Genomic DNA, 56,083 nt, shown 5'->3' with positions numbered 1-56,083 from the left:
GGTTGGAGATGCCGCAGCCGACCAGCACCAGGCAATCGTCGGACAGGTTGTCGATCAGATCGGCGGCGGCCAGACCGGCATCGCGCCGGCCGAGCGCCAGCACGCCGCGATGAAGGTGGAAGCCGGCGATCGCGTCGAGCACCGCGCCATCGGCGACATAGACGGGCACGTCCGCGGGAAAGGCGTCGATCAGGTCGGCGACACCCTCGACACGGTTCTTGAGAAGCAGGAGCTTTTCGGCGGCAATCCCCCTGCCGGCGCGATGGGCCGCGGCAAGCATGCGCAGCACCACCGTGCCTTCGGCGATGAACCGCCCGCCGCGCCCGGTGAGATCACGCTCGCGGATCTGCGAGAACTCCGCGATCCGCGGATCGTGCGGATCGGTGATCTCGACGAGGCTTCGACCGGACACGTGCGTTCTCGCTCAGTTGGCGGAAAGCGTCACGTCCGCGACGATGCGCCCGACGGCGAGATCGAGTACAAGCGCCTTGCGAACGCCGTCGGCCATCTCGCCGTAGAACAGCACCTGCTGGCCGGAAAGCGAGGTCGAAAGCACTCGGAAGCCGGCGGGCAGTGCGGCCGTCAGGCTGATCGGCTGGTCGGCGGGCACGGAGAGCCCCGACGCGCTGACGGTCGGCTGCGCAGCGCCGTCCTTGCGCGTCACCTTGTAGACGATCGCCGCCAGCACGGCCATGAACATCAGGAGCATGATGCCACCGGAAACGAGCTGGAGCTTCACCATCTTGCGGCGAACGTTTTCCATCGCCGGATCGAGCGGCTTTTCTTCCTGTTCGTCGAGGTCGACATTTGCCATGGTGGGTGTCTCTGTTCCTGATGTTCGCGACCGATGACACATCTTTCCCGGCGCGAACCGTCCGGGAAAAACCAGCCAGGACCATGGCTGTCGATTGTGGAAGGCCTCAGTCTGTGCCAAAGGCATCGAAACATCGGCCGCAACGCCGGTGGTTCTCACGCGGGATGACAGTATGACCGACCCCTTTAAACAAGCCGACGCGGCAAGAAAAGACCTGATTGCCGGGGATGACGCGGAAGGACGGCTCGATGCATGGCTGGCCGCGGCCCTCGAGGGCGAGTTTTCGCGCAACCGGGTGAAGGCGCTGATCGAGCAGGGCGCGGTCCAGGTCAACGATACCGTGATCACCGAGCCGAAGCGCAAGATCCGTCCGGGCGACCGGGTGTCGATCGTCATGCCCGAGCCGGAGGACCCCGAGCCCAAGGGCGAGGACATCCCGCTCGAAGTGCTCTACGAGGACGACGACCTGATCGTCATTGCGAAGCCTCCGGGCCTGGTCGTGCATCCGGGCGCCGGAAACTGGACCGGCACGCTGGTCAATGCGCTGATCCATCACTGCGGCGACAGCCTGTCGGGGATCGGCGGCGTGAAGCGCCCGGGTATCGTCCACCGGCTCGACAAGGACACCTCCGGCGTCATGGTCGTGGCGAAGAATGACCTCGCCCATCGCCACCTCGCCGACCAGTTTGCCGACCACGGCCGCACAGGCCCGCTGGAGCGCGCCTATCAGGCGGTGGTCTGGGGCCGGCCCCGCACCCTGCACGGCACCATCGACGCGCCGCTCGGGCGCGCCGGCGACCGCACCAAGCGGGCGGTGAAGAAGGAAGACACCGACGACGCCCGCGAGGCGATCACCCACTACGAGGTGCTGGAGCGCTATGGAGAGAAGCCGGACGCGACCTGCCTCGCCTCGCTGGTCGAATGCCGCCTGGAGACGGGGCGCACCCACCAGATCCGCGTCCACATGGCCCATATCGGCCATCCGCTGATTGGCGACCAGGACTATGGCCAGGCCTTCAAGACCAAGGCCAACCTTCTGCCCGAGCCGGCACGCTCAGAAGTGCGGGATTTCCCGCGTCAGGCGCTTCATGCGTACTTGCTCGCCTTCGAGCACCCGACCACCGGGGAGACGATGCATTTCACCGCCCCGATCCCGGACGACATGCAGAAGATCATCGACGCCCTGCGGGCCGTGGAAGTGCCCGCGAAGTAACCGGAGAAATCGGGCACCCGCGGAAACTTCGCAGCGCCTCGCGCGTTGATCGGGCTCACCAGAGCGCGAGGCATGTCGCTTCGCCGGCCGGGGGTCCCGATGAGCAACCGCAAACCTGTTCTGAACAAGCGGCGCGACCTGCGCAGCGATCGCCCGCTTTGGGCCGCCACGCCGCGAATCTCGGTCACGGCGTCCTCGGCACCACAACATCGCGACTATGATGTCATCATCATGGGAACCGGCATCAGCGGCGCCCTCGCCGCCGAAGCCCTGTCGCGCGTCGCCGGCCGCCGGATCCTGATGGTCGATCGTCGCGATCCGGTGCGCGGCAGCACACTCGCCAGTACGGCGATGATCCAGCACGAGATCGACACGCCCCTCAGGGATCTGTCGCGAATGATCGGCTCCGATCGTGCCGCCCGGGCCTGGCGCCGCTCGGCCGCGTCCGTCACCCGCCTTGCCGGGCTGGTGGAGGAGTTGAAGCTCGACTGCAGTTTCGAGCGCCGCAGCACACTCTACCTCGCCGGCGACGAACATGGCTCGCGGGCCTTGCGTGAGGAGGCCGATCTGCGGCGCGGCGCCGGACTGGATGCCGAATATATCGACAAGGCCGAACTTGCCGAACGCTTCGACATCGATCGCACCGCCGCCATCGTCTCGCACTGCTCGGCAAGCGCCAACCCCGGCCAGTTGACCGCCGGATTGCTCGGTGTCGCCGCCGGGCGCGGGGTCGAGATCGTCGCCCCGCTGGCGATCGCCGATCTTGTCGAAACGCGGGACGGCGTTGTCGTATCGACCGCCGACGGCCGCCTGCTCACCGCAGCCAATGTCGTGGCCTGTACGGGTTACGAATATCTCTCCATGATGGAGAGCCCTGAGCATCAGGTCATTTCCACCTGGGCGATCGCCTCGGAACCTGCAACGCCCCGCCCGCCATGGCTCAAGGACTTCCTCGTCTGGGAAGCCTCCGATCCCTACCTCTATTTCCGTTCCACGCCGGACGGCCGGATCATCGCCGGCGGCGAGGATGAGGCCGATCCGCTCGCCCACACGGATCCGGCAAAGGCAGAGCGCAAGTTTGCCAAAATCGCCGCAAAACTGAAGAAACTGGCCGGCATCGACGTCGGCAGACCGGCCTATGGTTGGTCGGCCCCCTTCGGCACGACGACCACCGGCCTGCCGATCATCGATCGGGCGCCCGGCCACGAACACACCCATGCCGTCATGGGCTTCGGCGGCAACGGCATCACCTTCTCGACCATCGCGGCCGAGCTGATTGCCGGGCGATTGGCGCGCAAGCCGGACGCCGACGAGGAGCTCTTCCGGTACTCAAAATCAGGGACAGCATTTTAGGAGAGCAATTAGCGCATCGGCGCCCGCCCGGTGACTTTAGTTGCGTCTGTTCGCAGCAGCACGTCCAAATTGGATAAAACTTGGAATTGTGTTATGTTCGAGTTCGAAATTTGCCGGATGCGATAAGACGGAGCTGTAATGTTTTTCAAGAAAACCGTCTTCGTGGTCGGCGCAGGAGCAAGTAAAGAATTGGGATTGCCTATAGGCAATGAACTCAAGGATCAAATAGCCCGGAAACTACACATCACATTCCCCGATGGATTTAACCTCGGAACCGGCGACCGAGACATTTACAATGCGGTCAAATTGTACCTTAGGTCGAAAGGGCAGTCCGATGGAAATCCATATTGGTCCGCCGGGCGGTCCATTGCATCGGCCATGCCCCAAGCAATCTCGATCGACAATTTCATGCACACTCATTACGACGACGACAAAATCGTTCTGATGGGCAAATTAGCCATTGCCGCGAGCATTTTGGAGGCCGAACGTAGGTCGCTTATCTTTGCGGACGAACGTCAAGGTAACCGTCACGATTTCAACACTGCGTCCGGTGTATGGCACAACATATTCTGCAAGATGCTCACAGAGGGCATCCAAAGGTCTACATTACCCTCTCTTTTCGAGAACGTATCGTTCATTTCCTTCAACTACGACCGCTGCATTGAGCAGTACTTGGCCATCTGGCTAGAGAATTACATGCGCCTGCCCGCCAACGAGGCCCAGTCAATCGTCAACGAGTTAACCATTGTCCATCCATATGGTCAGATCGGGAAGCTGGGATGGCAAACCATGGGTATGGTATCAGTAGGTTACGGCGAGAACGTTCAACCTACTTCTCTTTTTGAGGTTGCCAGCAATATCCGGACGTTCACAGAGCAGGTAGAAGACGAGACGGTCCCTGAGCTTATGAGGAGGCTGATCACAGATGCGGAACAAGTAATTTATCTTGGTTTTTCGTTCGGGGCCATGAATATGGAGCTTATGAAGATTAGCGAAATGGGCCCACCAAAAAAACTGTATGGCACGGCGCACGGAATATCGCGTGCCAACCTTGAGGTAATCACCCAGCATTTGGCGAGAGACATGAAGGTTGGCAAAACGCCACTTCTTCACTCACATTTCTTTGAAGCATCCACATGCGGTACAATGTTAAATGATTACTTCCGCGTCTTGACTGATTGATGCAGTCGCTTCACGGCCTCGTGATTTCGCCGGGCGCTTGAATCCCCGTTTGGCCACACTTATCTGTTAGCTGGGTTTCTGTGGGATTTTTGGAAATCCGCAGGGATCAGGCTTGCCCACTTGCCACGGGGAGCCACAGTTTCGAGAAGGGGGTGCTTTATGGCCCGCAACAATCTGCCTACCATTACCGCCGGCGAAGGCGGACTAAACCGTTACCTCGACGAGATTCGCAAGTTCCCGATGCTGGAACCGCAGCAGGAATACATGCTCGCGAAGCGCTATGCCGAGCATGGCGATCGCGACGCGGCCCACAAGCTCGTCACCAGCCACCTGCGCCTCGTCGCGAAGATCGCCATGGGTTATCGCGGCTACGGCCTGCCGATCGGCGAAGTCGTGTCCGAGGGCAATGTCGGCCTGATGCAGGCGGTCAAGAAATTCGACCCGGAGCGCGGCTTCCGTCTGGCGACCTATGCCATGTGGTGGATCAAGGCCTCGATCCAGGAATACATCCTGCGCTCTTGGTCGCTCGTGAAGATGGGCACCACCGCGAACCAGAAGCGTCTGTTCTTCAACCTGCGTCGCCTCAAGGGCAAGATCCAGGCGATCGAGGAAGGCGACCTGAAGCCGGAACAGGTGAGCGAGATCGCCACCAAGCTGAACGTGTCCGAGGAGGAAGTGATCTCGATGAACCGCCGCCTCTCGGGCGACGCTTCGTTGAATGCACCGATCCGCGCCACCGAAGGCGAATCCGGCCAGTGGCAGGATTGGCTGGTCGACGATCACGACAGCCAGGAAGAAGTGCTCATCGAACAGGACGAGCTCGAAACCCGCCGCCGCATGCTGGCCAAGGCCATGAGCGTGCTGAACGATCGCGAAAAGCGCATCTTCCAGGCCCGCCGTCTGGCCGAAGACCCGGTCACGCTCGAAGAGCTGTCGGCCGAATTCGACATCAGCCGCGAACGCGTCCGCCAGATCGAGGTGCGCGCCTTCGAAAAGGTTCAGGAAGCCGTCCAGAAGGAAGCGCTCGAAAGGGCCTCGGCCCTGCGGGTCGTCGAAGCCTGATCGGCCTTTCGCGAGCCGCTTGAAACAAGAAACCCGGGCCGCAAGGACCCGGGTTTTCTTTTGCGATAATGACCGCTCAGGTCAGTTGGTCGGCTTGCCGAGCGCCGCCCACTCCTTGAGCACCTGGTCGAAGACAGCCGCACCCGCAGCGCCCTTGTCGAGGGTCAGAAGCGCGCGCCGGCCGTTGCGGTAGCTGACCGGAATGTCGATCCAGCCACGGGTCGCCAGAAGGTCGAGATTGGCCTTCATCACGTCCTGGAAGTCGTTGAGCGCCACCAGATAGGTGTCGTCGGTGACCTTGGCCGAAACGGCGACCAGCGGATCGCCGCGGTCCTGTTCGGTGCGCTTCATCGCGATGCGCTGCAGGTTGTCGATCGCCCCGCCCTCGAAATCGGCGGGCACGGAGAAGACGACCTCGATCAGATGGCTTGCCGGCAGCGAGCTGTCGGTGTTGCGCTTGATCGTGATGAGCGCGGAAAGGCCGCGATCCGGAATGGTGATCTTGCCCTGGATCTCGGGATTGGGCTTGCCGTCCTCACCCGTTTCGCGCAGCGCCGTCCAGGCGACCGTGCCGGGGATGGCCGTCGGCGAGGTCTGGCCGAGCTTTTCCTCGTAGAGGAAGACCTTTTCGCCATTGGCGATCGGCGCCGCAGTGTCAGGAGCCGCGGCCGGCGTCGCCGGCTGTGGAACGCCGGCATTGGTTCCGACGGCAGGCTGGTCGGTCGGCTCGACGGTCGAGGCGACATTCTGCTGCGCGACAGACTTGCCCTCGGTCGTCGGGCCGCCCGGTGCCGTTACGCCCGCGCCGTCGTCGACTTCCGTTCCATTGGCCAGCAGGCGCTGGGTGAATTTCTGTCCGCTGACAGACCCGTCGTCGGGCTTCGCCGCCGGTTGGGCAGCACCGGTTTCGACCGTCGGCTTCGGCTCTTCGGCGGTGCCCTGCGGTGCAGGCGTCGCACCGGCATCCGCTTCCGGCTTCGCCGGATCGGTAGCGGGAGCGGTGCCGCCGCCGGTCAGGTCGCTGACCAGCTTCGTAACGGCATCGCGATACGTCCAGGCTGCATAGCCGCCGCCGGCGACGAGCGCCACGCCGAGCAGGCCGAGAACGACCGGCGCATAATTGCGCCCCTTCTTCGGTTCGATGCGATAGGCGCGCTGCGGGTTGCTGGCCAGGAAGGAATCGACGTCGTCGGTTCCCTTGCCACCGTTGCCGCCCTGCGCTGCCGCCAGATCGGCCTTCGGGTCGAAGGCAAGCGTGTCCGGCTCGGAAGCTGCCTTCGGCGCCTCGTGCTCGGTAAACCAGTCGGAAAAGTCGTCCGAAGCAGGAAGCTCGTTCGCCGCCGTGCCGCTCTTGGCCGCAGGCTGGGCATAGGCGGCGCTGTCCCATTCGAGCAGGTCGACCGACGCCGGAATGGCCGGCTCCGCACGCGACGGAACCGGAGCGGCTGGAGCAGCTGCAGGCACCATCGGGCCGAAATCGTCGAGCAGGTCATGGGCGTCATCGTGCACGGCAGGCGTCGGCGCTGACTGTGCTGTTGACTGGGGTGCGGCGACCGGCTCGGTGGCCTGCTGCTGCCACTGCGGCGCTTCGGCCGGGAACTCCCAGGGTTCGTATTCGGTCGCGGCAGCGGGCTCGGCCCTCACCTCTTCGACCGCAGGCGCCACGGGCTCCGGCGCGTAGTCGGTCGACGGACGGCGAACCCAGTCGTCGTCGCTGGCAAACGGAATTTCCATGACGCGGTTGGAGGACGGCGGAGTCGGCACCGGCGCTGCGACGGTCTCGGACAGCAGGTCTTCGGCTTCCTCTGCCCGCACACTCTCGCGATGCTCCTCCGGCTCCTCCGTGGCAACCGGCTCGGCATAGCGGGCTTCGGGTTCCACATAGCCGGAAATGTAGTCATCGACGTCGGGATAGGCGACGGCGGCGGTGACCGGTGCGGGCGCCACCGGCTCTTCGGCGGCCTGCACGGGCTCCTCGGCCCACTGCACGACGTCTTCGCGGACCGGCTCGGCGTGAACTTCCACCTCGACCGTCGGCTCATCCTGATAAGGCGGCTCATAGGTCTCGACGACGACCGGTTCCGGTTCATGCTCGACCGGACGGTAGGTCGGCTCGACCGCAACCTCGGTATAGGTCGGTTCCTCGGCGTGGACGGGTTCAGCCTCCGGAGCGACATGGGCCGGCTCGGCCTCCGGTTCCGGTTCCGGTTCCGCGACGGCGGTCGGTTCGGCAACGGGCTCAGGTTCGGCGACCGGCTGCGGCTCGGGCGCATGCCACTCGTCGGTCGGCCGTGGTGCCACGGCCTCTTCGAAGCTGGCGATGGCCTCCTCTTCGGGCAATGCCTCGGCGTGTTCGGCCTCGACCTCGCGAATGGCTGCGTCCAGCTTTTCCAGCTGGCGCTGCAGCATCTGCTCCGGCGGACGCGGCGACATGTTCTCGAGTTGCCGGAGCACGGCTGCGCGGGCCTTCTCGTAGACCTTCGCGCGCATCTCCGGTGTATTGTTCGACAGCCCGTCCACAGCCCGTCGAATAACTGCGATAAAGTCAGCCATCAGCACTTTCTCTTGGTCGCCGGACTGATTCCGACTGACAAAACGTTAACGATTTCTACCATTAATCCTCAAATGGGTCCGTCACAAGTATGGTGTCGTCGCGCTCCGGGCTGGTCGACAGCAGCGCCACCGGCGCGCCGATCAGTTCCTCGACCTGGCGAACATACTTGATCGCCTGGGCAGGAAGGTCCGCCCACTTGCGGGCACCGACCGTCGATTCTTTCCAGCCTTCGAGCGTGATGTAGATCGGCTCGACGCGTGCCTGGGCCGCCTGAGCGGCCGGCAGGTAATCGATCTCCTGGCCGTCGAGCTTGTAGCCGACGCAGATCTTCAGCTCGTCGAGACCGTCGAGAACGTCGAGCTTGGTGAGCGCGATACCGGTGATGCCGTTGGTCGCGACCGACTGGCGCACCAGCGCGGCATCGAACCAGCCGCAGCGACGCTTGCGGCCCGTGACCGTACCGAATTCATGGCCCTTCTCGCCGAGGAACTGGCCGATCTCATCGGTCAGTTCGGTCGGGAACGGGCCTTCGCCGACGCGGGTCGTATAGGCCTTGGTGATGCCGAGGATGTAGCCGAGCGCACCCGGTCCCATGCCCGAACCGGCAGCGGCCTGGCCGGCGACCGTGTTCGACGAGGTGACGAAGGGATAGGTGCCGTGGTCGATGTCGAGGAGCGACCCTTGAGCGCCTTCGAACAGGATGCGCGAACCCTTGCGGCGCTCCTTGTCGAGCAGCACCCAGACCGAGTCCATGAAGGGCAGCACGCGGTCGGCGATCGAGGTCAGCTCTTCCATGATCGTCTTGTGTTCGACTTCGGCAGCGCCGAAACCGCGGCGCAGCGCGTTGTGATGGGTCAGGATGCGCTCGACCTTGCCTTCGAGCGCTTCGAGGTCGGCGAGGTCCATGACGCGAATCGCGCGGCGGCCGACCTTGTCCTCATAGGCCGGGCCGATGCCGCGGCGGGTCGTGCCGATCTTGGTGCCGCTGTTGGAGGCCGCGTCTTCGCGCATGCCGTCGAGTTCACGGTGCAGCGACAGGATCAGCGTCGCGTTCTCGGCGATTCGCAGGTTCTCCGGCGTCACTTCGACGCCCTGGTCCTTCAGCCGGCCGATCTCGGCGATCAGCGCATGCGGATCGACGACGACGCCGTTGCCGATCACGGCCTTCTTGCCAGGACGGACAACGCCGGACGGCAACAGCGACAGCTTGTAGCTGACACCATCGATCACAAGGGTATGACCGGCGTTATGGCCGCCCTGGAAACGGACAACGATATCCGCCCGCTCGGAGAGCCAGTCGACGATCTTGCCCTTGCCCTCGTCACCCCATTGCGAACCCACAACCACGACATTCGTCATTTCGAAATCCTGTTCACTGCGCATGCTCTGCGCTCAATCCAAACCCGCGCATCTATACTGTGTTGTTTTTATGAAATCGACCCGTTTATGCGAGGGGATTCGGCTTTTTGCGTGACAAAAAGCGCCCCCTCGCCTATCCCATGCGCCGAAACATTCCGGCCTTTCGCGCCCTCACTCCCAGTTTCCGGTGAAATCCATTGCTTCTCAGAGCCTATTTCTTTCTGACCGTTGCGACGTTGTTCTGGGGCGGAAACACCATCGTCGGCAAGCTGGCGGTTGGCCATGTCAGCCCCATGGTGCTCAATGTTTCCCGCTGGGCGATCGCCTTTTGCGTGATCACGGCGATCTCGGTACCGCAGCTGAAGAAGGACTGGCCGGAACTGAAGCGCAACTGGCTGCTCCTGCTCGCCTTCGGTGCGATCGGCTACACAGCCTTCAACGGCTTCCTCTATTCGGCCCTGAAATATACGAGCGCGGTCAACGGCGCGATCGAGCAGGGCGGCATTCCGGTGCTGATCTTCATCCTCAATTACCTCCTTTTCCGCATTCCGGTCTCGTTCGTGCAGATCGTCGGCTTCGCCATCAGCTTCGTCGGTGTTGCACTGACCGCGAGCCACGGCGACCTGTACGCCCTTCTGTCGCTCTCGCTCAATTTCGGTGACGCGCTGCTGTTGCTCGCTGTCGTCGCCTATGCGGTCTACACCATAGGCCTGCGCTGGCGCCCCGCCATTCACTGGAAGAGCATGATGGCAGGCTCGGCCCTCGGCGCGGCACTCTCCGCGATTCCGCTCGTCATCTGGGAAGAGGCCAATGGCAGCCTCATCCTGCCCGACGCGCTCGGCTGGGGCATCATCGCCTATGCGGCCCTGCTCCCCTCGCTGATCTCGCAGGTCTTCTACATCATGGGTGTCGAAGGCATCGGCGCCAACCGGGCGGGCCTGTTCATCAACCTGGTCCCGGTCTTCGGCACGCTGCTCTCCATCGCCCTGCTCGGCGAAGCCCTGCAATTCCTGCATGTGCTGGCCCTCGCTTTGGTGCTCGGCGGCATCGCCATCGCCGAATGGGGCAAGCCCCGGCAGGCCGTGTAACAGCCGTCCACGCATCGGCTGTTGACAGCGAACTAAAATACAATCTTAAATAGTGGTCGCGATTGCAATCCCGAATATTTCCGGGATCGCGCGCAGACCGGACTGTGGCAAATGGCCGGGACCGTCCGGTAGCCGGTCCGTATTGTAGTTTCATCGCATGTGGTGCCACCTCCCTCACGCTCGCGGCCGATCGACGTCCGTGCACGACCTGCCGGGAGGTCCCTGACGAATTGACGCGGCGGCAGCCAAGGCCCGCCGGACCTGCCCGTAAGTTCCTTGTATTGCGTGAGGTACTGCGTTGTTGTCACCGGATAAGTCTCTCCTTCACCCTGCCGACGACGGCCAACCGGCCGCCGCTCCGGATTTCGCCGCCGACATGGAAAGAATGTTCGGGATGGTCCGCCGCCAGTGGCGCACTGCCGCGATCGGTCTCACGGTGGGCCTCGGCCTGGCGATCTGCGTGCTCGCCACCGCCGAGCATCGCTATACCGCCCAGGCGAGCATACTGGTCGACCGTGGCGCGGACGTCCTTCTCGACCGTCTCTCTGCCTCTGCGGACCGCGAAGCCGACGACGCGGCCATGCTGAGCGAGGTCGAGCTTCTTCGGTCCGATACGATCGCGCGCAAGGTCGTCAGCGATCTCGAACTGGGCGGCGACCCGGCCTTTGCCGAGCCGAAACGGCCCATCTTGCTGGCAGCGACGCTCGCCGCGATCCGCCCGTGGCTCGCCGGTGCGGCGGACGCGCACGAGGCATCGACCGAGAACGACCGCGTGGCCGCCCGTCGTCTTCTCGACAATCTCTGGGTCGAGCGCATCGGCCGCAGCCGCGTCGTCGACATTCGCTACACCGCAGCAGATCCCCGGCAGGCCGCCCGGATCGCCAACGCCATTGCCGAAGCCTATCTCGCCGACGCGCTCGCCGCCAAATACGACGCCACGCGGCGCGCCGGCACCTGGCTTGAGGCCCGCGTTGCCGAACTCAAGCGAAAGGCCGGTGAATCCGATCTCGCCGTCCAGAAGTTCAAGGCGGAAAACGGTCTGCTGACGGCGAACGGCCGGCTTGTCAGCGACCAGCAACTGACCGAACTCAACAGTGCCCTGATCGTCGCGCAGGCCGATGTCGCCAAGGCGAAAGCCCGGCAGGAACGGCTGCAGGCGATCATTGATGCCGGCCGCACCGACGCCATCGTCACCGACGTGCTCGACAGCTCGATCTCCAACGAACTGCGCCGCCGCTATCTCGAAGCCTCCAAACAGGAGGCCGACATATCGCGGCGCCTCGGCGCGAACCACGCGCAGGCGGCACGCCTGCGATCCGACATGAAGGAACTCGAGCGCCTGATGTTCGAGGAGTTGGGCCGGATCGCCGAAAGCTACCGGAGCGAGGTGAAGGTCGCCCAGTCGCGCGAACAGTCCTTGCGCGACAGCGTGGCCACCGCCAAGGGAGAAAATGCACTTGCGGGCGAAAGCCAGGTACGGCTGCGTGAACTGGAACGCACCGCCGAGACCTATCGCAGCCTGCACCAGACCTTCCTCCAGCGCCTTCAGGAGGCCGCCCAGCAACAGGGTTTTCCGCTGGCCGAAGCCCGGATCATCTCGCCGGCGACCACGCCGGACAGTCAGAGTTTTCCGCCACCGCGGCTGGTGTTGGCGCTCGGCACGCTGATGGGCCTGCTGGCCGGCGGCGGGGTCGGCGCCTATCGTGAACTCTCGGACCGGACGTTGCGCATCGGCGACCAGGTCCGCGACGAACTCGGTCTTGCCTTCCTCGGCAGTGCTCCGCTGCTCGCCAATGAAGCCTGTTCGACCACGGAGCAGCATCCCCGCAGCCTCTTCCACGCCGACACCCTGACCACCCATGTCGCAGACCATCCGCTATCCCCCTTCGCTGAGACGCTGCGACGGGCGAAGCTTGCCGTCGACCTGTTGCCTGCCGGCGGTGGAGCGAAGGTGATCGGCGTCGTTTCCGCTCTGCCCGGCGAGGGCAAGTCGACCATCGCGATCAACCTCGCGCAACTGCTGGCCCTGCAAGGAGAAAGAACGCTGCTGATCGATGCGGACCTGCGTAACCCCGGGGCCACCCGGGCCGTCGCCCGCCACGCCTCGGCCGGCCTCGTCGAAGCGCTGACCGGCGAGCGGCCGCTGCGCGACCTGTTGTTTCTCGACCGGAGATCGAGGCTCGCCTTCCTCGCAGCCGTACCCGGCCGTCGCGCCGCCCGATCGTCGGAACTCCTCGCCTCCCCCGCAATGCAGTCGCTCCTCGACACGGCCCGCGACCATTTCGACTATGTGATCCTCGATCTTCCGCCACTGGCGCCAGTGATCGACGCCCGCGTCGTGGCCGACCAGCTCGACGGTTTTCTCGCGGTGGTCGAATGGGGCGTGACGCCAATCCGCACGGTCAAGGACGCCTTGTTCGACAACGAGGACATCGCGCGCAAATGCCTCGGGGTGGTGCTGAACAAGCTCGATCCGGAAAAGATGAAGCTTTACCGCGCCTACGGATCGACCGATTATTATGAGGAACGCTTCGCCACCTACTATCGGGAAGCAAACACAGTCGAAGAACGGACCGCCCCCTAGAGGATGACAGCCTCGTTCCCGACGATACGCGCCGCTGTCAGCCGGCCGGTCGAATAGCAGGCGGTATCGATGCCGATCCGGCCCGGGCCAAAACTCGGCATGGATGAGGGCGTATGGCCGTGAACGACCGTGACGGCTGTTTCCGGACCGCGGGCGAGGAAAGGCTCGCGGATCCAGATCAGGTCCTCGTCCTTTTGGGCGTCGAGCGCCACACCCGGCCTGAGACCCGCATGGACGAACACGAAGTCGCCGACCTTCACCGCGATCGGCAGCGCCTGGAGCAGGGCGCGATGGAGCGCCGGAACCTCGGCCTGCATGGATGTCGCCAGCGCCGCCATTCCGCCGCCCTCCTCCATGATTCGGGTGACATCGATGCCGTAGGACATCAGCGTCTCCACGCCACCGAACCTGAGCCAGTCGAGATTGTCCTCCGGCTGCGCCATGAACTGCAGAAAGAGATCCTCGTGGTTGCCGCAGAGCAGGATGCGGTCGAAGCCTTCCGGCGGCGGGCTCAGCAGGTAGTCGAGCACCTGTCGCGACGTCGGGCCGCGATCGACATAGTCGCCGAGCATGATGATGAGCTTCGGCCCGTCGATGAAACGGCCGTCCTCGCTGATGCGCGCCTCCAGCGCGAGCAGCTCCGCCAGGCAACCGTGCACGTCGCCGACCGCATAGATCGCCGCATAGAGATCGGGGGCGAATTCGAGCCGCGGACGGCCGTGGCCGGTCACCGTCGCGTGGCGGCTGGCAGGGAAGAACCTGTCGAAATGGCGCTCCATCAGGACCTCGGGAAGGACGCATCCCGGCCAGGGCCGGCCGGTGGAAAGAAGTCACAAGCTAGTGCGCGCACCCGGGCCTGACAAGGCGGCATCCGGAACCGGAGAGGCAAGCGGCGGATTGTCGAATGCGCGACACAGTCATATCGCATGGACGGGACCGCACACCAAAAGGCAGCGGCCTGCGCACAATATGATGCTTTTCGAAGCCTGCAGAATTGCCTAAGCGATTGGGTAAGGCACTTGCGAGGGTTAAGCCATGGTCAAGCCATTCTTCTGGAACGAACTGAACACGGGCGATTTCGCCGGCCTCGATCCGGAAAAGACGATCGCCATTCTGCCGATCGCCTCGACCGAGCAGCATGGGCCACACCTGCCGATCGCGACCGACGTGACGATCGCCAATGGCATGCTCGCCGAACTGAAGACCCAGCGTCCGGACGACCTCGATTTCCTCGTTCTCCCGACCCAGGAGATCGGCAAGGCCAACGAACACATCTACGGCCCGGGCACCCTCTCCTTCGGCCCTGAGATCCTCATTCCGGCCTGGACCGCCATCGGCACCAAGGTCGCCGAAGCCGGCATCCGCAAGATAGTGATCGTCAATTCGCATGGCGGCAATGTCGATGTGATGAGCATCGTCGCCCGCGAACTGCGCGTACGCCACCAGATGGCGGTCGTCTCGACGCAGTGGGGCCGCTTCGGCAATCCGGACGGCATGATTTCCGAGCATGAGAGCCGCTACGGCATTCATGGCGGCGAGGTCGAGACCTCGCTGATGCTCCATTTCCGCCCGGACCTCGTGCGCATGGAAAAGGCGCAGAATTTCGTCTCCCGTGCCGAGGAGATGAAGGCGAACTCGAAATACCTGACACCGCTGCCGCCGCATTCGCTGGCCTGGATCGCCCACGACCTCAACCCGAACGGCGTGGTCGGCGACGCATCCAAGGGCACGGCGGCAAAGGGCGAAGCGATCTGCCGGCACCAGGTCGCCGGCTTCATCGAGCTTCTGCGCGATCTCGCCGCCTATCCGCTCGCCAATCTCTATTCGCGCTGATCATCCTCGCGCAGCCCGAAACCGCGCTCGCCCGGCTTCTCCCCGGCCGGGATATGCCCTTTCGACTGCAGATCCTGAACGAGAACCAGCAATTCCTGCATCAGGTATTCGACGAAGAGGCTCGTCGCCGCATCGAGCGGCGCGCGGGCGCGGGCGAAAAGCTTCATCGGCTGGTGCCGGAGCTGGCCCTCCAGCAGCGGCCGGAACACCAGTTCACCGGCGCGGCACTCGGCAATGACGTCGAGCGGATTGAGCAACGTCAGCGCCGCCCCGCATTTCACCAGCTGCTTCATCAGTTCTGACGAATTGGTTTCCAGCACCGGCTCGACCGGCAGCGGTACCGGCGCGAGCGCCAGATCGATGATGTTGCGCAGGCTGGTGCCCGACTGCGCCAGCACCAGCCGTTCCTGAACCACGTCGACCAGGTCGATCGGTCCCGCCTCGTGGGAGAGCGGATGGCCGGGCGGCAGCACCACCCCGACCGGTATGTCGAAATTGGCGAGCGTGCGGATGCCCGGCGTCGCCGGAATGTTGAAGCCGAGCCCGATATCCACCTCGCCCGTCAGCACCGGATTGATGGTGGTCGAGCCGCCGTCATTGCGCAACTGGATGCGCACGCGAGGATGGGCCTCGAGGAACCGCGCAAGAATCTGCGGCAGCGGCCCGGAAGCGAGCCCGACCGTCGTCACCAGCGTGACCTTGCCCGCCTGCGGCATTTTCAGGCCGCGAATACGCGATTCGAGCTTCTCGTAGTTCTTGAGAACGTCGCGGATATGCTCGACGCACAGCTCTCCGGCCGCCGTCAGCCTGAGCCCGCGCGGAAGCCGTTCGAAGATCGGCGCACCGAGCTCTTCCTCGAGCGCCAGGATCTGCCGGTTGACCGCCGACGAGGCGACGTTGAGCCGTGCCGCCGCCTTCCGGATCGATCCGCAACGGACGATTTCGTTGATGTACTGGAGTTTTCTAGAATGCAGCAAGGCGACACCATTGCATAAAAAATGCTCACGAAGCACAATTTGGGCACCAACCGTGCGTGCGGTGCAAAAAAGGCATCAATGCGGACGAATTTTGATGCTTTTCAAAGCGCAACGCAATGGCTCAAATGAAGAAAATGGGGCCCAATGGCGGAGCTCCAGACATGGACAGGGGAACCGGATCGACATGCGCGACACTCTCACCAAGACCACTTTTCTCGCCATCCTCGGCCTCGGAACGGCGCTTGTCGGCTCTCAGGCCTACGCCCTCGACGAAGTCAGCTACGGCACCAACTGGCTCGCCCAGGCCGAACACGGCGGCTTCTACCAGGCGGTCGCCGACGGCACCTATGAAAAGCACGGCCTGAAGGTCACCATCGTCCAGGGTGGCCCGAATGCCGCCAACCGCGCGCTGCTGATCGCCGGCAAGGTCGATTTCTACATGGGCAGCCCGCTCGGCGAGATGGATGCGGTCAAGGAAGGCATTCCGCTGGTCGATGTCGCCGCAATCTTCCAGAAGGACCCGCAGGTTCTGCTCGCCCATCCCGACCAGGGTATCGAGAAGTTCGGCGACCTCGCCAAGCTCGACTCGATCTTCATGGGCAAGGACGGCTACGTCACCTATTTCGAGTGGATGAAGAAGCACTACGAAGGCTTCAAGGACGAGCAGTACAAGCCCTACACCTTCAACCCCGCTCCGTTCATCGCCGATCCGAAGTCGGCCCAGCAGGGTTACCTGACCTCGGAACCCTATGAGATCGAGAAGCAGGCCGGCTGGGCGCCGAAGGTCTTCCTGCTCGCCGACAACGGTTACAACCCCTACTCGACCATGATCACCACGACCGCCACCATGGTCGACACCAAGTCGGACGTCGTCCAGCGCTTCGTCGATGCCTCGATCGAGGGATGGTACAACTATCTCTATGGCGACAACAAGGCCGCCAACGACCTGATCAAGAAGGACAATCCGGAAATGACGGATGGCCAGATCGAGTATTCCATCAAGAAGATGAAGGAATACGGCATCCTCGAATCCGGCGAATCCCTCGAAAAAGGCATCGGCTGCATGACCGAGGACCGCTACAAGAAATTCTTCGACGACATGGTATCGATCGGTGTCGAACCGGCCGAACTCGACTACAAGAAGGCCTTCACCACGCAGTTCGTCTGCAAGGGTGTCGGCATGGCGCTGAAGAAGTAAGGGGGCTGCCCCTCATCCGGCTGCCGCCACCTTCGCCCCGCAAGCGGGGCGAAGGAGTTTCCGGGCTGGCGCCCGCGCCGAAATCCCCTCTCCCCGCTCGCGGGGAGAGGGTTAGGGTGAGGGGCAATCTCCGGTCACTCTTCTTCATTCACAGACCAAGGCCACCCATGTCTTTTTCCGAAGCCACCATCCCCTTGTCTCCCCCCGAGAAGCGCCGGGCGCTGGTGGTCATGAAGGACGTTTCGAAGACCTTTTCCAGCGGCACGGTGGCCCTCATCGGCATGTCGCTGACGGTCAATGGCGGCGAGTTCGTCAGCCTGCTCGGCCCTTCCGGCTGCGGCAAGTCGACGGCACTGCGCATCATTTCCGGCCTCGGCGACGTCTCGACCGGCACGATCGACTGGCCGAGCTCGCGCATCAATTCCAAGGGCCTGCCGGAGGGTGACATTTCCTTCGTCTTCCAGGAGCCGACGCTGATGCCGTGGCAGACGGTGTTCGGCAACGTCTACCTGCCGCTGAAACTCAAGGGCGTTTCGATGCAAGCTGCCCGCGCCGACATCATGGCGACGCTTGCCACCGTCGGCCTCGAGAAGTTCGCCGACGCCTATCCGCGCGAACTGTCCGGCGGGATGAAGATGCGTGTCTCGATCGCCCGCGCCCTCGTCACGAAGCCCAAACTGCTCCTGATGGACGAGCCCTTTGCCGCCCTCGACGAAATCACCCGCCAGAAGCTCAACGACGACGTTCTGAGACTCTGGAAGGAAACCGGCATCACGGTCGTCTTCGTCACCCACTCGGTCTTCGAAAGCGCCTATCTGTCGAACCGCATCGTCGTGATGAAGGCGCGGCCCGGCCGGGTCCATGCCGATTTCCCGCTCCACACCAGCCTGGAGCGCGACGCCCACTACCGCACCTCCGAAGAATACCGCCAGGCCTGCGAGACGGTATCGGAAACGCTGCTTGAAGCCATGGGCGGAGAGGACGCGCACTGATGACCAGAAACAACCCATCGCCGAATGCCAGCCTCCTCGACCGCCACGGCGAGCTCCTCCTGAAGGTGCTCGTTCCGGTCATCGTCGTCGTCGTTTTGATCAGCCTCTGGCACATCGCCGTGATCGTTTCCGGTGTGCCGCAATACATCCTGCCGAGCCCGGCCGCGGTCGCCGCCTCCCTGGTCAAGGACTGGGGCACGCTGGCGCCGGCTCTCTGGGTCACGACGCAGATCACGATGGCCTCGCTGGCGCTGGCCCTGATCGGCGGCGTCGGCATCGCCGTCTTCCTCGTCCAGTCGCGCTGGATCGAGCTCGCCTTCTATCCGATCACCGTCATCCTTCAGGTCACGCCGATCGTCGCGATCGCCCCGCTGATCCTGATCTATGCGCCCTCGACGCAGGTCGCCCTTCTGATCTGTGCCTTCCTTGTCGCCTTCTTCCCGATCCTGTCCAACATGGTGCAGGGCCTGAAGAGCGTCGATCATAATCTCTTGAACCTTTTCGACCTTTACGGCGCCTCGCGCTGGCAGACGCTGCTCTATCTCAAGCTTCCCGCTTCCCTTCCCTATTTCATGACGGGCCTCAGGATCGGCGGCGGACTGGCGCTGATCGCCGCCGTAGTGGCGGAATTTGCCGCAGGATCTGCGGGTGCCGGTTCCGGTCTCGCCTTCCGCCTGCTCGAAGCGCAATATCGCCTCAATATTCCGCGCCTTTTCGCCGCGCTCTTCCTTCTGTCCTGCCTCGGCGTCCTGATTTTTGCCATTACCTCATTCATTTCGTGGCTCGCCTTGCATCGCTGGCACGAAAGCAGCCTCAAGCGAGAGAACTGATGCCGAAATCCGCATTTGCTCTGCCCGACGCCCCCCGCTTCGCTCTCGTCAACGCGACGCTCCCGGAAGTGACCGTCGACGGCTACGTGGGACCGGCAGCAAGAGAGGGCCTCGTGGCGGCGGACATCGTTATCGCCGACGGCCGGATCGAGGCGATCGGCCCCGCAGGTTCCGCCCCGACCGGCATCCCGGCAACCGATCTCGCCGGCGGCATGGCTTGGCCCTGCTTCGCCGACATGCATACCCATCTCGACAAGGGTCATATCTGGGACCGCAAGCCCAACCCGACCGGCGACTTCGTGGGCGCCCTCGACGCGGTCCGCACCGACCGCGAGGCGCACTGGAGTGCAGCCGACGTGCGTGCACGCATGGAATTCTCGCTGAAGACCGCCTATGCCCATGGCACCAGCCTGATCCGCACCCATCTCGACAGCCTGCCGCCGCAGCACCGGATCTCGTTTGAGGTATTCTCCGAGCTGCGCGACGACTGGAAGGACCGCATCGACCTTCAGGCGGTCGCCCTCTTCCCGCTCGACATGATCACGGACGAGCCCTTCTTCAAGGATCTCACCGAAGTGGTCGCCGGCCACGGCGGTCTGCTCGGCGGTGTCACCCAGATGTGGCCGGACCTCGATGAGCGTCTGGACCTTCTGTTCCGCACCGCATCCGACAACGGCCTCGACATCGACCTGCATGTCGACGAGACGCAGGACCGCGAAGTGCTGACCCTGAAGGCGATCGCCGAGGCGAAGCTCAGAAACCGCTTCGAGGGTTCCGTCACCGTCGGACATTGCTGCTCGCTGGCCCGCCAGGACGATGACGTCGCCGCAGCGACCATCGACAAGGTGGCCGAAGCCGGCGTCTCCGTCGTGTCCCTGCCGATGTGCAACATGTATCTCCAGGACCGCGTTGCCGGCCGCACGCCCCGTTATCGCGGCGTCACCCTGCTTCACGAACTGGCCGCCGCCGGCGTTGCGACCGCGATCTCCTCCGACAACACCCGCGACCCCTTCTACGCCTATGGAGATCTCGACCCCGTCGAGGTCTTCCGCGAAGGTGTGCGCATCCTTCATCTCGACCACCCGCTCGACGAGGCGGCGCGCGTCGTCACCCGCTCGCCGGCAGACATTCTCGGTCGCGCCGACCGCGGCCGCATCGCCGTCGGCCTTCCCGCTGACCTCGTGCTGTTTTCGGCACGGCGCTGGAGCGAATTCCTTTCCCGTCCGCAGGCTGACCGCATCGTGATGCGGAATGGCATGGGCATCGACCGTAGCCTGCCGGATTATCGTGACCTTGACCCGATCATGAAAGTTTAAAGGCCATGCCCGATTACGCAGCGATCATAAAGGAACTCGACGGCATCGCGGTCGAGGACAATCCCGCGCTCGTTAAGCAGAAGAGCCGCGACTTCTACTGGTACTCGCCGATCCTCAAGGCCCAGCTCGACAATGTCGTCGGCGACCTCGTCGTCTCGCCGAAGACCGAGGAAGAGGTGATCCGCACGCTGAAAGTCGCTTACGCCCACGGCGTCCCTGTTACCCCGCGCGGCGGCGGCACCGGCAATTACGGCCAGGCCATGCCGCTCTCCGGCGGCATCGTGCTGAACATGATGAACATGAACAAGATCAAGGCGATCCATCCCGGCCGCGTCATCGCCGAACCGGGCATCATCACCGCCGAGCTCGACCGCCTGACCAAGGAACATTCCGGCCAGGAACTGCGCTTCCATCCCTCGACGACGGGCACCGCGACGCTCGCCGGCTTCATCGCCGGCGGTTCGGGCGGCGTCGGCTCGATCACCTGGGGCGGCTTGCGCGATCTCGGCAACATCCTGCGCCTGCGCGTCGTCACCATGGAGGCAGAGCCGCGTGTGCTCGAGCTTTCGGCCTGGGACCTGCAGAAGGTGTCCCACGCCTACGGCACCAACGGCATCATCACCGAGGTCGAGATGCCGCTCGCGCCGGCCTATGACTGGGTCGACGTGATCGTCGGCTATGACGACTTCATGGACGCGGTGAAGTTCGCCGACAACCTCACCCACCGCAATGGCATCCTCTTGAAGGAAGTCGCGCCGATCGCCGCGCCGATCCCCTACGACTACTTCACCCGCCACAAGCCGTGGCTGAAGGAAGGCCAGTCGGTCGTGGTGCTGATGGTGGCCCCGCATTCGATGGAACCCTTCGTCGCCTATGCCGAGAAGATGAAGGGCGACATCCGCTTCCGCTCCGACACGGTGGAAAGCATGAAGGGTATCCCGCATGCCTACGAGCTTGCCTGGAACCACACGACTTTGCGCGCGCTGAAGCTCGACACGGGCTTCACCTATCTCCAGGTGCAGTATCCAGGCCCCGACCATGTCGAGAAGGTCCGCCAGATGTCGGAGATGTTCCCGGGCGAAGTGTTCGGCCACCTCGAATTCATCAAGTTCGACGGCGCGATCCAATGCGCCGGCCTGCCGCTGGTGCGCTACACCACCGAGGAACGGCTGGAAGAAATCATCCGTCTGCACGAGGAAAACGGCTGCCCGATCTTCAACCCGCACCGCTACACGCTGGAAGAAGGCGGCATGAAGCAGACGGACACCGTCCAGCTCGACTTCAAGAAGGAAACCGACCCGAAGGGCTTGCTCAATCCCGGCAAGATGATCGCCTGGGACAATCCCGATTTCGACTTTGCCGCCGGCAAGAACTACCTTTTCCCCGGCCTCCAGGCATTTCAGGAGGCTTGATACCGCCAGACAGACTGAGAACTTCCGAAGGTACTCCCGATCCTGACCGGTCCGCCGGTCGTGATTCATGGAAACGACCATGGTGATCAAAGGCCCGGCTATGGCGGCGGGCCTCTCGCTCATCGGGACAAACGGCGCGGAAAACTTTCAACTCAACGCCGGGACGCCATGCGCGGCCCGGCGACGATATGGAGCTTTTCAACACCATGCGCGTACTCGTTCTGCACTCCCACCCTCTCGACGAAAGCTATGGCCGGGCGCTTTATCGCCAGACCTGTGAGAGCCTGACCAAGGCCGGCCACGAGGTCGACGGCTGCAATCTCTATGAAGAGGGTTTCGACCCGGTGCTCTCGGCCCACGACCGGACCGTCTATCACGACTATCCGGAAAACACCGTGCTGGTGAAGGACTATGTCGACCGGCTGCAGAAAGCAGAAGGACTGGTGATCGTCACGCCGGTCTGGAACTTCGGTTTCCCGGCCATGCTCAAGGGCTATTTCGACCGCGTCTGGGTCAAGGGCGTATCGTTCGATCTCGAAGACGGCAAGCTGACGCCGACGCTCCGGCACATCAAGAAACTCGCGGCCGTCATGACCTATGGCGCCACCCCCTGGCGTGCCTTCCTCGTCGGCAATCCGCCGAAGAAGATCGTCACGCGCGTGCTGCGCGCCCAGATCAAGATCGGCGCGCCGGTGAAGTATCTTGCCCACTACGACATGAACAACTGCACCGACGAGACGCGGGCCGCCTTTCTGGACAAGGTGAAGAACCACATGGAACGGTTCTGACCTGCTGCCCGGCTTGTTGCGCACTCCATTTCCTGCGAAAAAGTAGCAAGAGACAAAGAAGAGGCCGACATGACCGCCGGGCGCCCGTTTTTCCATCGCATCATTGCTCCGCTGCGGCCACGCGACCCTGACGAACATCATCGCGTGGCCACACCTCTGGAATTGCTATTCGACCTGGTAACGGTGATTGCGATTGCCTCAGCCGCGGCAGGCCTTCACCACGGCATTGCGGAAGGCCATGCGCTTCAAGCGCTCCCTATGTTCGGCATGGCCTTCTTCGCCATCTGGTGGGCTTGGATGAACTTCACCTGGTTCGCTTCGGCCTACGACAATGACGATGTCCTCCATCGGCTCCTGACCATGGTGATCATGGCCGGCTCGCTCGTCATCGCGGCCGGCATTCCCGTACTCTTCACCAACCAGCCCGATTTCACCGCCGTAATCATCGGCTACGTGCTGATGCGCGTCGCGATGGTCGTTCTTTGGCTGCGCGCCGCCTGCGCCGATACGCCCCACAGGAAGACGGCCGTCGCCTATGCGGTCGGCATCACGGTCGTGCAGGTGTACTGGGTCACCTTTCTTCTGGTGCAGCCCCTTTCGACTGCGACCGCCTATGGGATGTGGGTCATCGGCGCGCTTCTTGAGATTGCCGTGCCCGCGGTCGCGGAATCACTGACATCCAACACCCCCTGGCATCGCCATCACATCATAGAGCGCTACGGTCTGCTCAACATCATCGTTCTGGGGGAAACCCTTCTTGCCGGAACTATGGCGCTGCGCGAGACCGTCGAGCATTTTGACATCATGCTCGTGCATACGGCGCTCTCCGCGCTGGCAATCGTCTTTTCTCTCTGGTGGGTCTATTTTTCGACGGACGACCATCTGCCCACGCGTCACTTGCGAAGGGCCCTCATCTGGGGTTACGGCCACTTCTTCATCTTCGCGTCGGGCGCCGCAGTCGGCGCAGGCTTCGCCGTTCTTGTCGACATTATCACCCGTCATTCCGAAATCCCTCTCATCGCCGGAGACTATGCAGTTGCTGTGCCGGTCGCGGTCTATTTCACCTCTCTGTGGATCGTGCGAGACCGCTATGCCTGCACCGGCCTCGCAATGGCTGTCCTGCCTTTCTTCGCCCTACTGGCACTGATCGCACCGCTGACAGGATTGGGCCTCGAGGGCGTAGCGGCCACAGCCGCACTCTGTGCAGTGGCACGGGCATGGCTGATGTCCTCGGCGGACCTCACCACGGGCGAAGCGAAGACAACTGAACATCACATATAGAACCGGCCTTCCTCTCGGAAGGCCGGTTCTCGGCGAAGCCGTAACTGTGAGGGATTACTGACCAGCCGGAGCCGGGTTTGCCGACGGAGCGGCCGGGGCCGGGGCTGCATCGGTCGGGGCAGCAGGGGCAGCCGGTTCGGCCGGAGCGACCGACGGGGCGGCCGGAGCCGGTTCAGCCGGGGCAGACATCGGAGCCGTCGTTTCAGCTGGGGTCGAGCCCGAGGTCGTGGTCGCCGTATCCGTGAAGAAGAACACGGCGCCGACACCGAGCGCGATCGCGACGAGCAGGGCGACGATCCAGCCGGCACCGCTGCTGGTGCGGTCGTTATTGATGACGGTCGGCCCACCCAGATCTGCAGGTGTGCGAGCATCCTGCGGATGGACGGGACGGGTACCGTTGGTGTGAGAATAGTCAGTCATTTCACATCTCCTCAATTGGTGCGCCCGAGGTCGAGCGCGTTGGCCGGATCCGGGAAGAACCGCGGCCCGACATGACGAATGTTCAGTCTGTCTGCGGGGATTGGACGCGCGTCGAAGACATTCTTCGACACGCCTTCAAGGTCCGATTGGGCATCCTGTTCGAGGGCCGCGGCCTCCATCCATTCGACACTTTCGGTGGCTGGAGGCTGATCGATCAGTTGTTCGGGCCGATCGATCATCTGGTGGGCGGCTTTCGCCGAAAGGGCGAGGGCAAGTCCAATGACAACAGTATTCACTGCAAGGATCGGCTTGTTCATCGCCCTCTCCCACCGTTTCGCGTTCCAGATGTCCGATAGTCTCGATGTCCCGGGCCTTGGGCCTGTCGCCCGCCCGGAAAGGTCAGGTCTTATTCAACGACCTGGACGACCACATGGGTCTGCGGATCGACGATCACGCGCTGGTTGTTCACGACCGCATAGGCATAGGTCGGGTTTTCGGGAACCGGAGTAAGGACCACGGTCTGCGGCACCGGCTTGCCGATGACGATCGGCTGTTCGATCATGACCGGTTCGACCGGAACGGGCTGCTCACGGACATACGTGACCACCTCGACCGGCGGCGGAGCCACCGCGGTCCCGGCGATGGCGCCGACGACACCGCCGACGGCCGCGCCCACGGGACCACCGACGATCGCACCGGTCACCGCACCGCCGGCTGCGCCTGTGACCGTGCCTTCCTGAGCGAGGGCCGGAGCGGCAACCGAACCCAGTACGATGGCCGTAACTGCAAGAATCTTCGTCTTCATGGCGATTTCCTTTCCTGTAAGTCTGCCATTGACCGTAGAAACTTGCGGGCCTCCGTTTTGTTCCGGCAAGGACATGCTCACGCCCAGGGCAATGTTCTACCTCTCACCCCGGGAGGCGGGTGGAAATAGCGCGGAAATCGACTTCAAAGGGCTGGAAAGCGGGACTGTTACACAACCTTGGCCGCAGTCACTTCGACCTCGACGAGAAAGTCCGCGCGGGTGAAGCCGCCGACGACGATCAGCGTCGAGACAGGCTTCGGTTCCAGCGTGTAGCGGTCGCGAACCGCCATGTAGGCGGGGAAATCCTCACGTCTTGTCACAAAACCCGAAATCCGGATGACGTCGGCAAAACTCATCCCGGCCTCTTCCAGGATTGCCTTGATCGCCTCGAAGCACAGTTCGGCCTGTCCGGTGACATCCGGCGGGATGCTTTCGTCGGGCCGGATGCCCAGTTGGCCGGAGGTGACGAGTAGACTGGCGCCCGGCGGCACCAGCAGGCCGTGATTGTACTGGCCGAAGGGCGGACGGACGGACGGTGGATTGAAGACGCGTTTCATGATGGGTCCTGTTGGCTCGGGAGGAGCCGATTGAACCGCGTCCCTGCCAGGCTTTCAAGACGTCCACACCTGCCACCGACGGCTTTCCACCGGCCAGACGTCGGATCGCTCAGGAGCTGGCTGCCGCAGGCGCCGTACGGTTGCGGCGGACCTCGTGCGCGATATGGCCGAAGAGCGCGGCAAGCACGATCGGCCCGCCGAGCAGCGTCGCCTGGGACGGCACTTCACCGAGGATCAGCCAGACCCAGAGCGGCGTCAGCGGCACCTCGAGCGCGGTGAGCAGGCTCGCATCCGCCGCCGGCAGGCGCTTCGATGCCGCCGTATAGAGGATCAGACCCAGCGCATTCTGGACAATCCCGAACGCCACGATCAGGCTCATGTCCGAAGCCGACACCGTCAGTGGCACGGCAAACCAGAAGGTCGTCAGCGAGCAAAGCCAGGCAGAACCCGCCATCGCCGGCAGCATGGGTACGGTGCGGTGCTTGCGCATGACGGTCGCAAGCCCGGCGACGGAGACCGTCATCACCAGGGCGAGCCCCTTGCCGAAAAGCCCGCCCGGCTCGCTCTGGTGATCGGAGAGCATGACGAGAACGCCGAGCACGGCAATCACGCTGGCGATCAGCGTCGCCCGGCTCGGCCGCTCGCCGATCATCAGATAGGCGAGACCCGCCGTCATGAAGGGAACCGTCGCGTAGATCACCATCGCATCGGCGATCGAGGTGTAATACATCGAGCCGATGCCGGTCACCATGCTGATCGCCGACAGCACCATCGCGGCCACCGACGGCCCGCGCATGCGACGCAGGATGACGAGCGCGTGTCCACGCTCCAGCCAGAGGAACAGCAGAAACACGCAGCCGCCGGACACCAGACCACGCCAGAACAGCATGGTCATCAGATCGGTGGTGATGGAACGGATGAATAGCCCGGACGAGGACCAGGCCAGTGCCGAGATCGCCGCATAGACCACCCCGAGGCGGTATTGTCGCTGGTCGTCGAATGTCATGAAAAAATGCCGAGCTGATGAAACGTAGCGAGAAGTATCGTGTCGACGCCAGGTCGGCAAGCGCGTCCCAACGACATTTCGCTCACGTTTTGGGCAACTCAGCCTTCCATGCCGTCGAGGATGCGATACCAGGTGACCAGCGCGCCGACACCGATCTGCCGGAACGCATGGAAGGGAATGGGCTCGATCGGTGTAAGCGGAAACGGCAGGACCGCCGGGTCGCCGCCGACGATGTAATCGACAAGCCTTGGCCCGATCGCCGTCATCAACGCGACACCCCTGCCCTGACAGCCCCCCACGGCCAGAAGTCCTTTCTCCGGCTCGTGGATATGCGGCAGATGATCGAGCGTCATTGCCACGCGGCCGAACCAGCGATGCTCGATCGCCACGCCCTCGAGCATCGGAAAAAGCCTGAGCGCCGCGTGCTGGAGATGCGCCCAGTCCTTCTCGCTGCGCGGTTTCGCCATCCGACCCCGCCCCCCCAGCACGAGCCTCCCGTCCGGGCTGCGCCGGTAATAGGTCACGATCCGGCGACTGTCGGACACCGCATGCCCGTGCGGCAGGATCCTCTCCTGCAGGGCCGGTGAAAGCGGTGCGGTCGCGATCTGGAAGGAATGAAGCGGAACAAGGCTTCTTGCGAGGCCCGGCACGAGGCGGTCGGAATAGGCATTGGTCGCAACGACGACCGATCCGGCACTGATCGTCCCGCCCGCGCCCGTTTCGAGCTGCCAGGCATTGCCCTCGCGCCTCAGCTTCCGGACCGTCTGGCCGGTGGCGATCCGGGCACCCGCCGCCGCCGCGACCCGTGCCAGTTCGACGGCGAAGGCCAGCGGGTTGATGGTACCGGCCCGCCGGTCCAGCCAGCCGCCGAGATAACCCTCCGCCCCGGTCAGCAGCGCGACCTCGGCACCGTTCAGCAGCACCACGTCGGCGCCGCGCTCGCGCCACTGGCGGTTCTTGTCTTCCAATGCGGCAAGCGCCGTCGCCGTATGCGCGGCGTGGATCCAGCCGGCGCGGCTGTATTCGACGTCGAGCCGCTCGTTCTCGATCAGGCCGAAGACCGCATCGGCGGCATGCGTACCGAAATCGATCAGCGCCTCGCCACGCGCGTTGCCGAAATGCTGGATCAGCCATTCCGGGGTCTGCTTGAGCCCCGGGATGACCTGCCCGCCGTTGAGGCCGGACGCGCCCTCGCCGATGGCACACGCCTCGATCACGCGGACGGACAGGCCTCTGCGCGCGGCCGCAAGCGCCGTCGACAACCCCTGAAACCCGCCACCGATCACGGCAAGGTCGACCCGCTCGGAAGCAGCGAGCGGCTCATCGACAAACGGCATGGCTGCCGGTCGACGCCAGACGGGCCTCGTGAAATGCGACGGATTCATGCAAATAGGTCCTGAAAAGGCGTTCTAAAATCGCACGCATGCTGGACGCGGACAATGCGAAAATCAATAGATTTTTAGGGAGTATGCGGCTCGTCCGCTTAAGAAGCCGGATCGGACCTCAGGGGCGTTTCGGGCAGCCGCCAGTCGATCGGATCGAGCCCGCGCGAAACGAGGAAATCATTGGCCTTGGAGAAATGCCGGCAGCCGAAGAAGCCGTTATGCGCCGAGAGCGGCGACGGGTGGGGCGCCTTCAGCACAAGGTGGCGCCGACCGTCGACAAAGGCGGCCTTCTTCTGGGCGTAGGAACCCCACAGCATGAAGACGACGTTCTCGCATTCATCGTTGACGGCGCGGATGACGGCGTCGGTGAATCGTTCCCAGCCACGACCCTGATGCGCGCCGGCCCGCGCCTCCTCGACGGTGAGGACGCTGTTCAAGAGCAGCACGCCCTGCCGCGCCCAGCTTTCGAGGAAGCCGTGGGAGGCGGGAGGAATGCCGAGATCGGTTACGAGTTCCTTGTAGATGTTCACCAGCGACGGCGGAATGCGCACGCCCGGCTGCACGCTGAAGCACAGGCCATGGGCCTGGCCGGCGCCGTGATAGGGGTCCTGGCCGAGGATCACCACCCGCACCCGCCCGAGTGGCGTCAGGTCGAGCGCTCGGAAATACTCGATACCCTTCGGGAAGATCCGTTTGCCGTCGGCCTTTTCGGCAATCAGGAAGTCCCTGAGCTGCTGCATGTAGGGACTTGAGAACTCCGAGCCGAGCGCCTTCTTCCAGCTCTCTTCGAGGCGAACATCCGAACCGCTCATTGCCGTGACATGCCTTTTCCGGTTACACCCATCGGGCTGATTGAAGGCCTGCGGTCGAGGCTGTCAAGCCTGACGACGGCCGGCCTCGCGTTTCGATGGGGATATGCGTGAAGGCTCTTGCACTCCTGTGGCGGCGGCACCGGCTGCTCACCCTCGCCTTTCTCGGCTCCCTGCTCGTTGCCGGTGTCTTCGCCGTGCGCTTCCTGCTCTTCGTGCTCTACTGGCACGACCCCGCCCACCGCGATCAGCCGCTCGAAGGCTGGATGACCATCGGCTATGTCGCGCATTCCTATGACGTCCCGCGCGATCTCTTGATCGACGCGCTGCGCCTCCCGCCGCCGGGCAAGGGAGAAAGACCGACGCTCGACAGGCTTGCCCAGGGGCGTGGCCAGACGCTCGCTGCCTTTGAAGACGAGATCGCGGCGGCGATCGCGCGGCTGCGCGCGGAAGATCCGCATCGATGACCGAACAGCTGCTGGCCCTCCTGCCACTCTACGGCCTGCCCCTGCTTGCCGCAGTCACAGCACTGAGCTGCCTCGGCCTGCCCCTGCCGGCATCGATCGTGATGATGCTGATGGGGGCCTTCGCCGCTGCCGGGGATTTCAATCTCGCCGGCGTATTTTCGACCGCCCTTGCCGCCGCCGTCCTCGGCGACCAGGCCGGCTTCCTGATCGGCCGGTTCGGGGGCTCCGCCGTGATCCGGCGACTGTCCGGCACACCGGCCCGAAAGGCGGCTCTTGCCCGCGCCGAGGAACGCATCGCCAGCCGCGGCGCGATCGCCGTCTTCCTCACCCGATGGGTGCTCGCGCCGCTCGGCCCCTATGTCAACCTGATCGCCGGTGCGACCGCCTATCCCTGGCACCGCTTCACGGTCTTCGGCGTCGCCGGCGAAGTCTTCTGGGTCGGCGGCTATACCGGCCTCGGCGTCACCTTCAGCGACAATATCATGGAGATCGCCGAGATCGCCGGCAGCCTCAGCGGCTTCCTCGCCGCCGCAGCCATAGCCGCGCTTCTCGGCTGGCGGATCGTCAGTATCCTGCTCCACAAGGACTGACGCGCCGCAGGGCACGAAAAGAAGTGGGATCCAATTGGCCCCGGACGCAACCACAGATACCTTTGCCTGACTGTCATACCCGGATGCTATGCGGGAATCCCCCGACACGAGGACGAGCCATGACTGTCTTGACCTGGATCTGCGCCACCGCCCTCTCCATTCACCTGCTCAGCATCCTGCTGGTCCTGGTGCGAAAGAAGCGAGGACAAGGATCGGACGGCGCCGCGGTCCGACCACCCGTCACCATCCTCCGCCCGATCTGCGGCCGCGAAAACCATCTGGACGAGACGCTTCAATCCGCCTTCCGCCTCGACTGGCCCGACTATGAAGTGATCTTCTGCGTCGCATCGCCCGGCGATCCGGCAATCGCAGTGGCCCGCAAGTGCATGGCCGATCATCCCGGCATCCGCTCTCGCCTGCTGATCGGCGAGGATGTCTTCAGCGTCAACCCGAAGATGAACAACGTGATCAAGGGCTGGCGCAGTGCGACGCACGACTGGATCGTGATCGCCGACAGCAATGTGCTGATGCCCGAAGACTACCTGCAGCGGCTCTTCGCCCGCTGGGTTCCGGGAACCGGCCTCGTCTGCTCGCCCCCGATCGGCTCGGCGCCTTCGGGTTTTGCAGCAGAACTCGAATGCGCCTGGCTCAACAGTTTCCAGGCACGCTGGCAGCTGCTCGCCGATGCGGCGGGCCTCGGCTTTGCCCAGGGCAAGTCGATGCTTCTCAATCGGCAGGTAATGGCCCGGGCCGGCGGTTTCGAGCGGCTTGGCGCCGAAGTCGCGGAGGATGCAGCCGCAACCCACATCATCCGCGCGGCGGGATTGAAGGTCCGCCTGGTGCACGAACCGTTCGAACAGCCGCTCGGCCGGCGTTCCTTCTCTTCGGTCTGGAAGCGCCAGCTGCGCTGGGCAAGGCTGCGCCGCTCCTCATTCCCGCTGTTCTTCGTGCCCGAACTACTCGCCGGCGGTCTCGTTCCGATGGCCCTGATGGCGGCGCTCGCCCTGTCCGGCACCTGCGCCCCGTCGACCTTCGCGCTTTACGGCCTGGCCTGGTATGGCGGTGAAATGCTTCTGGCGCGCGGATACGACTGGCATCTCGGCCGCCGGACGCTGGCTGCCATGATCCTGCGCGACCTGGCGCTACCGGCGCTCTGGCTCGCCGCCTGGTTCGGCGACAGCTTCGACTGGCGGGGTAATGCCATGTCGGTCGCCCCGGACGACCCGCGCAAGGCAGGAGCCGCGGGCCGGCTTCGCCGTGCGGTGGAAAAGACGAAGGAGCGGGCCAAGGCACTGGCCACGCTCCGTCACTAGATTGCTTTTGTTCGACTGGGAGAGATAGCAGAGCGGGAACGGCGCCGAAACGCCGCCCCCGCCCCACCGGGGAGGTTCGTCAGATCGAGCCGGCACCCATCTGCTCGGCGATGTAATCCGCCTGGCGGATCGCCAGCGTGACGATCGTCAGCGTCGGGTTTTCCGCAGCGCCCGTGGTGAACTGGCTGCCGTCCGACACGAACAGGTTCTTGATGTCGTGCGTCTGGCCGTGCTTGTTGACCACGCCGTCCTGAGCCTTCTCGCTCATCCGGTTGGTGCCGAGGTTGTGGGTCGACGGATAGGGCGGTGTCGGGAAGGCGCGGGTCGCCCCGACGGCCTCGTAGAGCGCCACGCCCTGCTTGTAGGCGTGATTGCGCATCGCCTCGTCGTTCGGATGATCGGTGAACCAGACGTCCGGGATCGGCATCCCGTATTTGTCCTTCAGCTCGCCATGCAGTTTCACCGCGTTCTGCTCCTGCGGCATGTCTTCGCCGACGATCCACAGCCCTGCCATGTTGGCATACTGGTCCATGGCCGAGGCAAACGACCGGCCCCAGCCGCCCGGATCGAGGAACGCCGCCATGAACGGCACACCGAGCGCCAGCGTTTCGAGTTCATAGCCGCCAACGAAGCCCCGCGACGGATCATGCTTGGCCTCGTCGCGGATGATGCCGGCCATCGTCGTGCCGCGGTAGAAGTGCACCGGCTTTTCGAACACCGCATAGACCGAGCCGGTGGTGTGGCGCATGTAGTTCTTGCCGACCTGGCCGGAAGAATTGGCAAGACCGTCCGGGAACATCGACGAATGCGAGTTGAGAAGCAGGCGCGGGCTTTCGATCGAATTGCCGGCGACGCAGACGATGCGCGCCTTCTGGCTCTTCAGATTGCCGTCCTTGTCGGCATAGACGACGGCGTTCACCTTGCCCGACGCATCGTGCTCGATCTTCACGACATGCGAATTCGGCCGAACCTCCAGCTTGCCGGTCGCCTCGCCCTTCGGGATTTCAGTGTAGAGCGTCGACCACTTGGCGCCCCACTTGCAGCCCTGGAAGCAGAAGCCGGTCTGCTGACAGCCGATGCGGCCGTCGCGTTCCTTCGAATTGATCGCCATGTTGCCGGTATGGCATTCCTTGTAGCCGAGCTTGTCGGCGCCGGCCTTGAGGATCTTGAAGTTGTTGTTACCCGGCAGGCCCTCGATCCCGTTGGTGCGGGTAACACCCATCTTGTCCTCGGCCTTGGCATAATAGGGCTCGAGATCGGCAAGGGTGATCGGCCAGTCGAGCAGGTTCGCACCCTCGACCTTGCCGTAATTCGTCAGCGTCTTGAATTCATGCTCCTGGAAGCGCAGCGATGCGCCGGCCCAGTGGGTGGTCGTGCCGCCGACCGCCTTGACGATCCAGGCCGGCAGGTTGGGAAAATCCTTCGACACGCGCCAGCCGCCGCCGGTCGTGCGATTGTCGAGCCAGGCGAGCTGGGAAAAGCTTTCCCATTCGTCGTTGATGAATTCTTCGTGCTCGATCCGGTTGCCGGCCTCGAGAATGACGACGTCGATACCCTTCTGCGCGAGTTCGTTGCCGAGCGTTCCGCCGCCCGCACCCGAACCGATGATGACGACCACGCTGTCGTCGTTGAGATCATAAGGCGCTGCCATGATTTCCTCCCAGGAATGTCAAATCGGCAATTTGGAGAATGCGCCGCCGTTCCCATCCGCGATGGGCCTCCTCGGGCGGCGATGCTGATGTCTTGCGCGTGGCCTCAGAGCCACTCGAGATCGTCGAAACCGCGCTCGATATAGCCGCCCTTCGAGAAGGACTCGCCCTCGTAACCGAAGATCGGCCAGAGCTCCTTCTGGTTATAGAGGCTGACCACCAGATCGCCGCGGACGGCCTGAAAGAAAGGGGTGCTCTCGATCTCGCGCAGGATCGCGACGCGGTCGTCTTCCCAGCCCAGACCGCGATAGCCGCCAGCTCCGGCACGCTTGTCGAGATCGGCGATGCCGTCTTCGATCAGCGTCTTGTGCGCCTCGTCCTTGCCTGCCCGGTCGTCCTGCCCCTTGACGGCGATGGCATAGAAGCGATCGGCAAGCTGGTCGTGCGGATAGATGTCGCGGGCGAGCTTGATGAGCGTCGCCATGGTTTCCGGCTTCAGCGCCTTGGCCTCGACCGCCCAGGCGGCCTCTGGACAGATGACCGCCGAGCCGCTGATCACCAGCAGCGCGCCGACACCGCCGCGCTTCAACAGCTCGCGGCGGGACATCCCATTCGTCTTTTCGTAAAGCGTGACCACGTCAGTCTCCTCCCAGGATGGTGTGGCATGGATGACGGCCCCGTTCCTCCCGGGCCGATGTGGGGCGGCGCGACGATCGCGCCTTCCCCTTCTTGTCGGCATCGGCCGCCGGGTCCTCCAACCCGTCGGCCGCAGCCCTTACTTGAAGCGCCCGTGGCGCTGCAGGACCTCGATCTTGTAGCCGTCGGGATCCGTGATGAAGAAGAAGCGGGCGAGAAGCGCGCTTTCGCGATTGAACTCGACGATCTTGCCCGGGTTGAGGCCGGCATCGGTCAGCCGCTTGTGCTCGCTGTCCAGCTCCGAAACAGTGACGGCGAGATGGCCGTAGCCGGTGCCGAGGTCATAGGCTTCCTCGCGCCCCTTGTTGACCGTGAGCTCGAGCTCGAACTCGCATTCGGCATTGCTGAGGTAGATCAGCGTGAAGGTCTCGAAGTCGAGCCGTTCCGCCACATTCAGCCCGAAAGCCATTTCATAGAAATCGACGGAGCGGGCTTCTTCCATCACCCGGATCATCGAATGGATCATCTTCGCCAAGGGGTACTCCTCTGACAGGCAAATCATCGAATGATCCGAGTTTCCTATGACGCCAGCAAATCGGGTAGCAGCGGGCTACCGCATCCCTATTTTTGGCGGGATTTTTTGGCGATTCTTTCCCGGCGGGAGAAGATGTCACGGCAATTTGCGAAATTGACCGAGGTCACGCCGCACAGCATAATGCCGGACAAAACAAGAATTGCCGGAGGAGCATGCCATGTGTGAAGTCTTCGCAGGACAGGACCCAGCCCGCTACCGTGCCGTCAACCGCTCGGTGAGGATCGGCGGCCATTCCACCAGCATCCAGATCGAGGCGGCCTTCTGGGTGCTGATCGACGAGATCGCCGCAAGCCAGTCCCTGTCGACCTCCCGCTTCCTGTCGACGCTCTACGACGAAGCGCTGGAGATCAACGGCGCCGTTTCCAACTTCGCCTCGCTTCTGCGCACCAGCTGTCTGATCTATCTGATGGGCAAGGCGCAGCATCCTGAGGCCCACCACGAATTCCACATCATGGCGGCCGAGTGACGCCGCAAGAATAAAGCGCGGCCCGCATTTCTGTCGGGCCGCGCTTGCGTTTCGGTCACCGTCTTGGGTCGGCGCCGAATGTGTCGGGTTTATTCCGCCGGCTGAAGCTCGGCCGTCTTTGCCTCTTCCTCGTAGACGAGACCGCCAAGCGCGGCATGCAGTAGATGCTCGTCCAATTCCCCTTCCCAACGGGCGACGACGACGGTCGCAACCGCATTGCCGATGAAGTTGGTCAGCGCACGGCATTCCGACATGAAGCGGTCGATACCGAGGATGAGGGCCATGCCCGCGACCGGCACGGAAGGAACCACGGAAAGCGTTGCCGCAAGCGTGATGAAGCCTGCACCCGTGATGCCGGCGGCCCCCTTGGAGCTCAGCATCGCAACGGCGAGCAGCAGGATCTGGTCGCCGAGCGACAGATGGATGTCCGTCGCCTGGGCGATGAACAGCGCGGCAAGCGTCATGTAGATGTTGGTTCCGTCGAGGTTGAAGGAATAGCCTGTCGGAATGACGAGCCCGACGACGGAACGCTTGCAGCCGGCTTTCTCCATCTTGCTCATCAGGCCCGGAAGCGCGGCCTCCGACGAAGACGTGCCGAGAACCAGCAGCAGTTCTTCCTTGATGTAACGAATGAGCGCGATGATCGAGAAGCCGTTGTAGCGGGCGACCGCACCGAGCACCACGATCACGAACAGGAAGGCGGTCAGGTAGAAGGTGCCGATCAGCATCGCGAGATTGGCGACCGAGGCGATGCCGTATTTGCCGATGGTAAACGCCATCGCACCGAAGGCGCCGATCGGGGCAGCCTTCATCAGGATGGCGACCAGCTTGAAGATCGGGTTGATGACCGCGTGCAGGAAGTCGGTGACCGGCTGTCCGCGTTCGCCGACGAGCGCCAGAGAGATGCCGAACAGCACCGAGAAGAACAGCACCTGGAGAATGTCCCCGTCCGCGAAGGCGCCGACGATGGTGGTCGGGATGATGTTCATCAGGAAGCCGACGATCGTCGCCTCATGGGCCTTCTCGGTATAAGTCGCGACCGCCTTCGCATCGAGCGAGGCCGGGTCGATATGCATGCCGGCGCCAGGCTGGATGACATTGGCGACGATCAGGCCGACGACCAGCGCCAGCGTCGAGAAGGTCAGGAAATAGAGCATGGCCTTGCCGGCGACCCGGCCGACCTTCTTCATGTCGCTCATGCCGGCAATGCCGGTCGACACGGTGAGGAAGATGACCGGCGCGATGATCATCTTGACGAGCTTGATGAAGGCGTCGCCGAGCGGCTTCAGCTGGGTGCCGAGGTCCGGATAGAAGTGACCGAGCAGGATGCCGGCGAAGATCGCGGCGAGAACCTGAACGTAGAGATGCTTGTAGAAAGGCTGATGGGCGCGCGTCATGTCGCCCGCGGATGCGATCTGCATGATGTCCTCCGTTTCGAGCCCTGTCGGAACATGTTCCGCCTCCCGGGCCCAGTCGTGTGAGCAAGTCCAACGGAAATCCGTTATCCAGACCACTGAGCAATCGCCGTGCCAAACCGGCGAAATCCAATCAAGACATTGATAATCAACGGATAAATTTAGAGGCGTACCGGACAATGCATGCATCTGTGCGATTATTCGCACATCCGCCTTTCAATCCAGTGCGAAATCACAGACAATATGCCGATGTTTGAAAAGAGCTCGTCCCGGAAAGAAGTGCAGCAGCGATCGCCGGCCGGCACCGTGCGGCGCGCCTGGATCGTCTTCGCTCTCGTCGCCGGCGCATTGCTGGCGGGCGGCCTCTATCTGTCGGGCGAGGTCTTCCGCGAACGCGCGTTCTCCACGCTCAGAGAAGACGCCTTGAACGACGCAGGCCTCAAGGGCGCGTTGTTGCGAGCTGTGCTCGAACGCCCCCGCGCGCTTCCCCTCGTGCTGGCTGACGACGCAGAGCTGCGCAGCGCCCTGTTCGAAGGTAGCGACGGGGCGGTTGCACGCCTTGACCGCAAGCTTCAGCAGCTGGTCGAGGTGACGAAGGTTGCGGTCATCTACGTCATCCGGCCGGACGGGATCGCCATGGCGGCCAGCAACTGGAATGAGCCCGACAGCTTCGTCGGACGCGACTACGGCTTCCGTGAATACTTCCAGCGTGCGGTCGCGGAGGGCGGCGCCGAACATTACGCTCTCGGCACCGTCAGCAAGCGGCCCGGCCTCTACATCTCGCGTCGCGTCGAGGGAGCAGACGGAAAACTGCTCGGCGTCGTGGTGGTCAAGGTCGAGTTCGACGGCCTGGAACAGGATTGGGGCCGTTCGGGCAAACCCACCTTCGTCACGGATCGTCATGGCATCGTGCTGGTAACCAGCCGTCCGGAGTGGCGTTTCCTGGCGATCCACACGCTCGACGAAGCGGAACGCGGGCGCATCCGCGAAAGCCTGCAATTCGGCGAGGCCCCGCTCGAACCAGTGCCGGTCACGGCAGGCGATCTGGCGCGCGACGGAACGCTCGTCTCAATCGTCCCGACCGGCGGCAAGAGCGCCGCCGAATTCCTCTCCACTGTCACGCCGGTGGCCGACACGCCGTGGCAGCTCCACCTTCTGACGCCCGCCGAGACAACCCTGAACGCGGCCGCCTGGCAGGGGCGCCTGCAGGCACTGGCGGGTTTGACCCCGCTCGTGGGGGGCGCCGCCCTGCTCCTCTATCGCTGGCAACGCGCCGTCCGACGCCAGGCATCCGAACGGGCCGCCCGTGACCAGCTTGAGCGCAAGGTCGCCGAGCGCACCGAGGAACTGAGCCGCGCCCGCGACCGCCTGCAGACGGAGATCGCCGAGCACCACGCGACGGAGACGCGCCTGCAGACGGTCCAGCAGGAACTCGTCCAGGCAAACCGGCTGGCGATCCTCGGCCAGGTCGCAGCCGGCGTCGCCCACGAGATCAATCAGCCGGTCGCGACCATCCGCGCTTATGCCGACAATGCCGCGACCTTCCTCTCTCGCGGCCAGAGCGCACCGGCCGCGGAAAACCTGTCCTTCATCGCCGGCCTCACCGAACGGATCGGCGCCATCACCGACGAGCTTCGAACCTTCGCCCGCAAGGGCCGCGCGGCCGCCGAGCCGGTCGAGCTGGCAACCGTCGTCGAGGGGGCCCTGCTCCTGTTGCGCAGCCGCTTTTCCGGCCGCCTCGACATGCTGCATGTGGCCGCCATCCCTCGCAACGTTAAGGTGCTGGGCAACCGAGTGCGACTGGAGCAGGTCCTGATCAACCTCCTGCAGAATGCGCTCGAAGCGATGGCCGACAGACCCGACGGCCGCATCGACGTGCGATGGAGCGAAACACAGGATGGCAGGGCGGTTGTCAGCGTCTCCGATAACGGGCCGGGCATCACTCCGGAAATCCTGGAAAACCTTTTCACCCCGTTCAACACCTCGAAGGAAGGCGGCCTCGGGCTCGGCCTCGTGATCTCCAAAGACATCGTAGACGACTATGGCGGCACCTTGACGGTCGAGAGCGGGCCTGCCGGTACAACATTCACCGTCACCCTGAAGAAGGCCGAGCGATGACAGCGGCGACGACCACAGAAGTCTTCCTCGTCGACGACGACACCGACCTGCGCCGCGCCACGCGCCAGACGCTCGAGCTTGCCGGTTTCAAGGTCCGCGACTTCGCCGATGCGCGCTCCGCCCTTGGGGCGCTTACGGCCGACGCCGATGCCGTCATCGTCAGCGACATCCGCATGGCCGGCATGGACGGCCTCGAACTCTTCGCCAGGGCGAAGGCGATCGACGCGGACCTGCCGGTCATCCTGATCACCGGTCACGGCGACATCGCCATGGCGGTCAAGGCCATGCATGACGGCGCCTACGACTTCATCGCCAAACCCTTCCCCGCCGACCGGCTTTCGCAGAGCGTCGCCCGCGCGGCGGAAAAGCGGCGCCTCGTCATCGACAACCGCAGACTGCGGCAGGCGATGGAGGAGAGCCGGGACGATCTTCCGCTGATCGGCCAGACGCCGGCGATGGAACGCCTGCGGCACATGCTGAGACAGATTGCCGATACCGATGTCGACGTGCTCGTCGCGGGCGAGACCGGCAGCGGCAAAGAGGTCGTGGCAACGCTGCTCCACCGCTGGGGCAGGAGGCGGTCCGGAAACTTCGTCGCGCTGAACTGCGGCGCCCTGCCGGAAACCGTGATCGAAAGCGAGCTCTTCGGTCACGAGGCGGGGGCCTTCACCGGCGCCCAGAAGAAGCGGATTGGCCGCATCGAGCATTCGAGCGGCGGAACACTCTTCCTCGACGAGATCGAGAGCATGCCGCCGGCCACGCAGGTCAAGATGCTGCGCGTGCTGGAGATGCGGGAGGTGAGCCCGCTCGGAACCAACGAGGTGCGTCCGGTGGACCTGCGCGTCGTCGCCGCCGCAAAGCTCGACCTCGGCAACCCGGCCGAGCGCGGTGACTTCCGCGAGGACCTCTACTATCGCCTCAACGTCGTGACGCTGTCGATCCCACCGCTACGCGAACGGCGCGCCGACATTCCCCTGCTTTTCTCGCACTTCCTCGCCCGCGCCGCCGAACGATTCAAGCGCGAGACACCCGTCGTGACGAACGAGACCCACCGGCACCTCGCCACCCATGACTGGCCAGGAAATGTGCGTGAACTGGCCCACTACGCCGAACGCGTCGCGCTTGGGCTTTCGGACCCTCAGCCGGCCGGCTCACCCGCAGCAATTTGCCCGCCCGGCGGCCGGCAGTCTCTGCCCGAACGCATGGAGAGCCACGAGGCAGACCTCATCCGCGAGGCGCTGCGGGAGGCCGGCGGCGACGTCCGGCGGACGATCGAGGCGCTCGGCATTCCCCGCAAGACCTTCTACGACAAGCTGCAGCGGCACGGCATCAGCCGTGCCGACTACGAGAACGACGGCTAGATGGAGCGCCCGGGGCGCCTCAGAGCGCCTTCGATTCGGCGAGCAGGTTCGCCGCCCCCTTCGCCAGCAGGCCGACGTCGCTGCCGACCGCGATGAAGCAGGCGCCGGCATCGCGCGCCAGCCGGATCATGGCGGCATCGGTGGTCATGATCCCGGCCGGCTTCCCGAGCCCGACGATCTTGCGGATGAGGCCGTCGACCGCCGCCATGACGTCGGGATGGCCGGAATTGCCGGTATGGCCCATGTCGGCAGCCAGATCGGCCGGGCCGATCAGCACCCCGTCGACCCCTTCCGTCGTGACGATCGCCTCGGCATTGGCGATCCCGAGCTGGCTTTCGATCTGCACGATCAGGCAGATCTGCTCGTCGGCCGTCGCGACATAGTCGCCGATGCGGCCGAAATCGGAGGCGCGTCCGAGCCCTGCCCCCATGCCGCGAATGCCGAAGGGGGGATAGCGGCATGCGCGCGAAAGCCGAAGCGCTTCCTCCCCGGTTTCCACCATCGGGATCAGGAGCGACTGCGCGCCGATGTCGAGCGCCTGCTTGATCATCCAGGTCTCGCCGACCGGAAGCCGGACCATCGGATGGGCCGGGTGGCGGGAAACGGCCGCAAGCTGGGCGGCCAGCAGCGGGATGTCGTTCGGGCCGTGCTCCGCATCGATCAGGATCCAGTCGAAGCCCGACCCCGCCGAAACTTCCGCCGCATGTGGGCTCGCAAAGGCGACCCACAGGCCGAAAAGGGTCCGGTCACCCGTCTGGATGGCCTGCTTGAAGCTGTTGATCGGTGCGGGCATGGAAAAAACTCTCTCTCCGAAAAATTGACTGGGCGCCTTGAGCCGACGCAGTTGTCTGACAACACTAACGACAGATATATGAGCGCAGCAAGACCGGAAGGCGCATTGTCCCGGCCGAACATGTCGCCGGAGGCGCAGATTGAACTCGCCGTCTTCGTCGTGATACGAGGGCGCTTCATTCACGACCTCCGGAAGATCGCCATGCTCCCCTGGATCCAGCTTGATGCCGCCAGCATTCCCGGTGGGGGCGGCGAATTGCGCCTCAAGCAGCGCGGCACCGAGTTTTCCATCATGCTCGGCACCAACGAGCTGATGAACAGCCGCCTCAGCGGCTCGGAGGAGGCGCTTGCGACCCTGTCCTGGGAGCGCATCAAGGAGCGGCAGCGGCCGCATGTCCTGATCGGCGGCCTCGGCATGGGCTTCACCTTGCGCGCCGCGCTCTCCGTCCTTCCGGCAGACGCCAGGATCACGGTGGCCGAGCTGGTGCCGGCGGTCGTCGATTGGGCGCGCGGTCCGATGGCCGAGGTCTACAAGGGCAGCCTCGACGACCCGCGCGTCACAGTGCATGTGGGCGATGTCGCCGCACTGATCGAGCGCTCGCGCGCCGCTTTCGACGCCATCCTGCTCGACGTCGACAACGGCCCGGAAGGGCTGACGCGCGAATCCAATGACGGGCTCTACGATTATGCCGGCCTGCGCGCCGCAAAAGCCGCGCTACGCCCGAAGGGCGTGCTCGCCGTCTGGTCCCAGGGACCCGACCAGGGCTTCACGCGGAGGCTGTCGACGATCGGCTTTGACGTCAAGGAAGAGCATATCCGCGCCGGCCGCAAACGCGGCGCACGGCATGTGATCTGGCTGGCAACCAATGGTCCGGCCGCGGCGAAGACAACCTCACAGCCGAAAGCGAACACGCGGCCGCCGAGACCGCGCGGCTGAACTCATCCCCAGAGTGCCGGTTCCGGTGCGTGCATGATCGATCCGTCGTAGCGGATCGGCGGCTCGCGGTCGGCGGCAAGCAGCAGCGGCCCGTCGAGATCGGCGAAGCTCGCCCCTTGCGCCACCAGGAAAGCCGGGGCCATGGCAAGCGAAGTGCCGAGCATGCAGCCGACCATGATGTCGAAACCGGCGGCCACCGCCGCGTCGCGCATCAGGAGAGCCTCGGTGAGCCCGCCGGTCTTGTCGAGCTTGATGTTGATCGCGTCGTACTTGCCGGCGAGCTTGGCGAGAGACGCCCGATCATGACAGCTTTCGTCGGCGCAGATCGGCAGGACGCGTTCGATCCGGCTCAGGGCATCGTCCTGGCCAGCCGGCAGCGGCTGTTCCACCAGCGCAACGCCGAGCCGGACGAGCGTCGGCGCCAGCGCCTGATACTGCTCGACGGTCCACCCTTCGTTGGCATCGACGATGATGCGGGCGTCCGGCGCGCCGGACCGCACCGCCTCGATGCGGCCGAGGTCGTCATCGGTCCCGAGCTTGACCTTGAGAAGCGGCCGATGCGCATTCTTCGCCGCGGCCTCCCGCATGCTCTCCGGTGCGCCGAGCGAGAGCGTGAATGCCGTCTCGATGGACCGGGGCGCGGCAAGGCCGGCGATTTGCCAGACCGGCTTTCCGGCGCGTTTGGCCTCGAGATCCCAGAAGGCGCAGTCGAGCGCGTTGCGCGCCGCGCCACCGGGCAGCCTTGTCTGAAGCGCCAGCCGGTCGAGACCGTTTTCAAGATCCTTCGCGGTTCCGAGAATGGTGTCGATCACCCCGTCGACGGTTTCGCCGTAGCGCGCATAGGGCACGCACTCGCCCCGCCCCTCGTGCGCGCCGTCCGAAAGTGTCACCGTCACCACCCGGATCTCGGTGCGCGACCCACGCGAGATCGTGAACGTGCCGGCGACCGGAAAGACATCCTCGACAGCCGTGAGCTTCAGACCATTCGCCATCTTGCGTGCGCCTCCTTCATACCCGCCATGACAGCACCGCGAATCGGCGCCCCTTGCGTGGAACGGCAATCCTTTCTATATCCGTCAACAATAAGGTCGAGGCCTGACTGGTCGACGGACTGCAATTTGCCCAAATCCCATGCCGGCATGCCGTCAATGGTGGAACGGCGCTCCGTACCTCGCCTCGCAAACGCATCAGATTGACGGAAAAGCCCGTGAACACGCTGGATTTTGACAAGAAGCCGGAAGATACGCGCGTCGTCGTCGCCATGTCGGGCGGGGTCGACTCCTCGGTCGTCGCCGGCCTGCTGAAACGCGAAGGTTACGACGTCCTCGGCATCACGCTGCAGCTTTATGACCACGGCGCCGCCGTCCACCGCGCCGGTTCCTGCTGCGCCGGACAGGACATCGATGATGCCCGCCGCGTCTGCGAGACACTCGGCATTCCCCATTACGTGCTCGACTACGAACAGCGTTTTCGCGACACCGTCATCAATCCCTTCATGGAAAGCTATGTCGCGGGCGAGACGCCGATCCCCTGCGTCGCCTGCAACCAGACGGTCAAGTTCGCCGATCTTCTGGCGACAGCCCGCGAACTCGGCGCCGACGCGCTGGCGACCGGCCACTACATCCGCTCGAAGTCCGTGCCCCTGCCGGACGATCCGGGCCACCGCGCCCTCTTCCGTCCGATCGACAGCGAACGCGACCAGAGCTACTTCCTCTTCGCCACCACGCAGGAACAGATCGACTACCTGCGCTTCCCGCTCGGCGCCATGTCCAAGGCCGAGGTCAGGGTGCTGGCCGAGGAGATGGGCCTCGTCGTCGCCCAGAAGGCCGACAGCCAGGACATCTGCTTCGTGCCGCAGGGCAAGTATGCCGACATCATCACCAAGCTCCGCCCGGATTCGGCGCTCGGCGGCGAGATCGTCCATCTCGACGGCCGCGTGCTCGGAACCCATGAAGGCATCCTTCACTACACGATCGGCCAGCGGAAGGGCCTCGGCGTCGCCACCGGCGAACCGCTCTACGTCGTCTATCTCGACGCCCGCTCGCGCCGCGTGATCGTCGGCCCGCGCGAGGCGCTGGAGACCCACCGCGTCTATCTGCGCGACATCAACTGGCTCGGCGACGCGTCGCTCGATGACATGGCCCGCGACGGCTTTGCCTGCTTCGCCAAGGTCCGCTCCACGCGCCCGCCGGCGCCCGCCATGCTGCACGCCGACGAAAACGGCGTCTATGTCGATCTGGAAATCGGCGAAGCCGGCATCGCACCCGGCCAGGCCTGCGTGCTCTACTCCGCGCCCGGTGCGGACGCCCGCGTCTATGGCGGCGGTTTCATCGATCGGTCCGAGCGCGCAGCCGATGCGGAAAGCCAGCTGAAGGCCCTGCTTGCAAGCCCGGTTGCGGCCTGATCGGCGGCGATCGGCCAAGTCCACAGAAGGGCTTGGGTTTTTGCTGATCTCGCGCTTGACACTGGCAGGATCATCGCCTTATAAGCCGCCCATCGCTTCGGACGGCTCCGCTTTTCAGCAGGCCTTCGCGATGTGTGGCGGGGTAGCTCAGGTGGTTAGAGCGTGGGATTCATAACCCCAAGGTCGGCGGTTCAAGTCCGCCTCCCGCTACCATTAATCTCTTCCTGTTTAGCTTGCCGCGCGATATCAGAATTTTGACATAGAGAACCGGAATTTGGTGAATTCCGGCCGCTGTCAGAAACGGTCCCATTCAGACCCTTAGAACAGTACCGGTTACGTTCCTGACGGGCGCTTGAGTTTCGTTTGGAAGCCGAAGATGTTTTTGACGGCTCCTTCCAACTCTGTACCGACTATTTCATCCACGTTGTATCCTTGGCGAGATGCATCAGCGACGACCTCAACGCTGGCTGTAATAATGCTCCCGATTTGAGCGCTATCGCAAAATATCTTGTACTCCCAGTTTTCACCAATGCTCGACTTCGCGATCCTAAAATGACTTCCGTCATGATCGAACTCTTTAACTACAGTCATTTTCTGTCCTCCCTAGCTTGCTTACATCAACAATAGATAAGATGACTCACCTCTGCGCGGAAGGGGGCACCTTGCTGTGCATCCCAGCAGTTGCGCGATTGACGTGATTGAAAGGGAAACGGGCAGTGAAATTTACGGTTGGAGATCAAACAGATCTGGCACTGGTCATAGCATTGCAGCACGAGTTTCTTCGCTGCGACGATGCTTTCGAGGAATTCTCCCAATCAGCAAAACGGCTAATCCTGACTGGCCATGACCGCCGACTGGCCTACAAAACATACAACGCGTACGCGAGATTTGTTCTTCACCTATACGAGTTTCTAATGGGGGCAGCGAGACGCGATTTCCGGGACACAGGCTTCCCCGGGAAATCGCATACGGACGCTGACAACTACATTACATCCCACGTCCAAAGATTACTTACCAACAAGCGAGAAGCCATACTTCGAGGCATGTCCACCTACCTGGAAAATCACATCAGTCATTACCCAGACGCAGCTCCAATCGACTTTGCGAAAAGGTTTCGAGCCGTCCGAAACACGGCAAGTACGCATGTCAAATATGAGCGCGCAACGCTCGACCTCACTGCCTTTTACCGCGAGAACCACAAATTCGTATGGATGCTCTACAGTGATGTGAAGGGATGGTGGGGCCGGAACAAGAGTGAATTCCCTGACCTGCAGCAGATAACGGCGTTCACGGTACTCCTTGAGGACACTTTAGGTGACGTCCTCCCACCCCCACCTTGAGCCATTTGATAGCGCGAAGCCTAGTGACGCAGTTGCATTCCTCAAACCTCAGTTGAAGACCTTTCAGCGCCGATTCGAGGATTGGCTCCTCAAGGCGCATGATGCCCAGGTAGCGATTCCCGGCCCTTATTCCGAAAATTGCTTACTGAGCTGCTGCATGAACGGTCGTGTGCGATCAAAAATGGCCACCGCACGCTCTGTATCGTACTTTTCAAGCGGATGCATCGCATGGTTTCGCCAGGCGTTTTTAATGAACCGAAGATGCGTAGCAGCCTCTGCCGCCCACTGTTCTTGCTCGGCTCCGTGAACCCGCTTGCCAATTTTGCGACTCTTCACCTCGATTTGATTGATGGTTGCATTCCAGTCCTGCGAATTCTCGATTTCATAGTGCGATCTGCATTTCCCGCTTTCTTAGTATTACCCGTCTCCCCCGTGCCTGAATAGGCTAAGACAGTGGTTTGTTTTCGGCACCTTCTGATGAGCGTCGGCGTGCTACCTGGACGACGATGGACCATTCCTCGAACTGCTCGCACTCGCTGTCGTCGGACCGTACGTCTGGTTCAGTGAAGTGCGCGCCAGTTCGACGACGGCGATCAACCAAATCGTACAGGTCGGCGTCCTCATGACGATGCGAGCGCCGCCCCTGCCTGCACCCATAAAGGTCCGGCAACTTTTCATTAAATTTTAAGGAATAGACTGGGCGCTCCAAGCGAGGTCTTTGTCATGCGTACCGCCCTTGTCTCCACCCTCAGCGTCATGCTGTTGCTGACCGCTTGCGCCAAGCCGCCAAGCCAGACGAAGAACGCCTGCGCGATCTTCGAGCAACGCGACGGCCTGTTCAACAACTGGCGGCGCGCGGCCGAGAAGACAGAGCGGGAATACGGCGTTCCGGTGCCGATCCTGATGGCGACGATCTACACGGAATCCGGCTTCCGCCACGACGCCAAGCCGCCGCGCACCAAGCTGCTCGGCTTCATCCCCTGGAAGAGGAAGTCCACCGCCTACGGCTATTCGCAGGCGCTCGACGGCACCTGGGACCGCTACCAGCGAGAGACCGGCCGTTACGCCGCCCGCCGCACCGACTTTGCCGACGCGATGCAGTTCATCGGCTGGTATCATCGCCAGACGGCGGAGAAGAACGGCATTCCGCTCAACGAGCCCTACCAGCTTTATCTCGCCTACCACTCCGGCCATGCCGGCTATACCCGCGGCAGCTGGCGGAACAATCGGGAGGCGCTGCAGGGTGCGAAGCGCTTCACCGACATAACCTATACCTATGCCCGCCAGTTGAAGGAGTGCCCGAACTGACCTCCGGGCATTCGTCCTAATACGCGTATCCTCGAATCGAAGAAGGCAGAACGCGAGCGTTCTGCCTTCTTCGTTCTGTCCAAATGACTGGGGCGCTTGCCCTTACTCGGGCGATCCGACCGCCTGGATTGCCGAGATCTGCCAGTCGGTTCCCGGCCGGCGAACGAAAGTCCAGACCTCGGTGGATTCGGACAGGTTCTCGGCATCGCCGCTGACGACGGCGCCGGTCGTGCGATCGCGCAGATAGTCGATGCTCTCGTAGCGCATCGCCACCGTCGCATAGTCGACATTGCCCTCGCGCCAAGCTTCGGCGACATCGCCCTGAACCAGATGTACGTCACGCACCTCGTTCTTCACGCCCTTCGTGGCGTTTTCGCTCAGTTCCTCGGCGAGATAGGACATCGCCTCCGGCGTGGTGATGCGGCGAAGGGCCGAATAGTCCTCGGCCGCATAGGCCGCCTGCATGTCCTTGAGAAGACCTTCGAAACGGTCGAGATCGACCTGGCCGACGCCGATTTCATCGCCGGCCTTCATGGCCGACGGCTTCGCAGCCGATGCCGATGCGCCGCCGAGCGGAAAGCCGCTTCCCATGCGCGGGATTTCGAAGCCCGGACCGGAGCCGGCATCGTTGCGGGCCGACGGGCCGGCGCCCGCGCCGGACATCGCCGTCTGACGATTGCCGAACATGCGCATGGCGAAACGGACCAGAACCACGACCAGCACGATCTGCAGGAGCATTCCGAGGAAGCCGAAACCGCCGCCGAAGCCGGAGCCCATCAGCATGCCGAACAGGCCGCCCATCAGAAGGCCGCCCATCAGGCCGCCGGCAAGCCCGCCGAACAGGCCGCCCGGCCGGTTGAAGCCGGTATTGGTCTGGGTCGTGCCCGGCTGCTGCGTGCCGTTCGTGCGTGGCGTCATGCTGCGCTCGATCGGCGCTGCCGGCGCCGGCGCGGTCCGGGTAGTGGACGGCGTCGAGAAGGTGCGCGTGCCGCGGCTGCCGAAGCCGCCGCTCGCCCGCCGGGCCTCGGCGAAATCCGCAACCGTCAGCATGGTCGCCAGACCGATTGCCAGAATTCCAAGAAACTTGCCGTAGCGCCGCATTTCATCTCCTCGCTGCGTGACTGCCGTCGGACGAAACGTCCGTTGCGCTCTCATATGGCGACGGCTCGCGAAGTTTTGAAGTCACGAGTGCCGATTTCGCGATCACAATCGCGCCATCCGTCGTGCTCAGGCGCCGAGCGACAGCTTGATGACCATCGCGACCGCACCGACCGAAAGGACGCCCAAGAGCCACAGGCCGGCGAACCAGCCGAGGCGCTTTGCAAGTTTCTCAGCCATCAGTGATACCCCTCCTCCGGATCGACCTTGCCGCGGAACACCCAGTAGGCATAGGCCGTGTAGCAGAGAATGATCGGCACCAGCACGGCAGCGCCGACCAGCAGGAAGGCAAGGCTTTCCGGCGGCGCCGCGGCATCCCAGATCGTCAGCGAACCCGGCACGATATAGGGATAGAAGCTGATGCCGATGCCCGCATAGCCGAGCACGAACAGCCCGAGCGAGGCGACGAAGGGCAGGACGTCCCGACCGGCTCGCAGGCCGTTGAGGATGACGAGCAGGCAGCCGAGCACCAGGAGAGGCACGACGAACGAGAAGATCGCTGTCGGATAGCCGAACCAGCGCTCGAGATAGAGCGGCTCCAGCCACGGCGTCCACAGGCTGAAGGCCCCCATCGCGGCAACCGTTGCGACCGCCGCACCTGACGCCATGCGCCGCGCCTTTTCGGCGAGCGGCCCCGTCGTCTTCATCACCAGCCAGGTCGCACCGAGCAGGCCGTAGCCGATCAGCAGCGCAAAACCGGTGGCAATCGAAAACGGCGTCAGCCAGTCCCACCAGCCGCCGGCATAGGCTCGGTCTTCGACCGGGATGCCCTGAACGAGTGCGCCGAGCGCCACGCCTTGCGAAAAGGCGGCAAGGATCGAGCCCCCGGCAAAGGCAAAGTTCCAAAGGTGCTCCGCGCGCCGCGTCCGCCAGCGGTATTCGAAGGCGACGCCACGGAAGATCAGGCCGAGCAACATGGCGATCAGCGGTGCATAAAGGGCCGGCAGGATCGTCGCATAGGCGAGCGGAAAGACCGCCATCAGTCCTCCGCCGCCGAGCACCAGCCAGGTTTCGTTGCCGTCCCAGACCGGCGCCACCGAGTTCATCATCTGGTCGCGGTCATGCTTTTCCGGAAAGAACGGAAAGAGGATGCCGACACCGAGGTCGAAACCGTCGAGGATGACATAGGCAAGCACCGCAAAGGCGATGATGGCAGCCCAGATGAAAGCGAGATCAATGGCCATGCTTGCCTCCTTCGGCGGCCTGGGCCACCGGCGTGATGCCGGATGCGCGGACGGGGCCATCGTCGAGGTCGGGCATCGGATCGCGCGGCAGCCGCGCCATCAGCCGCAGGATGTAGAAGGTGCCCGCCCCGAAGACGAAGAAATAGACGATGATGAAGGCGATCAGCGAGGCGGCGACCGCAGGCGCGGCGATCGGCGAGATCGAATCCGCCGTCAGCAGATGGCCATAGATCGTGTAGGGCTGGCGCCCGACCTCGGTGGTGATCCACCCGGCAAGCACCGCGACGAAACCCGACGGCGCCATCAGCACGGCCACCCGGTGCAGGGCGGAACAGTCATGCAGCCTGCCGCGGTAACGGCACCACAGGCTCCACAATCCAACGCCGAGCATGGCGAAGCCGAGCCCCACCATGACCCGGAACGACCAGAACACCACCGCGACCGGCGGCTCCTTGTCGTCGTCGATCGTGTCGAGCCCGGCAAGCGGGGCATTGAGACTGTGCTTCAGGATCAGGCTGGAGAGTTTTGGGATTTCGATCGCATAGTCGACCCGCTTCTCGGCCTGGTTGGGCAGGCCGAACAGGATCAGCGGCGCGCCGTCGGCATGGCTGTCGAAATGGCCCTCCATCGCCATGACCTTGGCCGGCTGGTGTTCCAGCGTATTGAGGCCGTGGGCGTCGCCGGCAAGGATCTGGATCGGCGCGACGATCGCCGCCATCCACATCGCCATCGAGAACATCACCCCCGCCCGGCGCGGCGCCGTCCTGCGCAGGAGGTGCCATGCGCCCACCCCGCCGACGACGAAGGCGGTCGTCAGATAGGCGGCGATGACCATGTGCGTCAGCCGATAGGGAAACGACGGATTGAAGACGATCGCCCACCAGTCGACGGGCACGAACTGCCCGACATCGTTCATCGCAAAGCCGGCCGGCGTCTGCATCCACGAATTGACCGCCAGGATCCAGGTCGCAGAGATCAGCGTGCCGAGTGCCACCATGCAGGTGGCGAGGTAGTGGAGGCCGGGGCCGACCCGCTTCAAGCCGAACAGCATGACGCCGAGAAAGCCGGCTTCCAGAAAGAAGGCCGTCAGCACCTCGTAACCCATCAGCGGACCGATCACCGGTCCCGCCTTGTCGGAAAAGACGCTCCAGTTGGTGCCGAACTGGTAGGACATCACGATGCCCGAGACGACCCCCATGCCGAAGGCGACGGCGAAGATCGTCTTCCAGAAATTGAAGAGCTCCAGATAGACCTTGTCCTTCTTCCAGAGCCAGAGGCCCTCCAGCACCGCGAGGTAGCTGGCAAGCCCGATCGAGAAGGCCGGAAAGATGATGTGGAAGGAAACCGTGAACGCGAACTGGATACGCGCCAGCAATTGAGCATCGAAGGTTTCGAACATGTCGCTTGCTTTCTGAAATCGCCAATCTGGAACTGACACAAGACAAATAGGCCTTGCGACCAATCCGGCAATGCGACAACCCGCCCCTGCGTCAAGTTGGCAAGCATCAAGTTTCGGCAGCCCCCTGACCCCGGCCCTACCGGCCCGAAAAGCCGCCGCGCCCCGCGCTCTTCGCGAACACAGCGTTCAATCAATACGTATCCGTACGATATTGATACGATGACGTATCATGTGGTAGGCGTCGACGACATCCGATCGCGAGGCAAACCATGCATCCCAAACTGTCCGCCGCCATTGCCACCATTCTATGGGGCTTCACCTACATCATCACCACCACCATGCTGCCCCACAATCCGCTCTTCATCGCCGCGGTCAGGGCCCTGGGCGGCGCACTGCCGCTCCTCCTGCTCGCCCGGGAAATCCCGCCACGCGCCTGGTGGGGACGCATCGTCGTGCTCGGCACGCTCAACAGCGGCTTGTTCTTCGGCCTGCTGTTCGTCGCCGCCATTCGCCTGCCCGGCGGCGTCGCCGCGACCTTCCAGGCCCTCGGGCCGCTCTTCATGGTTCTGCTCGCCTGGCCCATGCTGGGCGCCATACCGGCCCGCGCCAAAGTGGCCGCCGTCCTTGTCGGCGCGGTCGGTGTGGCGATGGTCGTGCTCAAGAGCAATGCAGCGATCGACATGATCGGCCTTGCCGCAGCCCTTGGCAGCGCGCTCTCGGTGGCGCTTGGCGGCATCCTCGTCCACAAGTGGGGCCGCCCCCGATCGCTGCTTGGCTTCACCGCCTGGCAGTTGCTGGTCGCCGGCGTGGAACTGAGCCTCGTCACGGCAGTTGTGGGAGACATCCCGGCCACGCTATCGCCGCTTAACCTCCTCGGCTTCACCGTCCTTGCTCTCTTCGTCACCGCGCTGGCCTTCGCGCTGTGGTTCCGTGCCATCGAGGGGGCGGGTGCCGCGCATGTCGCACCCTTCTTCCTGTTGACACCGATCACCGCCTTCGTTCTGGATGCGATCTTCCGTGGCTTCGTTCCGAATCCCGTGCAGATCGCCGGTGTCGCCCTGGTCATCGGCAGCCTGCTCTACAGCCAGCATGTCGACCGCCGCGGCTTCCGCCCGGCACACCACGTGCATCCGGCGAACAAACCCTGAGGGGTGAAAGGCAGACATGACGAAGGCCTCAGCCGGCGACGGCTCCGCAATACCGAGGCTCCGCGGCGCCGCCCGCCACGACCTGATCATGGCGACGGCGACGGACCTCTTCCTGGAACAGGGCTACGAGGCCGTCAGCCTCGACGAGATCATACGAGTCGTCGGCGGTTCCAAGACCAATCTCTACAAGCATTTCGGCGGCAAGGAAGGATTGCTGGCCTTGGTCGTGAAAGAGATGTGCGAGGGCTTCCTGCTGTCGCTCACCGCGCTGGACGTCTCCACGCTGGGCCCGGCCGATGGTCTGAGGATTTTGGCAACCACCTTGCTGCGAACGCTGCTGGAAGACCGCCACATCGCCTTCCAGCGCCTGATGTTCGCCATATCGGGGCGCTTTCCGGAACTCGCCGCCGTCTGGTACGAAAGCGGACCTGGGCGCTCCCGCCAGGCGCTCGCCGCCTTTATCCGGGCCAAGCAGTTGTCGGGCGAGCTGGCGGAGGAAGATCCCCGGCTACTGGCGGTGCAGTTTCACGACATGGTCGTCAGCGACGCGATCTATCTGTCGCTCATCGGCCGGAAGCCCGCCGCCGCACAGGTCGACCACCTGATCGCGACGGCCATCGCCACCTTTCTCGACGGCCGCGGTGCAAGGCTCGCTTCACGGTCCTGAAACGCTCAGATCTCCGCCTTGCCGATTTCCGCCGCCAGGAAATCGATGAACACCCGCACCTTGGCCGAGAGAAACCGCCGGCTGAGATAGACGGCGTAGAGGTTGAAGGTGCCGAGCGTCCAGTCCGGCAGGATCTGCTGGAGCCTGCCGGCGGCAATGTCCTCGGCGACGATGAAGGCCGGCTGAACGATGATCCCGCCATCCGAAAGCGCCAGAAGCCGGAGCAGGTCGCCATTGTTGGCATGCACGCAGGGCTGCATCCTCACGACCTCCTCCTGGCCCGCGCCATTCTTGAAGGCCCAGTTGTCGCCTGACGACAGGTAGGAATAGCTGAGCGCCGAATGGCCGGCGAGATCGCCCGGCCGTTGCGGGACCCCATGCGTCCGGAAATAGGCCGGAGAAGCGCAGACCAGCATACGCACCGGCGCGATCCGCCGGGCGATCAGGTTAGGGCTTGGCTGCTGGGCAATGCGGATCGCCACGTCGATCCCATCATGGGCCAGATCCACCACCCGGTCGGTGAGATCGACATCGAGCCGCAGATCAGGATGGCGCCTCCGGAATTCCGGGAGAACCGTGCCAAGCGCCCGAACCCCGAAGGACAGCGGCGCGCTGATGCGCAGCAGCCCCGACGGATTGACGGCATGCTCGCCCGCGATCGCCTCCGCCTCCTCGATGTCGGCGAGGATCTGCCCCGACCTTTCGTGAAAGGCCAGCCCGGCCTCGGTCAACGAGGTTCGTCGCGTGGTGCGGTTAAGCAGTCGGGCGCCGAGATGCTCCTCCAGCGCCGCGATCTGGCGGGAAACCGCAGCCGTCGACGTGTCGAGCCGCTCCGCCGCTGCAACGAAGCTTCCGCCATCGACCAGCGCGTTGAACACCTGCATGGCCCTGACGATGTCCATATCTCACCCGATTGTTACGAAACACGCAATAATCTCTTTCATGTTGGGCCATTTTTCAAGTCGAGATAGCGGAATACGTATCAATCCAACGCTGATGCCGAAGCGGCCGGCGAGATTGAAACCACCAACGAGGACAAGATCATGAAAGTATCCATCATCGGCACCGGCAACATGGGTTCCGGCTTCGCAAACCAGCTGGTCAAGGCCGGCCATTCCGTCACCGTCAGCGGCCGCGATGCCGCCAAGGCCGCGGCACTCGCCGCTGCAAGCGGCGCCGGCATCGGCAATGCCGCCAGTGCGGCGGTCGCCGACGTCATCATCCTGGCGACCGGTTTCGACACCGCCGCGGATGCCCTGAAGTCGCTCGGCGACCTCTCCGGCAAGATCGTCGTCGACGTCACCAATCCGCTGACCGCCGATTACATGGGCCTGACCATCGGTCACTCGACCTCGGCGGCCGAACAGATCGCCGCCGCCGTTCCTGGTGTGACGCTGGTCAAGGGCTTCAACACCCTCTTCGCCCCGCTGCTGGCCGCCGGTCCGCGCCTCGGCGACGATAAGGTCCCGGTCTTCCTCGCTTCGGACGACGCTGCCGCCAAGCAGATAGTCGGCGACCTTGCCCGTTCGATCGGCTTTGCAGTCGTCGATGCCGGCCCGCTGAAGAATGCCCGTTACCTCGAGCCGCTCGCCGGCCTCAACATCTACCTCGGCTACGGCGCCGGCCTCGGCACCGCGATTGCCCCGGCCTGGCTCCCGTTTTCGGCCTGATCACGACCCTCCCAAATCCCAAACGCCAAGGAGACATTGAAATGAAAAACCTGATCGCCATCGCCCTTGCCGGCACCGCTCTTTTCGCCGGCGTCGCCTCCGCACAGGCAGAGGATGCCGCCAAGGCCGTCCCCGCCTTGATGGAAGAACTCGCCAAGTACCAGCAGAACGAAGCGACGGTCGCGAAGAACCTCGAGACCTTCGACACCCTCGACTTCGACGTCTATACGCACCAGAAGTGGGACCGCCTGGGCGAGAGCCATGCCAAGGACATCCTGGTGCACTATCCCGACGGTTCGACCACCAAGGGCCTCCACGACCACATCGAAGCCCTGAAGCCGATGTTCGTCTTCGCGCCCGACACCCGCATCGAGCAGCATCCGGTCAAGTTCGGCTCCGGCGAATGGACGGGAGTCATCGGTTACCTCGAGGGCACCTTCACCAAGCCCATGCCGATCGGCAACGGCAAGTTCATCGAGCCGACCGGCAAGCCCTTCCAGCTCGGCATGTCGACGCTCGGCCACTGGACCAAGGACGGCGTCATGGATGAGGAATACCTGTTCTGGGACAACCAGAACTTCATGAAGCAGATCGGCCTGGCAAACTGATCAATCGCAGCCCATCCGTCGGGTGGTGCTGCATGCAAAAGACCCGGCGAAGATGCCTTCGCCGGGTCTTTTCAGTCTTCTCTCGGGAGGAGAGTGGTTGCTTAGTCGACGGCGAAGACCAGCGGCTTCGCGTGGCGGATCGCCGAATGGGCGATCAGCTTGTCGAGAACTTCCTGCTTGATCGGCTCGTCGACATAGAGGAGCGCGATCGCGTCGCCACCCTGCTTGTCACGGCCGAGCTGGAAGTTCGCGATGTTGACGCCACCTTCGCCGAGGGTGGTGCCCATGAAGCCGATCATGCCCGGAACGTCGGTGTTCGAGATGTAGATCATGTTCTGACCGACGTCGGCATCCATGTTGATGCCCTTGATCTGGATGAAGCGCGGCTTGCCGTCGGAGAAGACGGTACCGGCGATCGAACGCGTCTGGTTCTCCGTCGTGACCGTCAGCTTGATGTAGCCGTCATAGACGCCGGTCTTGTCGCGCTTGACTTCCGACAGCACGATCCCCTTTTCCTTGATCATCACGGGTGCCGAAACCATGTTGACGTCGGAGACCTGCGGGCGGATCAGGCCGGCGAGCAGCGCCGATGTCAGCGCCTTGGTGTTCATCGTCGCGGTCTGGCCGTCATAGAGGATCTCGATTTCCTTGATCGCGCTTTCCGTGACCTGGCCCACGAAGGCGCCGAGCACGTCGGCAAGCTTGATGAACGGCTTCAGGATCGGCGCTTCTTCAGCCGTGATCGACGGCATGTTTATGGCGTTCGAGACGGCACCCTTGATCAGGTAGTCCGACATCTGCTCGGCAACCTGCAGCGCGACGTTTTCCTGGGCTTCCGTGGTCGACGCGCCGAGATGCGGGGTGCAGACGACGTTCGGCAGGCCGAAGAGCGGGCTTTCGGTCGCCGGCTCGACTTCGAACACGTCGAAGCCGGCACCGGCGACATGACCGGACTTGATCGCATCGGCAAGGGCTGCCTCGTCGACGAGGCCACCGCGGGCGCAGTTGATGATGCGTACGCCCGGCTTCGTCTTGGCGAGCGCTTCCCTGCTGAGGATGCCGCGGGTCTTGTCGGTCATCGGCACGTGAAGCGTGATGAAGTCGGCCTTGGCGAGCAGTTCGTCGAGCTCGACCTTCGTGACGCCCATTTCCTCGGCGCGCTCCTTCGACAGGAACGGGTCAAAGGCAAGGACGTGCATCTTGAGGCCGAGGGCGCGGGCGCAGACGATCGAGCCGATATTGCCGGCGCCGATGACGCCCAGCGTCTTGCCGGTGATCTCGACACCCATGAACTTCGACTTCTCCCACTTGCCGGCCTGGGTCGAGGCATCGGCAGCCGGGATCTGGCGGGCAACGGCGAACATCAGGGCGATGGCGTGCTCGGCGGTGGTGATCGAGTTGCCGAACGGCGTGTTCATCACGATGATACCACGCTTGGAGGCGGCCGGAATGTCGACATTGTCGACGCCGATGCCGGCGCGGCCGATGACCTTGAGATTGGTCGCGGCGGCGATCAGCTTTTCGGTTGCCTTGGTCGCCGAGCGGATGGCGAGACCATCATAGTTGCCGATGATCTCGGCTAGCTTTTCCTTGTCCTTGCCGAGCTTCGGCTGGAAATCAACTTCAACGCCGCGATCGCGAAAAATCTGGACGGCGGTTTCCGACAGTTCGTCGGATACGAGAACGCGAGGTGCCATGACGAGGCCTCCTTCAAAGAGTTCGTTTCAATGAGAATGATGGGAATGCATGGGGCTCCGCCGAAGGCCGGCGGAGCCGGAATTCGCTGTCAGGCCGCGGCCTTGGCGAGAGACGCCTTCTGCTTCTCGAACGCGTAGGTCAGCCACGGCATCAGGGCTTCCATGTCGGCCGTCTCGATCGTCGCGCCGGCCCAGATGCGCAGGCCCGACGGGGCATCGCGATAGGCGCCGATGTCGAAGGCGATGCCTTCCTTGTCGAGCGCGTTGACCATGCCCTTGGCGAAGGCGGCCTGCGCATCCGCATCGAGGGCGAGCACGGCCGGGTCGACGATCGTCAGGCAAA

54 protein-coding genes and 1 tRNA gene (2 of these 55 cut by a window edge) are annotated in these 56,083 nt (G+C 63.6%); 28 read left to right on the top strand and 27 right to left on the bottom strand.

Annotated features, from left to right (window positions below):
* Positions 1–412, bottom strand: partial view of a TrmH family RNA methyltransferase gene (locus tag HHL25_RS01275; RefSeq protein ID WP_169586495.1) — the 5' end (the start) only. The gene continues 437 nt to the left of window position 1, outside the view; 412 of the gene's 849 nt are visible here — the first part of the coding sequence; its start codon is at positions 410–412; the stop codon falls past the left edge of the window.
* A gap of 12 nt (positions 413–424) precedes the next feature.
* Complete coding sequence (locus tag HHL25_RS01270; protein WP_169586493.1) at positions 425–814, bottom strand: hypothetical protein; 390 nt, start codon at positions 812–814, stop codon at positions 425–427.
* A 172-nt stretch (positions 815–986) separates the two neighbouring features.
* Between HHL25_RS01270 and HHL25_RS01265 the strand changes: the two genes are divergently transcribed.
* From HHL25_RS01265 to rpoH, 4 genes are all read left to right on the top strand, one after another.
* A complete protein-coding gene (locus tag HHL25_RS01265) occupies positions 987–2,027 on the top strand; it encodes an RluA family pseudouridine synthase (protein ID WP_169586491.1) in 1,041 nt (346 codons plus the stop codon).
* A 99-nt stretch (positions 2,028–2,126) separates the two neighbouring features.
* Complete coding sequence (locus HHL25_RS01260) at positions 2,127–3,380, top strand: NAD(P)/FAD-dependent oxidoreductase (protein ID WP_169586489.1); 1,254 nt, start codon at positions 2,127–2,129, stop codon at positions 3,378–3,380.
* A 138-nt stretch (positions 3,381–3,518) separates the two neighbouring features.
* The gene (locus HHL25_RS01255) at positions 3,519–4,562 is read left to right on the top strand and encodes a hypothetical protein (protein WP_169586487.1); all 1,044 of its coding nucleotides are present in this window, start codon (positions 3,519–3,521) and stop codon (positions 4,560–4,562) included.
* Positions 4,563–4,721: 159 nt separating this feature from the next.
* On the top strand, positions 4,722–5,624 hold the full coding sequence (rpoH, locus tag HHL25_RS01250; protein WP_169586485.1) for an RNA polymerase sigma factor RpoH: 903 nt from the start codon (positions 4,722–4,724) through the stop codon (positions 5,622–5,624).
* 81 nt (positions 5,625–5,705) lie between these two features.
* Here the strand turns inward: rpoH and HHL25_RS01245 are convergent, their stop codons facing one another.
* Both HHL25_RS01245 and HHL25_RS01240 read right to left on the bottom strand, forming a co-directional pair.
* The gene (locus HHL25_RS01245) at positions 5,706–8,177 is read right to left on the bottom strand and encodes a hypothetical protein (RefSeq protein WP_169586483.1); all 2,472 of its coding nucleotides are present in this window, start codon (positions 8,175–8,177) and stop codon (positions 5,706–5,708) included.
* A 61-nt stretch (positions 8,178–8,238) separates the two neighbouring features.
* Positions 8,239–9,537: an adenylosuccinate synthase gene (locus tag HHL25_RS01240; protein ID WP_169586482.1), complete on the bottom strand. Its 1,299-nt coding sequence runs from the start codon at positions 9,535–9,537 to the stop codon at positions 8,239–8,241.
* A gap of 197 nt (positions 9,538–9,734) precedes the next feature.
* Between HHL25_RS01240 and HHL25_RS01235 the strand changes: the two genes are divergently transcribed.
* Both HHL25_RS01235 and HHL25_RS01230 read left to right on the top strand, forming a co-directional pair.
* Positions 9,735–10,625: a DMT family transporter gene (locus HHL25_RS01235; RefSeq protein ID WP_169586480.1), complete on the top strand. Its 891-nt coding sequence runs from the start codon at positions 9,735–9,737 to the stop codon at positions 10,623–10,625.
* A gap of 298 nt (positions 10,626–10,923) precedes the next feature.
* Positions 10,924–13,209: a polysaccharide biosynthesis tyrosine autokinase gene (locus HHL25_RS01230; protein WP_169586478.1), complete on the top strand. Its 2,286-nt coding sequence runs from the start codon at positions 10,924–10,926 to the stop codon at positions 13,207–13,209.
* Here HHL25_RS01230 and HHL25_RS01225 read toward each other — a convergent pair.
* The gene (locus tag HHL25_RS01225; protein WP_169586476.1) at positions 13,206–13,988 is read right to left on the bottom strand and encodes a metallophosphoesterase family protein; all 783 of its coding nucleotides are present in this window, start codon (positions 13,986–13,988) and stop codon (positions 13,206–13,208) included. The genes HHL25_RS01230 and HHL25_RS01225 overlap by 4 nt on opposite strands.
* 256 nt (positions 13,989–14,244) lie before the next feature.
* Here HHL25_RS01225 and HHL25_RS01220 point away from each other — a divergent pair, with 256 nt between their 5' ends.
* The gene (locus HHL25_RS01220) at positions 14,245–15,042 is read left to right on the top strand and encodes a creatininase family protein (RefSeq protein ID WP_169586474.1); all 798 of its coding nucleotides are present in this window, start codon (positions 14,245–14,247) and stop codon (positions 15,040–15,042) included.
* On the opposite strand, the gene HHL25_RS01215 is transcribed toward HHL25_RS01220, so the two are convergent.
* Positions 15,030–16,019: a LysR family transcriptional regulator gene (locus HHL25_RS01215; RefSeq protein ID WP_169586472.1), complete on the bottom strand. Its 990-nt coding sequence runs from the start codon at positions 16,017–16,019 to the stop codon at positions 15,030–15,032. The genes HHL25_RS01220 and HHL25_RS01215 overlap by 13 nt on opposite strands.
* Positions 16,020–16,203: 184 nt before the next feature.
* On the opposite strand from HHL25_RS01215, the gene HHL25_RS01210 reads away from it, so the two are divergent.
* The 7 genes from HHL25_RS01210 (at position 16,204) to HHL25_RS01180 (ending at position 23,836) form a co-directional block, all read left to right on the top strand.
* Positions 16,204–17,217 carry an ABC transporter substrate-binding protein gene (locus HHL25_RS01210; protein WP_246701667.1) on the top strand — a complete coding sequence of 338 codons (1,014 nt, stop codon included), beginning with the start codon at positions 16,204–16,206 and terminating at the stop codon, positions 17,215–17,217.
* 167 nt (positions 17,218–17,384) lie between these two features.
* A complete protein-coding gene (locus HHL25_RS01205; protein WP_169586468.1) occupies positions 17,385–18,209 on the top strand; it encodes an ABC transporter ATP-binding protein in 825 nt (274 codons plus the stop codon).
* Positions 18,209–19,039, top strand: a complete 831-nt coding sequence (locus HHL25_RS01200) for an ABC transporter permease (RefSeq protein WP_169586466.1) — start codon at positions 18,209–18,211, stop codon at positions 19,037–19,039. The genes HHL25_RS01205 and HHL25_RS01200 overlap by 1 nt, the downstream gene beginning before the upstream one ends.
* Positions 19,039–20,355, top strand: coding sequence for a cytosine deaminase (locus tag HHL25_RS01195; RefSeq protein WP_169586464.1), 1,317 nt, complete (start codon positions 19,039–19,041; stop codon positions 20,353–20,355). The genes HHL25_RS01200 and HHL25_RS01195 overlap by 1 nt, the downstream gene beginning before the upstream one ends.
* A 5-nt stretch (positions 20,356–20,360) precedes the next feature.
* Positions 20,361–21,767, top strand: a complete 1,407-nt coding sequence (locus HHL25_RS01190; RefSeq protein ID WP_169586462.1) for an FAD-binding oxidoreductase — start codon at positions 20,361–20,363, stop codon at positions 21,765–21,767.
* 206 nt (positions 21,768–21,973) lie between these two features.
* Positions 21,974–22,555 carry an NAD(P)H-dependent oxidoreductase gene (locus HHL25_RS01185; protein WP_169586460.1) on the top strand — a complete coding sequence of 194 codons (582 nt, stop codon included), beginning with the start codon at positions 21,974–21,976 and terminating at the stop codon, positions 22,553–22,555.
* Between the two features lie 69 nt (positions 22,556–22,624).
* Positions 22,625–23,836 (top strand): low temperature requirement protein A, encoded by a 1,212-nt coding sequence (locus HHL25_RS01180; protein WP_169586458.1) that lies wholly within the window; start codon positions 22,625–22,627, stop codon positions 23,834–23,836.
* Positions 23,837–23,890: 54 nt separating this feature from the next.
* Here the strand turns inward: HHL25_RS01180 and HHL25_RS01175 are convergent, their stop codons facing one another.
* The 7 genes from HHL25_RS01175 to ung form a co-directional block, all read right to left on the bottom strand.
* Complete coding sequence (locus HHL25_RS01175; RefSeq protein ID WP_205927694.1) at positions 23,891–24,256, bottom strand: hypothetical protein; 366 nt, start codon at positions 24,254–24,256, stop codon at positions 23,891–23,893.
* 11 nt (positions 24,257–24,267) lie between these two features.
* On the bottom strand, positions 24,268–24,573 hold the full coding sequence (locus HHL25_RS01170) for a hypothetical protein (protein ID WP_169586456.1): 306 nt from the start codon (positions 24,571–24,573) through the stop codon (positions 24,268–24,270).
* Between the two features lie 89 nt (positions 24,574–24,662).
* A complete protein-coding gene (locus tag HHL25_RS01165) occupies positions 24,663–25,061 on the bottom strand; it encodes a DUF1236 domain-containing protein (protein WP_169586454.1) in 399 nt (132 codons plus the stop codon).
* Between the two features lie 167 nt (positions 25,062–25,228).
* Positions 25,229–25,618 carry a RidA family protein gene (locus tag HHL25_RS01160; RefSeq protein WP_169586452.1) on the bottom strand — a complete coding sequence of 130 codons (390 nt, stop codon included), beginning with the start codon at positions 25,616–25,618 and terminating at the stop codon, positions 25,229–25,231.
* 109 nt (positions 25,619–25,727) lie between these two features.
* Entirely contained in the window at positions 25,728–26,624 is an 897-nt protein-coding gene (locus tag HHL25_RS01155) for a DMT family transporter (RefSeq protein WP_169586450.1), read from the bottom strand.
* Positions 26,625–26,722: 98 nt separating this feature from the next.
* Positions 26,723–27,961 (bottom strand): NAD(P)/FAD-dependent oxidoreductase, encoded by a 1,239-nt coding sequence (locus HHL25_RS01150; RefSeq protein ID WP_246701666.1) that lies wholly within the window; start codon positions 27,959–27,961, stop codon positions 26,723–26,725.
* A 146-nt stretch (positions 27,962–28,107) separates the two neighbouring features.
* Positions 28,108–28,821, bottom strand: coding sequence for a uracil-DNA glycosylase (gene ung / locus HHL25_RS01145; protein WP_169586446.1), 714 nt, complete (start codon positions 28,819–28,821; stop codon positions 28,108–28,110).
* A 107-nt stretch (positions 28,822–28,928) separates the two neighbouring features.
* Between ung and HHL25_RS01140 the strand changes: the two genes are divergently transcribed.
* The 3 genes from HHL25_RS01140 to HHL25_RS01130 all read left to right on the top strand — a co-directional run bounded on the left by HHL25_RS01140 (position 28,929) and on the right by HHL25_RS01130 (position 31,188).
* Positions 28,929–29,285, top strand: a complete 357-nt coding sequence (locus HHL25_RS01140; protein WP_169586444.1) for a hypothetical protein — start codon at positions 28,929–28,931, stop codon at positions 29,283–29,285.
* Positions 29,282–29,875, top strand: coding sequence for a DedA family protein (locus HHL25_RS01135; protein ID WP_169586441.1), 594 nt, complete (start codon positions 29,282–29,284; stop codon positions 29,873–29,875). The genes HHL25_RS01140 and HHL25_RS01135 overlap by 4 nt, the downstream gene beginning before the upstream one ends.
* Before the next feature lie 119 nt (positions 29,876–29,994).
* On the top strand, positions 29,995–31,188 hold the full coding sequence (locus tag HHL25_RS01130) for a ceramide glucosyltransferase (RefSeq protein WP_169586439.1): 1,194 nt from the start codon (positions 29,995–29,997) through the stop codon (positions 31,186–31,188).
* A 79-nt stretch (positions 31,189–31,267) separates the two neighbouring features.
* Here the strand turns inward: HHL25_RS01130 and HHL25_RS01125 are convergent, their stop codons facing one another.
* The 3 genes from HHL25_RS01125 to HHL25_RS01115 form a co-directional block, all read right to left on the bottom strand.
* Positions 31,268–32,839: a GMC family oxidoreductase gene (locus tag HHL25_RS01125; RefSeq protein WP_169586437.1), complete on the bottom strand. Its 1,572-nt coding sequence runs from the start codon at positions 32,837–32,839 to the stop codon at positions 31,268–31,270.
* Between the two features lie 104 nt (positions 32,840–32,943).
* The gene (locus HHL25_RS01120; RefSeq protein ID WP_205927755.1) at positions 32,944–33,444 is read right to left on the bottom strand and encodes a gluconate 2-dehydrogenase subunit 3 family protein; all 501 of its coding nucleotides are present in this window, start codon (positions 33,442–33,444) and stop codon (positions 32,944–32,946) included.
* A gap of 168 nt (positions 33,445–33,612) precedes the next feature.
* Positions 33,613–34,008 (bottom strand): VOC family protein, encoded by a 396-nt coding sequence (locus HHL25_RS01115; RefSeq protein ID WP_169586433.1) that lies wholly within the window; start codon positions 34,006–34,008, stop codon positions 33,613–33,615.
* Between the two features lie 217 nt (positions 34,009–34,225).
* On the opposite strand from HHL25_RS01115, the gene HHL25_RS01110 reads away from it, so the two are divergent.
* Positions 34,226–34,534 (top strand): ribbon-helix-helix domain-containing protein, encoded by a 309-nt coding sequence (locus HHL25_RS01110; protein ID WP_169586431.1) that lies wholly within the window; start codon positions 34,226–34,228, stop codon positions 34,532–34,534.
* 89 nt (positions 34,535–34,623) lie between these two features.
* Here HHL25_RS01110 and HHL25_RS01105 read toward each other — a convergent pair whose 3' ends face one another.
* Positions 34,624–35,955: a dicarboxylate/amino acid:cation symporter gene (locus HHL25_RS01105; protein ID WP_169586429.1), complete on the bottom strand. Its 1,332-nt coding sequence runs from the start codon at positions 35,953–35,955 to the stop codon at positions 34,624–34,626.
* Between the two features lie 243 nt (positions 35,956–36,198).
* Here HHL25_RS01105 and HHL25_RS01100 point away from each other — a divergent pair, with 243 nt between their 5' ends.
* A complete protein-coding gene (locus HHL25_RS01100; RefSeq protein ID WP_246701665.1) occupies positions 36,199–38,067 on the top strand; it encodes an ATP-binding protein in 1,869 nt (622 codons plus the stop codon).
* Positions 38,064–39,428, top strand: a complete 1,365-nt coding sequence (locus HHL25_RS01095) for a sigma-54-dependent transcriptional regulator (protein ID WP_169586425.1) — start codon at positions 38,064–38,066, stop codon at positions 39,426–39,428. Before HHL25_RS01100 ends, HHL25_RS01095 begins: the two co-directional genes overlap by 4 nt.
* A 19-nt stretch (positions 39,429–39,447) precedes the next feature.
* Here HHL25_RS01095 and HHL25_RS01090 read toward each other — a convergent pair whose 3' ends face one another.
* Positions 39,448–40,221: an HpcH/HpaI aldolase family protein gene (locus HHL25_RS01090; RefSeq protein WP_169586423.1), complete on the bottom strand. Its 774-nt coding sequence runs from the start codon at positions 40,219–40,221 to the stop codon at positions 39,448–39,450.
* Between the two features lie 201 nt (positions 40,222–40,422).
* Here HHL25_RS01090 and HHL25_RS01085 point away from each other — a divergent pair, with 201 nt between their 5' ends.
* Positions 40,423–41,157 carry a spermidine synthase gene (locus tag HHL25_RS01085; RefSeq protein WP_169589504.1) on the top strand — a complete coding sequence of 245 codons (735 nt, stop codon included), beginning with the start codon at positions 40,423–40,425 and terminating at the stop codon, positions 41,155–41,157.
* Between the two features lie 2 nt (positions 41,158–41,159).
* On the opposite strand, the gene dgcA is transcribed toward HHL25_RS01085, so the two are convergent.
* The gene (gene dgcA / locus HHL25_RS01080; RefSeq protein ID WP_169586421.1) at positions 41,160–42,149 is read right to left on the bottom strand and encodes an N-acetyl-D-Glu racemase DgcA; all 990 of its coding nucleotides are present in this window, start codon (positions 42,147–42,149) and stop codon (positions 41,160–41,162) included.
* 215 nt (positions 42,150–42,364) lie between these two features.
* Here dgcA and mnmA point away from each other — a divergent pair, with 215 nt between their 5' ends.
* Both mnmA and HHL25_RS01070 read left to right on the top strand, forming a co-directional pair.
* Entirely contained in the window at positions 42,365–43,561 is a 1,197-nt protein-coding gene (gene mnmA, locus HHL25_RS01075) for a tRNA 2-thiouridine(34) synthase MnmA (RefSeq protein ID WP_169586419.1), read from the top strand.
* A 136-nt stretch (positions 43,562–43,697) separates the two neighbouring features.
* Positions 43,698–43,774 (top strand) — tRNA-Met (locus tag HHL25_RS01070).
* A gap of 120 nt (positions 43,775–43,894) precedes the next feature.
* Here the strand turns inward: HHL25_RS01070 and HHL25_RS01065 are convergent.
* The gene (locus tag HHL25_RS01065) at positions 43,895–44,152 is read right to left on the bottom strand and encodes a hypothetical protein (protein ID WP_169586417.1); all 258 of its coding nucleotides are present in this window, start codon (positions 44,150–44,152) and stop codon (positions 43,895–43,897) included.
* 1,472 nt (positions 44,153–45,624) lie between these two features.
* Between HHL25_RS01065 and HHL25_RS01060 the strand changes: the two genes are divergently transcribed.
* On the top strand, positions 45,625–46,209 hold the full coding sequence (locus HHL25_RS01060; protein ID WP_169586415.1) for a transglycosylase SLT domain-containing protein: 585 nt from the start codon (positions 45,625–45,627) through the stop codon (positions 46,207–46,209).
* 102 nt (positions 46,210–46,311) lie between these two features.
* Here HHL25_RS01060 and HHL25_RS01055 read toward each other — a convergent pair whose 3' ends face one another.
* From HHL25_RS01055 to HHL25_RS01040, 4 genes are all read right to left on the bottom strand, one after another.
* On the bottom strand, positions 46,312–47,310 hold the full coding sequence (locus tag HHL25_RS01055) for a Tim44 domain-containing protein (RefSeq protein WP_169586413.1): 999 nt from the start codon (positions 47,308–47,310) through the stop codon (positions 46,312–46,314).
* Between the two features lie 126 nt (positions 47,311–47,436).
* A complete protein-coding gene (locus tag HHL25_RS01050; RefSeq protein WP_169586411.1) occupies positions 47,437–47,547 on the bottom strand; it encodes a DUF2474 family protein in 111 nt (36 codons plus the stop codon).
* A complete protein-coding gene (cydB, locus tag HHL25_RS01045) occupies positions 47,547–48,551 on the bottom strand; it encodes a cytochrome d ubiquinol oxidase subunit II (protein WP_169586409.1) in 1,005 nt (334 codons plus the stop codon). The genes HHL25_RS01050 and cydB overlap by 1 nt, the downstream gene beginning before the upstream one ends.
* On the bottom strand, positions 48,541–49,950 hold the full coding sequence (locus tag HHL25_RS01040; protein WP_169586407.1) for a cytochrome ubiquinol oxidase subunit I: 1,410 nt from the start codon (positions 49,948–49,950) through the stop codon (positions 48,541–48,543). Before HHL25_RS01040 ends, cydB begins: the two co-directional genes overlap by 11 nt.
* Before the next feature lie 269 nt (positions 49,951–50,219).
* Between HHL25_RS01040 and HHL25_RS01035 the strand changes: the two genes are divergently transcribed.
* Entirely contained in the window at positions 50,220–51,098 is an 879-nt protein-coding gene (locus tag HHL25_RS01035) for a DMT family transporter (protein ID WP_169586405.1), read from the top strand.
* 16 nt (positions 51,099–51,114) lie between these two features.
* Positions 51,115–51,765 (top strand): TetR/AcrR family transcriptional regulator, encoded by a 651-nt coding sequence (locus HHL25_RS01030; protein ID WP_169586403.1) that lies wholly within the window; start codon positions 51,115–51,117, stop codon positions 51,763–51,765.
* 5 nt (positions 51,766–51,770) lie between these two features.
* Here the strand turns inward: HHL25_RS01030 and HHL25_RS01025 are convergent, their stop codons facing one another.
* Positions 51,771–52,667: a LysR family transcriptional regulator gene (locus tag HHL25_RS01025; RefSeq protein WP_169586401.1), complete on the bottom strand. Its 897-nt coding sequence runs from the start codon at positions 52,665–52,667 to the stop codon at positions 51,771–51,773.
* 141 nt (positions 52,668–52,808) lie between these two features.
* Between HHL25_RS01025 and HHL25_RS01020 the strand changes: the two genes are divergently transcribed.
* Together HHL25_RS01020 and HHL25_RS01015 are read left to right on the top strand one after the other, a co-directional pair.
* Positions 52,809–53,435 (top strand): NADPH-dependent F420 reductase, encoded by a 627-nt coding sequence (locus HHL25_RS01020; protein ID WP_169586399.1) that lies wholly within the window; start codon positions 52,809–52,811, stop codon positions 53,433–53,435.
* 41 nt (positions 53,436–53,476) lie between these two features.
* Complete coding sequence (locus HHL25_RS01015; RefSeq protein ID WP_169586397.1) at positions 53,477–54,043, top strand: ester cyclase; 567 nt, start codon at positions 53,477–53,479, stop codon at positions 54,041–54,043.
* Positions 54,044–54,144: 101 nt separating this feature from the next.
* On the opposite strand, the gene serA is transcribed toward HHL25_RS01015, so the two are convergent.
* Both serA and HHL25_RS01005 read right to left on the bottom strand, forming a co-directional pair.
* The gene (gene serA, locus HHL25_RS01010) at positions 54,145–55,740 is read right to left on the bottom strand and encodes a phosphoglycerate dehydrogenase (protein WP_169586395.1); all 1,596 of its coding nucleotides are present in this window, start codon (positions 55,738–55,740) and stop codon (positions 54,145–54,147) included.
* 89 nt (positions 55,741–55,829) lie between these two features.
* Positions 55,830–56,083 carry the 3' portion of a phosphoserine transaminase gene (locus HHL25_RS01005; protein WP_169586393.1) on the bottom strand. It continues 925 nt past the right edge of the window, so the window shows 254 of its 1,179 coding nt (coding positions 926–1,179); its start codon lies beyond the right edge, outside the window — the gene reads right to left on this strand; the stop codon is at positions 55,830–55,832.

Origin of the sequence: Rhizobium terricola, from assembly GCF_012927355.1 — a bacterium.
GTDB classification, from domain to species: Bacteria; Pseudomonadota; Alphaproteobacteria; order Rhizobiales; family Rhizobiaceae; genus Allorhizobium; species Allorhizobium terricola.
The sequence above is the reverse complement of the archived record's forward strand: the minus strand, read 5'-3'. Positions and strand labels throughout refer to the sequence as shown.

Excerpts from the sequence above, each read along its gene's own strand:
- HHL25_RS01270 (WP_169586493.1), bottom strand. The coding sequence starts at position 814 with ATGGCAAATGTCGACCTCGACGAACAGGAAGAAAAGCCGCTCGATCCG.
- HHL25_RS01265 (WP_169586491.1), top strand. The coding sequence starts at position 987 with ATGACCGACCCCTTTAAACAAGCCGACGCGGCAAGAAAAGACCTGATT.
- HHL25_RS01260 (WP_169586489.1), top strand. The coding sequence starts at position 2,127 with ATGAGCAACCGCAAACCTGTTCTGAACAAGCGGCGCGACCTGCGCAGC.
- HHL25_RS01255 (WP_169586487.1), top strand. The coding sequence starts at position 3,519 with ATGTTTTTCAAGAAAACCGTCTTCGTGGTCGGCGCAGGAGCAAGTAAA.
- rpoH (WP_169586485.1), top strand. The coding sequence starts at position 4,722 with ATGGCCCGCAACAATCTGCCTACCATTACCGCCGGCGAAGGCGGACTA.
- HHL25_RS01245 (WP_169586483.1), bottom strand. The coding sequence starts at position 8,177 with ATGGCTGACTTTATCGCAGTTATTCGACGGGCTGTGGACGGGCTGTCG.
- HHL25_RS01240 (WP_169586482.1), bottom strand. The coding sequence starts at position 9,537 with ATGACGAATGTCGTGGTTGTGGGTTCGCAATGGGGTGACGAGGGCAAG.
- HHL25_RS01225 (WP_169586476.1), bottom strand. The coding sequence starts at position 13,988 with ATGGAGCGCCATTTCGACAGGTTCTTCCCTGCCAGCCGCCACGCGACG.
- HHL25_RS01220 (WP_169586474.1), top strand. The coding sequence starts at position 14,245 with ATGGTCAAGCCATTCTTCTGGAACGAACTGAACACGGGCGATTTCGCC.
- HHL25_RS01210 (WP_246701667.1), top strand. The coding sequence starts at position 16,204 with ATGCGCGACACTCTCACCAAGACCACTTTTCTCGCCATCCTCGGCCTC.
- HHL25_RS01205 (WP_169586468.1), top strand. The coding sequence starts at position 17,385 with ATGTCTTTTTCCGAAGCCACCATCCCCTTGTCTCCCCCCGAGAAGCGC.
- HHL25_RS01200 (WP_169586466.1), top strand. The coding sequence starts at position 18,209 with ATGACCAGAAACAACCCATCGCCGAATGCCAGCCTCCTCGACCGCCAC.
- HHL25_RS01195 (WP_169586464.1), top strand. The coding sequence starts at position 19,039 with ATGCCGAAATCCGCATTTGCTCTGCCCGACGCCCCCCGCTTCGCTCTC.
- HHL25_RS01190 (WP_169586462.1), top strand. The coding sequence starts at position 20,361 with ATGCCCGATTACGCAGCGATCATAAAGGAACTCGACGGCATCGCGGTC.
- HHL25_RS01185 (WP_169586460.1), top strand. The coding sequence starts at position 21,974 with ATGCGCGTACTCGTTCTGCACTCCCACCCTCTCGACGAAAGCTATGGC.
- HHL25_RS01180 (WP_169586458.1), top strand. The coding sequence starts at position 22,625 with ATGACCGCCGGGCGCCCGTTTTTCCATCGCATCATTGCTCCGCTGCGG.
- HHL25_RS01175 (WP_205927694.1), bottom strand. The coding sequence starts at position 24,256 with ATGACTGACTATTCTCACACCAACGGTACCCGTCCCGTCCATCCGCAG.
- HHL25_RS01170 (WP_169586456.1), bottom strand. The coding sequence starts at position 24,573 with ATGAACAAGCCGATCCTTGCAGTGAATACTGTTGTCATTGGACTTGCC.
- HHL25_RS01165 (WP_169586454.1), bottom strand. The coding sequence starts at position 25,061 with ATGAAGACGAAGATTCTTGCAGTTACGGCCATCGTACTGGGTTCGGTT.
- HHL25_RS01160 (WP_169586452.1), bottom strand. The coding sequence starts at position 25,618 with ATGAAACGCGTCTTCAATCCACCGTCCGTCCGTCCGCCCTTCGGCCAG.
- HHL25_RS01155 (WP_169586450.1), bottom strand. The coding sequence starts at position 26,624 with ATGACATTCGACGACCAGCGACAATACCGCCTCGGGGTGGTCTATGCG.
- HHL25_RS01150 (WP_246701666.1), bottom strand. The coding sequence starts at position 27,961 with ATGCCGTTTGTCGATGAGCCGCTCGCTGCTTCCGAGCGGGTCGACCTT.
- ung (WP_169586446.1), bottom strand. The coding sequence starts at position 28,821 with ATGAGCGGTTCGGATGTTCGCCTCGAAGAGAGCTGGAAGAAGGCGCTC.
- HHL25_RS01135 (WP_169586441.1), top strand. The coding sequence starts at position 29,282 with ATGACCGAACAGCTGCTGGCCCTCCTGCCACTCTACGGCCTGCCCCTG.
- HHL25_RS01130 (WP_169586439.1), top strand. The coding sequence starts at position 29,995 with ATGACTGTCTTGACCTGGATCTGCGCCACCGCCCTCTCCATTCACCTG.
- HHL25_RS01125 (WP_169586437.1), bottom strand. The coding sequence starts at position 32,839 with ATGGCAGCGCCTTATGATCTCAACGACGACAGCGTGGTCGTCATCATC.
- HHL25_RS01120 (WP_205927755.1), bottom strand. The coding sequence starts at position 33,444 with ATGTCCCGCCGCGAGCTGTTGAAGCGCGGCGGTGTCGGCGCGCTGCTG.
- HHL25_RS01110 (WP_169586431.1), top strand. The coding sequence starts at position 34,226 with ATGTGTGAAGTCTTCGCAGGACAGGACCCAGCCCGCTACCGTGCCGTC.
- HHL25_RS01105 (WP_169586429.1), bottom strand. The coding sequence starts at position 35,955 with ATGCAGATCGCATCCGCGGGCGACATGACGCGCGCCCATCAGCCTTTC.
- HHL25_RS01100 (WP_246701665.1), top strand. The coding sequence starts at position 36,199 with ATGTTTGAAAAGAGCTCGTCCCGGAAAGAAGTGCAGCAGCGATCGCCG.
- HHL25_RS01095 (WP_169586425.1), top strand. The coding sequence starts at position 38,064 with ATGACAGCGGCGACGACCACAGAAGTCTTCCTCGTCGACGACGACACC.
- HHL25_RS01090 (WP_169586423.1), bottom strand. The coding sequence starts at position 40,221 with ATGCCCGCACCGATCAACAGCTTCAAGCAGGCCATCCAGACGGGTGAC.
- HHL25_RS01085 (WP_169589504.1), top strand. The coding sequence starts at position 40,423 with ATGCTCCCCTGGATCCAGCTTGATGCCGCCAGCATTCCCGGTGGGGGC.
- dgcA (WP_169586421.1), bottom strand. The coding sequence starts at position 42,149 with ATGGCGAATGGTCTGAAGCTCACGGCTGTCGAGGATGTCTTTCCGGTC.
- HHL25_RS01065 (WP_169586417.1), bottom strand. The coding sequence starts at position 44,152 with ATGACTGTAGTTAAAGAGTTCGATCATGACGGAAGTCATTTTAGGATC.
- HHL25_RS01060 (WP_169586415.1), top strand. The coding sequence starts at position 45,625 with ATGCGTACCGCCCTTGTCTCCACCCTCAGCGTCATGCTGTTGCTGACC.
- HHL25_RS01055 (WP_169586413.1), bottom strand. The coding sequence starts at position 47,310 with ATGCGGCGCTACGGCAAGTTTCTTGGAATTCTGGCAATCGGTCTGGCG.
- HHL25_RS01050 (WP_169586411.1), bottom strand. The coding sequence starts at position 47,547 with ATGGCTGAGAAACTTGCAAAGCGCCTCGGCTGGTTCGCCGGCCTGTGG.
- cydB (WP_169586409.1), bottom strand. The coding sequence starts at position 48,551 with ATGGCCATTGATCTCGCTTTCATCTGGGCTGCCATCATCGCCTTTGCG.
- HHL25_RS01040 (WP_169586407.1), bottom strand. The coding sequence starts at position 49,950 with ATGTTCGAAACCTTCGATGCTCAATTGCTGGCGCGTATCCAGTTCGCG.
- HHL25_RS01035 (WP_169586405.1), top strand. The coding sequence starts at position 50,220 with ATGCATCCCAAACTGTCCGCCGCCATTGCCACCATTCTATGGGGCTTC.
- HHL25_RS01030 (WP_169586403.1), top strand. The coding sequence starts at position 51,115 with ATGACGAAGGCCTCAGCCGGCGACGGCTCCGCAATACCGAGGCTCCGC.
- HHL25_RS01025 (WP_169586401.1), bottom strand. The coding sequence starts at position 52,667 with ATGGACATCGTCAGGGCCATGCAGGTGTTCAACGCGCTGGTCGATGGC.
- HHL25_RS01020 (WP_169586399.1), top strand. The coding sequence starts at position 52,809 with ATGAAAGTATCCATCATCGGCACCGGCAACATGGGTTCCGGCTTCGCA.
- HHL25_RS01015 (WP_169586397.1), top strand. The coding sequence starts at position 53,477 with ATGAAAAACCTGATCGCCATCGCCCTTGCCGGCACCGCTCTTTTCGCC.
- serA (WP_169586395.1), bottom strand. The coding sequence starts at position 55,740 with ATGGCACCTCGCGTTCTCGTATCCGACGAACTGTCGGAAACCGCCGTC.